Genomic DNA, 56936 nt, shown 5'->3' with positions numbered 1-56936 from the left:
CGGCGCGGGGTGACGCCCTTGGTGAACACCTTGACGCCGGTCAGCGACAACCCGAAGGTCAGCAGGGCGAGCGGCACCGACGCCTTACCGAGCATGTCGAGCGGGGAGAACACCGCCTGCGGCAGGTGCAGTCCAGCGAGCGACAGCGCCAGCCCGATCAGCCCGCCGATGACGATCGGATTGCTCAACGGCGTGCCGACGGTGCGCCACAGCGAGCCGCGTTCCCGGGCGTCGAGCGCCGTCAGATCCAGCGCCGCCAGCGCGAACGGCGAGTAGATCATGATCTGGAACAGCAGCAGCGGCGCGATGAACGACGCGTCGTCGAGCACGAAGATCGCGATGGGCAGGCCCAGGTTCACGCTGTTGACGTACGACGACGAGAGCGCGCCGATCACGGCTTCGGGCACCGCCCGGCGCCACACCAGGCGCACCGTCGCGAAGTGGACCGCGCCCACGGTCACCGCGCTGATCGCCGCGACGGCGAGGGTGGGGGAGAACACCACCGAGAGGTCGTTGCTGGAGAGCGAGGTGATCATCAGCGCGGGGGTGCACACGAAGAACACCAGCCGGGCCAGGACCGAGACGGCGTGCTCGCCGAGCGTTCGGGTCCGGCCGAGGACGTAGCCGATCGCCACCACGATGAAGATGACCGTGAAACCGGAGACGACGCCTGACACGCAGGGGAGTCTAGCGAGCGTTCCCGCCTGGAGCGGAATCCGTGTTTGCGGTTTCGGCGGTCGGAACGTTAGTCTGTTCTGGTTGTGTGCCGCGTCCGAGCGCGGCATCGCTGCGAGACTTGGCCGCGAGTCGGCCGGATCGGTGAAGCCGAACCCCACTCGCGCACGGAGATAGATCAAGCAGAGAAGGGCTGAATCATGGCAGTACCCAAGCGCCGGATGTCGCGGGCCAACACCCGCGCTCGTCGTTCGCAGTGGAAGGCGGAGAACGCCCCCCTGCAGGAAGAGAAGATCAACGGCGTGAGCCAGCGGATCCCGCGTCGTCTGGTCAAGGCCGCACGCCTGGGCCTGGTCGACCTCGACCGCCGCTGATCTCCCGGGCCGCCGCGCCCGCGTGACACCTGAAAGGGCCGTGACCGACATCCGTGTCGGTCACGGCCCTTTCGTCTGACCGGATGTTCTGCTGCGGGGTCGCAGGCCACCGCGCTGTGGTCGGCCGTTGCGAAATACCGGGCCACGAGGGAAATATGCCCTCGTGGCCCGGTATTTCGCAACGGCCGACATCGACGGCGCCCCTCGGCCGGCACCTCGGTCCGTTACAGGCATCGGAAAGGGTGTCGTTGGACTGTCGGGCGGGCTCAGGGGGCGGCGGAGATGCGACGAGCCGTGCGCGAACGCCGCCGGGGAGGCGTTCGGGCACGGCTCGCGCGAGAGCGGTGTCCTACTGCGACACGACCTTGTTGATCAGGCGGCTCACGCTGTTCGGCACGAACTTGGCGGCGTTGTTCAGGACGGTGGTCTGGACGCCGACGGAGTAGCTGGTGCGACCGGTCAGGCGGTCGATCTTGTTCGGGTGGACCGACTCCCAGACCTTCTCGGCGACGTCGTCGGCGGTGAGCCGGACGCCCAGGGTCTGGGTGGACTTGGCGTCGTTGTCGGCGAGGGCGGTCTTGGCCCACAGCGGCCAGATGGAGACCACGCGGATGTCGTCGGACTGCCATTCCAGTTCCAGCGCCTCGGTGAAGCCGCCGACGAAGAACTTGGTGGCGCTGTACACGGCGATACCGGGCTGGCCGTAGATGGCCGACGCCGAGGCGATGTTCACCAGGTGTGCGCCGGGGGTGGCCTTCAGGTACGGGTGGGCGGCCTGGGCACCGAGGGCGACACCCAGGGCGTCGATGTCGATCTGGGCCTTGATGGCCTCGGGGGTGATGTCGACGACGTCGCCGGCGATCAGGATGCCCGCGTTGTTGTCGAGGACGTCGAGGGTGCCGCCGGTGTGCGTGGTGAAGTCGGCGAGGGCGTCGGCCCACTGCTGCGGGTCCCGGACGTCGAGCTTGCCGGTGATGAACTCGGGGTGCTCCGCCTTCACCGCGGCGAGGGCCTCGTCGCTCACGTCGTAGATGCCGACGGTCCAGCCGTCTTGTGCGAAGCGCTTCGCGGTGGCCAGGCCGATTCCGGCGGCGCCGCCGGAGATGAAGATGGAAGGCATGTCGGGGTGTTCTCCGCTCGTTCGGGGTGTCGTCGAGGAGATAAGCATCTCCTAACTCTACTGATCAGTAACGTACTCACGATCCGTGAGCCGACGCAAGTGACCGCAGACGAGATCCGGTGACCGGCGGCAGGCGCGTGGCCGGATGTCGGGAACGTGGTCTCGGCGCGGCGCTCAGCACGTTCTTACCTGCGAAGACTAAGAATTGTAGCCATGCGTATTTTGGTGGTCGACGACGATCGGGCCGTGCGCGAGTCGCTGCGGCGTTCGCTCACGTTCAACGGCTACACGGTGGAGACGGCGAGCGATGGACTCGAAGCGCTGGAGAAGGTGGTGGCGGACCGTCCCGAGCTGATCGTGCTCGACGTGATGATGCCGCGGCTGGACGGTCTCGAAGTGTGTCGACGGCTCCGCTCGGCCGGCGACGACCTGCCCATCCTGGTGCTCACCGCGCGTGATTCGGTGTCCGAGCGCGTCAGCGGCCTGGATGCCGGCGCCGACGACTACCTCCCCAAGCCCTTCGCCATGGAGGAACTGCTGGCCCGGCTGCGTGCGCTCTCGCGCCGTACCGCCCGCGAGGACGACCTGGACTCCGAGGCCATCAGCTTCGAAGACCTCACGCTCGATCCGGTGACCCGCGAGGTGACCCGCGGAGAGCGGCAGATCAGTCTCACCCGCACCGAGTTCGCGCTGCTGGAGATGCTGATGAACAATCCGCGGCGCGTGCTCACCCGCAGTCGGATCCTGGAGGAGGTCTGGGGCTACGACTTCCCGACCTCGGGCAACGCGCTGGAGGTGTACATCGGTTATCTGCGCCGCAAGACCGAGGCCGACGGCGAGTCGCGTCTGATCCACACGGTCCGCGGCGTCGGGTACGTCCTGCGCGAGAACGCTCCGTAGAACGGGCCGATACTCCGCTCCTGAGAACTCTGTTCGTCCGTCCCTCGAGCTCCGTCGAAAGGAGGACCGCGAGTGAGTCGTCCGTCCCGCCCCATGCGTGATCCGTTCGCACTGACCCGATCGGTGTCGTTGCGGACCCGCGTCGCACTGCTGTCGGCGGCGGTGGTGTTGCTCTCGGCGATGCTGATGGCCGGCGCGGCCTACGTGTTCGTCTACCGGGCGCTCTACCAGGACGTCGACACCCAGCTCACGGTGCGTGCGGACGGCATGACGGCGCTGGCCCAGTCCGGCAGGCTCGAGGAGAATCCGCAGAGCCTGCTCGCCGGCACGGTCTTCACCACCAACATGGCCATCATGCTGATCGGGCCGGACGGGTCGGGTCCCGCGGTGGGCCGGGTGCCGGTGGAGGAGACCGAGCGCAAGATCGTGCAGTCCACCAACCCGCCGGGCCGATTCAATCAGAGCCTGCGGACGGTGCGGAACCACCGCGTGCTGGCCCGCAAGCTGAACGACGGCAACACGCTGGTGCTGGCTCAGAACCTCGACCACACCGATGCGATCCTCAAACGGCTGGCGTCGGTGCTCTTCGTCGCCGGCGGCATCGGGGTGGCCTTCGCGCTGGTCGCCGGTGCCGTGGTGGCGCGTGGCGGGCTCCGGCCGGTGGCCCGGTTGACCGACTCGGTCGAGCGGATCGCGAAGACCGAGGACCTCACTCCGCTGCCGATGACCGGCAACGACGAGATCGCGCGTCTCACCGAGGCCTTCAACTCGATGCTCGGTGCGCTGGCCGAATCGCGCGCCAAGCAGGCGCGCCTGGTGGCCGACGCCGGGCACGAGCTCAAGACGCCGCTCACCTCGCTGCGCACCAACCTGGAACTGCTCATCGCCGCGTCCGAGCCGGGGGCGCCGCCGGTGCCCGCGTCGGACATGGTGGAGCTGCGTTCGGACGTGATGGCCCAGATCGAGGAGCTTTCGACGCTGGTCGGCGATCTGGTCGATCTGGCCCGCGAGGACTCCCACGACGCGGTCTTCGAGGAGTGCGACCTCCCCGAGATCGTCGACGAGGCGTTGTCCCGGGTACGACGCCGCCGCACCGACATCGAGTTCGACGTCGAGACCGAGCCCTGGTTCGTGTTCGGGGAGGCCAGCGGGCTGTCCCGGGCGGTGCTCAATGTGCTCGACAACGCCGCGAAGTGGAGTCCGCCCGGTCGTGCGGTGCAGGTGCGGCTGCGCCAGACCGGACCGGAGACGGCCGAGTTCACCGTCGCCGACAGCGGCCCGGGCATCCCGCCGGAGGACCGGGAACTGGTCTTCGAGCGTTTCTATCGTGCCGCGGCGACCCGTTCGATGCCCGGATCGGGGCTGGGTCTGGCGATCGTGCGCCAGGTGGTGGTACGCCTCGGCGGCGACGTGACGGCCGAACAGTCGCCGGCGGGCGGCGCCCTGATCCGGATGACGTTCCCGGGCCTGCCGATCCACACCGAACCGGACCCCGTCGTCGTCAAGCGATAGCGAGTCCCCAGTCGATCGGCAGGGAGCGCTGAGCGACCTCACAGAAACGTCCAATACTGTGGTCCGCATGACAGAACGGGGACCCGACGCGCACGATCCGTACGGCCACGATCAGTGGAACCGTCCGCCGAATCCATTCGGGCACCCCACGCCAGGCCCCACGACCGGGCAGCATTCGTTCGGTCGGCCCGGTCGGCCCGCCCCGTTCGGCGCGACCGACCCGTACGGGCAGTCGCCGGGGACCGGTGGTTTCCCCGCCGCGCCGGGGACCGGCGGCTTCCCGGTGGCACCCGCGCCGGGGACGGGCGGTTTCCCGGCCGCTCCGCCGCCGCAGCAGCCCGCGCCGCCCTCGAACGGCGGAGGCGACGGCGGCAGGCGTCGGCGTACGACGATGTGGGTCGTGCTCGCGGTGGTCCTGGCCCTGTTGGCGGGCGGGCTCGGCGGCGCGGTCGGTGCGATCGCGACGCGCGGGGCGTCGAACGACTCCGCGCACACGGTGAAGCAGGGTTCGCCGAGCGCTCCGGTCACCACGCAGCCGCCGGCCAAGCCGGGATCGGTGCAGGACGTCGCCGCGCGCACGCTGCCGTCGGTGGTGTCGATCGCCGTGCAGGTGGGCGACCAGAGCGGTTCCGGTTCGGGGGTGGTGATCTCCTCCGACGGTCTGATCATCACCAACAACCACGTGGTCTCGGCGGGCGGCGACCGGGTCGCCGACCAGGTGCTGATCAGTTTCAACGACGGCAGCCGGGTGCGCGCCAAGGTGATCGGCAGCGACAAGATGAGCGACATCGCCGTGCTCCGCGCGGAGAAGAAGGGGCTCACCCCGATCTCGGTGGGCAAGTCCGACAATCTCTCGGTGGGCCAGGACGTGATCGCCATCGGCTCGCCGCTGGGACTGGAGGGCACCGTGACCACCGGCATCATCAGTTCGCTGAACCGTCCGGTCTCGACGGCCGGCGCCGACGGCTCGATCGAGTCGGTGATCGACGCGATCCAGACCGATGCCGCGATCAACCCGGGCAACTCCGGTGGTGCCCTGGTGAACGCGACGGGCGCGCTGATCGGCATCAACACCGCGATCGCCACCCTCGGCGGCAGCAGCGGCCAGGCCTCCGGCTCCATCGGCCTCGGGTTCTCGATCCCCATCGATCAGGCCATGCGCGTGGCGAACCAGATCATCAAGGGACAGCCGGTCACCAAGGCGAGTCTGGGGGTGAACGTCCGGCAGAACCCCAATGCGGAGAATCCGGGCGCCCTGGTGTCCGAGGTGATCCGCGGTGGCGCGGCCGAACAGGCGCGGATCCCGCGCGGCGCGCTGATCACCGCCGTCGACGACCGCAAGATCGTCTCCTCGGAGGCGCTGGTGGCGGCGATCCGCTCGGAGGAACCGGGTCAGAGCGTGAAAATCACTTACTCGCACGAAGGTCGCCGACAGGTCGCTACGGTGAAGCTCGGGACCTCCTGAGCCGCTCGGCGATCCTCGTCGGATCGTCCCGGGTCGATCGGTCGTGCGTCCGGTCGACCCGGATCCGGCGCACTCGGCTCCGAACGCCTCCAGCCCTGACACATCCAGCCCCGAACACCCCGAGACACCGATCCGGGAAGAGAAGAGGAAGACCATGCTCGACGCCGAGGAAGCCCAGGCCGACGCCGCCGCCCGCGAGGAGAGCCTCCGCATGGAGAGCGAAGCCCTGCTGCGCGCACTGGTCGTGGTGGTGGACGATCACGGCGACGATCCGGATCGGCTCGGCCCGCTGATGTGCGAACTCCTGGAGGAGGGCGAGTTCCACGTCAATGCGACCGTCACCGTCCCGGGCGACGAGGTGGAGATCCGCAACGCGCTCAACACCGCGGTGATCGGCGGCGTCGACCTGGTGGTGTCCGTGGGCGGGGTGGGGGTCAAGGCCCGCGACGTGACGCCGGAGGCCACCGGCCCGGTGCTGGACCGTCGTCTGCGCGGGATCGAGGAGGCGCTGCGCACGTCCGGGTTGGCGGCCGGAGCCGCCGACGCCGGCCTCTCGCGCGGCCTGGCCGGGATCTCGGGGCAGACCGTCGTGGTGAACCTCGCCGACTCGCGGGCCGCGGTGCGCGACGGCATGGCGACGCTGATTCCGCTGTCGCACTTCATCATCGACCAGATCTCCGAGTTCTGACCCGGTGAACTCTCAGGATCCACAGGACACCGGTGGTGAAACGGAGCCGGAATGGGCTAGAAAGCGTCGGCTGGATGCGGTGTTCGGGAAGACGCTGTCTGATGAGTCGGGAAAGTCCGGTGATGATCCTCACAGCGGCTTCGGGCGTGACTGGTACGAGTCGAATCGGCCGCCTCATCACGAATAGTCCCTGGCCAGGACCTATACGGTTACGCGCATGGTGACCGAAAATCCGTGTTTACCTGCCGTTTATCGAAGGACACGGATGTGTAACGGGATGGTCTGCTCGTCCGATGGACGACGTCGTGTCCGATCCGTTACCGTTCTCTCGTCAGGTCTTCCTTAGGGTCCTCTTACTGACTGGGCCCCACCCCCGACTCCAGCGAGGAGAACAACCATGCGCAAGAACCTCATGCGCAACACCATGGTGGCCGTTTCGGCCGCCGCGATCGGCGCCACCAGCCTGATCGCGGGCGCGGGCGCTGCCGACGCGGCCCGCCTGCCGGGTGGCTCCAAGACCACGACCGGCATCGACGGCCAGGTCGTCAAGCTCAAGCGTTCCAATGAGAGCTTCCGCATCCAGAAGTCGGTCGCGAACAACGGCGCGGGTCGCGCCACCGCAGTCTCCGGCACCTACACCGCCACCATCAACAAGGGTGAGGGCATGATGAACGTCGGCTACCTGGTCGGTTGCCAGGTCGACATCACCGGCCTCGAGGGCGGGCTCAGCGGTAGCCTGGGATTCCCGATGAGTGGCTCGCTCAGCGGTTCGCTGACAGTGCCGCTGAACCCGGGTCAGGTCGCCTTCATTAAGGGCGACAAAGTCGATCTCGCCGACGGCAAGGGCGTCGTGATGGTCGACAGCTTCCAGATCGACGTGCAGCAGTGCGGCGGCTACGCCTCGGCGCGCTCCGTGGTGAAGGTGATGGCCGGCGAGGATCTGTCCAAGGAAGAGGGCCTCACCGGCGCCAGCGGCCTGGTCCAGTCCACCCTGTACGGCCGCCCCTTCAGCATCGGCTGAGCGCGCGAGTAGACGAGAAGGAATTCAGAACATGAGCAAGAAGACTTCCCGCGTCCTCGCCGGTGCGGCCCTCGCCGGTGCCGCCGTGATCGGTGTCACCTCCATGGGTCCGGGCGTCGCCGAGGCGGCCAAGCTGCCGGGCTTCACCAAGACCAAGAACCTCAACGGCGGCAGCGTCACCATCCGGCTGTTCGACGAGAGCTTCCGCATCCAGCGTTCGGTGGCCAACAACCACTTCAGCCGCGAGGTCTTCGTCTCCGGCAAGGTGAAGGTCACCACCTCCGGCAAGGTCGAGGGCGGCAGCGTCAATGCCGGATACATCGTCGGATGCCAGCTGAACTTCGGTGCGTCCAGTGAGGGCGGTGTTGAACAGGAGTTTGGTGCCGATCAGCCGGAAGCAAGTGCTAAAGCTGGGTTCACCCTGTCGCCGGGTGAGGCCAAGTACGTCCCGATCGTCAACGTGGTCGACGATGAGGATGAGGAGATCGACGCCTTCGACTTCAGTGATGCGCGCGGTGGTGTCGCCTATAGCGCTGAGCGCTTCGGCGTCGACGGCTGCGCGGGCTACGCCGAGGCCATGGCCAAGGTGACCGTCCGGGTCGAGACCGACGGCTTCCGGGGCAACGTCACCGCGTACGGCCGGCCCTTCAGTATCGGCTGATCGTCGTGATCGACGGAAAGCACAAGGCGGCCGCCCGCCTGGTCACCGCTGTCGCGGTGGCCGGGGTGGGGGCGGCCGGAGTGCTGAGCGCAGGTGCGGGTGCGGCGGATGCCGCCAAGCTTCCGGGCGGTTTCAAGTCGCGGAGCGTGCCCGGCGGCAAGGTCACCATCCGGCTGTTCGACGAGAGCTTCCGGATCACCAACTCGGTGGCCAACAACCACTTCAGCCGTGAGGTCTTCGTCTCAGGCAAGGTGAAGGTCACCACCTCCGGCGACATCGAGGGCGGTACCGTCACCGCTGGCTACCTGGTCGGATGCCAGCTGAACTTCGGTGCCGAGAGCGAGGGCAGTGCTGAACAGCCCTTCGACTCGGAGGGAACTGGAGACGCGGAGGCGGGTGTCGATGCCGGGTTCACCCTGTCGCCGGGTGAGGCCAAGTTCGTCCCGGTCGTCAACGTGGTCGACGACGAGGATGAGGAGATCGACGCCTTCGACTTCAGTGATGCGCGCGGTGGTGTCGCCTACAGCGCCGAGCGCTTCGGCGTCGACGGCTGTGCCGGCTTCGCACAGGCTCGCGCCCTGGTGAACGTCCAGGTCGAGACCGACGGCAAGAAGTCGAACGTCACCCTCTACGGTCGGCCCTTCAGCATCGGCTGATCGGCGCCGCACAGGCGTCCTGCAGACCCGCTTCGGGCCGCCACCTCATCGAGGTGGCGGCCCGAAGTGCTTTTCCGGTGGACTCTTTCGACACGGTTCGTTGCTGCGCTTCTACCGGGAGGTCTCGACGTCGCTGGGACCGGCGTGGTGCGGACGCCGCCGGTGCACGGGTCCCTTCGACCGGGCTCAGGGATTGGTATGAGGCTCAGGGATCGGTGTGACAGTCGACCACCGGGGGCTTCGGCTGCGGATTCAGGGGCTCGGCGACGGCTCCGCCGTTACCGGGACAGGTCGCCGGCCTGACCGGTTCGCTGGACACGGAGTCGGAGGTTTGGCGACGGACCACCGCTGCCGGCTGAGCCGCGGCGCGAACGAAGTGAGCGGCGCGTGTCGAAGCCTCGACGTGCGAGCCCCTTCGACCAGGCTCAGGGGCCGGCGGGGCAACCTGGTTCAGGGGTCGGCGGGAACCCGGCTCAGCGGTCGATGGGGGATTCGGCTCAGTGGTCGGAGGGTCGGTCCAGGGGGACGGGCTCGGCGGGTGGAGACGGGTTCATGTTCCGGGAGAACAGCACCCCGACCATCAGGACTCCGGTGACGGCGGCGATCAGCCAGCCGGTGCGCTGCATGCCCGCGTCGTCGAACTCGTGGCCCGCGGTGAGGGTGAGAACCGCGACGGCCAGGTTCGCGCCGATGAAGATCATGGTGCGGTACATGCCGGTGGCCGCGCCGACCTCGTCGGGGGAGGTGGAGGCGTTCACCAGGTTCTGGTTCCCGAGGATGTTGAAGCCCTGCGGGATGCCGAGCACGGCGGCGACGATCAGGATCACGGCGAGCGGGGTCGTCGAACGTTCGACCAGAGCCAGCAGGAGACCCCCGACGAAGAACGCGAACGAGCCGATGAACAACGTCGCCCGGGCGCCGAACCTGCGGTACACGGCCGCGCCCACGAAGGTCATCACGCCCGACATCGCCGCGACGGGGAGCATGGTGAGACCGGCCTCGGAGGCGCTCATGCCGCGCGCCGTCTGCAGCCACTGCGGAATCCCGAAGAACACGCAGTAGAAGCAGGTGAACAGGATCAGCGTGCGGATCAGCGTCGCGCGCAGCGGACGGTTGGCGCGGAGCGCCCGGACGTCGAGGAACGGATCGTCGGACCGCAGTTCCACCAGCACGAACAGTGTCAGCGCCGCCGTCGCGACCGCGGCCGACCACCAGGCGGGTTCGCTGCGCAGGGAGATCAGGAAGAAGATCGTCGGGGTGAGACTCGCGATGAAGAGGAGCACGCCGAGCAGGTCGAAGGCACGCACGGTGCGCAGCAGACCGCCCGCCGCCGCGGTCTTGTCCCCGACGTCGCCCACGTCGATCGCGAGGATCGCGATCGCGCTCACCACCACCACGGGGAGGTTGATCCACAGGATCGAATGCCATCCGAAGGCGCCGATCAGCAGGCCGCCGAGGGTGGGGCCGAGTGCGGCCGTCGTCTGACTGCAGGCCAGGAGGACGGCCGTCGCGTCACCGGTGTCCAGGTGGTGGCGTTCGGCGTAGACGCGCAGGATGGTCATCGCGTTCGGCATGTGGGCGGCGATACCCGCGCCGACCAGCGTGTACGCGACGATCAGCCAGCCGATCGACGGCGCGAACGTCCCGATCAGCGAGCCCGCGGCCACCAGCAGCAACCCGGCGAGGAACACACGCCGGGCCCCGAAGACCGCGCCGAAGCGGCCGGCCAGCGGTGCGCAGACCGCGGTGGCGGTGTACATCGCCGAGATCACCCACGAGACGGCGCCCGCGCTCCCGAACTGCGCGGCGACGGCCACCGCGCCGATCGCGATCATCGTCGAGTTGATCGGCTGCAGGACGGTGCCCGTCGCCAGACCGCCCAGCACGCGGGCGGGGACGCCGGGGCGGTTCCGGACCGGCGGTGCGGGCTCGGCGGAAGCCGCCGCGGTGGTGCATGACGACGGGGTGCATGACGACGGGGTGCACGACGAGGGGGTGCACGACGACGGGGTCGCGTCGTCGTTCATTCGCCCGCCTCGGCGAGTCTGCGCAGGAGTGCGCCCGCGGCGTAGAGCAGTTCGCGTTCGTCGTCGGTGCAGTGTTCGGCGAGTGCGGAGGCGAGCCAGGCGCTGTGCCGGGTGCGGTCGTCGGTCAGGGTCCGCCGGCCCGCGTCGGTGATCGAGATGACGGTGGCGCGGCGATCGTCCGGGTCGGGGGCGCGATGGACCATCCCGAGCCGCTCCAGGCTCGCCACGGTCCGGGCGACGCTCTGCGGGGCCACGCCGTCGAGGTCGGCGAGCCGGCGCGCGGACATCGATCCGATCCGGTCCAGGTGGCCGAGGGTCTGCAACTGGGTCTGGGTGAGCGCGTGATCCGACCGCGTGGTGCGCATCTTCCGGTGGAAACGGATGACGTCCTCGCGAAGCTGATCGGTACGGTCGAGCATTTAGACAACTTAGCTGTCTATTCGGGGGTGTTTCAATCTAGACGAGTGCTCCCGGTGTGCGCACTCGGGGAGTCGGAGGTCTCCCCGGCGGTCGAGGACTTCGTGTCGATCCAGGCCCCCTCGGTGATCGATCTCCTCTCGCTAGTCGAGCCCCTCTCGCTAGTCGAGTACCCCTCGCTGGTCGAGCGGAGTCGAGACCACCGCCCGGATCTCGACTCCGCTCGATCATCGAAGGGGAGTCTCGATCGCCGAGGGGGAGTCTCGATCACTCTGGGCGAGTACATCGGGAACCGCTCAATCAGCGGACGGTGCTCGGCAGCGGGACGTCGACCTCGGCGACGAGCGGCTTCGGGTTCATGTTGCGCGAGACCACGACCCCGACCAGCACCAGTGCCGTGACGGCGGCGATCAGCCAGCCGGTGCGCTGGATGCCCGCGTCGTCGAACTCGTGGCCCGCGGTGAGGGTGAGGACCGCGACGGCCAGGTTGGCGCCGACGAAGGCCATGGTGCGGTACATGCCGGTGGCCGCGCCGACCTCGTCGGGGGAGGTGGAGGCGTTCACCAGGTTCTGGTTCCCGATGATGTTGAAGCCCTGCGGGATGCCGAGGATCGCGGCCACGATCAGGATCACCGAGAGCGGTGTGCTCGACCGCTCGACCAGGGCCAGCAGGATCCCGCCGACCAGGAACGACGACGTGCCGATCACCAGGGTCACGCGCGCGCCGAAGCGCTGGTAGACGGCGGCGCCGACGAAGGTCATCACGCCGGAGACCGCGGCCACCGGGAGCATGGTGAGGCCGGCTTCGGTGGCGGTCATGCCGCGCGCGTTCTGCAGCCACTGCGGGATGCCGAAGAACACCAGGTAGAAGCAGGTGTACAGGACCACCGTGCGGACCAGGGTGGCGCGCAGCGGCCGGTTGGCGCGCAGAGCGCGGACGTCGAGGAACGGATCGTCGGCCCGTCGTTCGACGGCGACGAACACCGCGAACGCGACGGTGGCGACGGCGGCCGCCCACCAGGCGGGCTCACCGCGCAGCGAGATCAGGAAGAAGATGGTGGGGGTGAGGCTCAGGACGAAGAGGACCACGCCGAGCAGGTCGAATCCGCGCACGGTGCGGAGGAATCCGCCGGCCGCCTCGGTCTTGTCTCCGACGTCGCCCACGTCGATGGAGAGGATCGCGATCGCGCTCACGGCGGCGACCGGGATGTTGACCCACAGGATCGAATGCCATCCGAAGGCGCCGATCAGCAGGCCGCCGAGGGTGGGGCCGAGTGCGGCCATCGTCTGACCGCAGACGGTGAGCACGGCGATCGCGTTGCCGGTGCTCCTGCGGTGGCGTTCGGCGTAGCCGCGCACGATCGTCATCGAGTTGGGCATGTGCACGGCGATACCCGCGCCGATCACCGCGTACGCCGCGATCAGCCAGCCGATCGACGGTGCGAGCATGCCGATCAGCGAACCGGCGACCACCAGGACCAGCCCGGCCAGGAACACCTTGCGGGCGCCGAAGACCGCGCCGAAGCGGCCCGACATCGGCGCGCACACGGCCGTCGCCATGTACATCGCGGAGATCACCCACGAGATGGCCCCGGGGTTGCCGAACTGGGCGCCGATGGCCACCGCGCCGATCGCGATCATCGTCGAGTTGACAGGTTGCAGGATGGTGCCGGTGGCCAGGCCCGCCATCACCTTGGCGGGGACCGGCGGGAGGGTGATGTTCGACGGCGCGGGGGCGTCCGCGGCGAGAGGGGCGGCTCGACCGGTGTCGGGGGTCGTCGTCTCGCCGGGTTCACGGGTGGAGAGTGCGGTGGCGCTGCGATCGAACATTTAGCCAACATAGCTGTCTATTAGGCGCCTGTTCAATTTCTCGGACAGTGTGATTCAGCACGACCGACCCTCGGTCGTGCTGCGCATTCTCAGGGGTGTGCGACGAGCTTCGCGGCCCGCCGCACGGGGTCAGCGACGGTATTCGTCGATGTTCTCGCTGAGCTCGCCGAACAGCGCCTGGTTGAGGCGGAACGCGCGACGGACCTCGTCCACCACCCGCAGCCGCTCCTCGGGTGAGAGCGGTGCGCCGAGTGCGTCGAGCTTCTCGCGGTAGACGTCCTTGTACGGCTTGTTCTTGCCGATCTCGGCGAAGTCGTAGAAGGCCAGGCCCCGACCGCCGAGGTCGAAGGCCCGGTTCAGCAGCGTGCCGACGGCCTGGCCGCCGGACAGGTCGCCGAGGTAGCGGGTGTAGTGGTGGGCCAGGTACGTCCCGCCCCAGGCCGCGGACTCGGCGATCGCCGCGGCGTACGTGGCGGCGGCCGCGGAGTCGGAGTCGAGGGACTCGCCGGGCGCCCAGAACTCCAGGTCGGCATCGAGGGCGGCGAGCCGGTCCAGCTTGGGGTCGATCACCGGGCCGGCGATCGGATCGTCGGCGAGCGTGCGACCCACGCTTTCGAGGGTCGCGTAGACCGTGCGCAGCGCTCGCAGGTACGCGGCGTAACCGGCCGCGTTGATCCTGCCGCCCAGGAGCGCCGAGATGAACTCCGAGTGCTCGGCGTCGTCGTGCTCGGCCGCCGAACCCTGTTTCATGGCCGCCGACAGCGACAGTTCGGCGAGGTCGGTGGTGGTGGTCATCGTCGTACTCCTCGAGGTTCGGGCGCGGTGACTCCTTGGCCGCTAAGGGTACCCTGAAACGGAGAAAAGCCGTCGTCTGCGCCCGGAGGGGAGCAGACGACGGCTCTGTCCGTCGATGCGAGTCAGAGCTCGTGGCGACCGGGGCCTTCGGGCGGGTACTGACCCGGTGCCGGATTCGGCATGGGCGGCAGTCGGTCGAGCGGCTTGGCGGTCGGCGCCGCGGCGGCGGGTGCGGTCAGCAGGTCGCGGATCTCGGTGAGCAGGCCCACCTCGGTCAGTTCCGCCTCCTCGGTGGCGTCCGCGGAACGACGGGCGGCGGCCAGCTCGTTGAGCTTGTTGTACGGGACGATGATCAGGAAGTAGATCACCGCGGCGACGATCAGGAAGTTGATGATGGAGGAGACCACCGCGCCGAAGTCCAGCGTGGTCTCGTCCGCGCCGGTGATGCTGTACTGCAGGCCGCAGACCTGGACCGCGGCCGCCTGGGTCTGGTCCTCGCCGACCGCCATCTCCTGGCCGCAACCCTTTCCGGTCGGGATGGCGGCGAGCAGCGGACTGATGATGTTGGTCGTGAACGCCGTCACGATCGCCGTGAAGGCCGCGCCGATGATGACGGCGGTGGCCAGTTCCACGACGTTGCCGCGAAGGACGAACTCTCTGAAACCCTTGAGCATGGACCGACTCTAGCCGAGCCCACCGCGGCTGTCAGGGGCTCAGCGCAGGATCGCCCGTCGGTGCTCCGCCCGCCCGGGCGAGCGATCGCGGCATTCCCCCTTCCCCTTCGACGCGCAGGCTCGCTGCGCTCGCGTGCGGCTCAGGGGGCGGAGGGACTCGCAGGCGCACGCGAGCGGAGGGGATCACAGGCCGGGAACACTCGTTCGCGCGCGCGGCTCCAGGGGCGGGAAGCGCTGGTCTCAGTGCAGGACGAGGGTCAGCGCCGTCGAGAGGCCCGCGCCGGCGACGAGTTGGGCGGGCCGCGCCGGAATCGCGAGCAGGACCGGCGCCGACGATCCGCCGACCCCGCGGCTCTCGGCCGGCGCGGCGGCGGGCAGGGCGACCACGGCGTGCGCGGCCAGCACCCGGGCGTCTCCGTCGAGCACGTCGACGACGTCGCCCGCCCGCAGCAGCCCGGCGACGGCCGGATCGGCGGTGCGCACGGGGACCAGGCGGGCGCTCGGGTCGCCGGTCAGGGCCGAGGGCAGGCGGGAGGAGAGCATCCGGGTGACGGTGAGCGGTTCGCCGGGCGCCAGCGTTCCGGCCACCCGCTGCCCGACGGCCGCCGCGGCCGACCGGAGCGCCCCGGGCGGCGCGGTGCCCGCCGGGACCGGTGTCATGTGGACGTCGTCGCCGGTCAGGGCCGTGCCGGGTCGGAGTTCACGGGCGGCCACGACGACGCTCTCGGTGCGTTCGCCGGCGCGGCCGGTCACCAGGAGCGCGGCCGCGGCCGCCAGCAGCAGGAGGGCCAGGGAGCGTCGTACCGTCACCGCTCGGAGGCGGGGGAGTTCGGGCAGTCGGTGCAGGTCGGGCTTCTTCATACTCGGACGCTAGACCGGATCCGGGCGACGTGGGAGCCGCCGTCCACAGGCTCGTCGACCGGGATCCGGAGTTGTCCACAGGCGCGGTCGTGCGGGCGGGGCGGGCCCGCGCCGCAGCGCTTCGGCTGGCACTCGGAATGCTCGACTGCCAGCACCGGTTACAATCCATGGACAAATCGTTGACCTCCGGAGGTAACCCCCGTGCCCACGTACAGCTATGCGTGCACCGACTGCGACAACAAGTTCGACATCCAGCAGTCCTTCTCCGACGATTCGCTGACCACCTGCCCACGGTGTCAGGGCAAGCTGCGCAAGCTGTTCAACTCGGTCGGCGTGGTCTTCAAGGGCAGCGGCTTCTACCGCACCGACTCGCGTTCCGGCTCGGGTTCGATCCCGTCGAAGTCGTCGTCGACGAGCAGCGACTCCTCGACGTCGTCGAGCGGAAGCGGCGACTCGTCGTCGGGCAGCAGCGCCTCGTCGGCCGCGGCCTCGTAAGAGACGGCCGCGCGGGCTCGTCGGCCCGGTCGGCGGGGCGGGTCTCCGATACCGGTGAGTTCAGCGGTCGATCGGCTCGAACTCGCCGGTCGGGGTGAGGATCCAGTGCACGCGGACGTCGTTCTCGTCCTCGGGGAGTGCGTCGTCGAACACCTCGGCGTCGTGCACGACGGCGACGATCGTCCCCGGCACGCCCGCCAGTGTGCGGTCGTAGTAGCCGGCGCCGCGGCCGAGACGCACGCCGCGCCGGTCCACCGCCACCGCCGGGACCAGGATCAGCTTGGCCTCGCGCAGGGCGTCCGGGCCGAGCCGGGGCCCGCCGCGCGGTTCGAGGAGGTTCCAGCGGCCGCGATTCAGGTGTTCCTCGCCGCGGTACTCGCCCCACTCCAGCGGCTGCGGCGGTCCCGGCGGCACGATCGGCAGCAGCACGCGCAGTCCCCGATCGCGGAGCGCGTCGAGCATGGCGGTCCCGCCGGGTTCACGACTGGTCGCGACATAGGCCGCCACGGTGTCGCCCTCGGCGACGTCGACGGGGAGCGCGTACATCGACACCGCGAGTTCGCCGATCGCCTGCGAGAGGATGAACGGGCTCATGGCGTCCCGCGCGGCCAGCAGTTCGGTGCGCAGCGCGGCCTTGTCAGCGGTCATCTCTGCGGTTCCCTTCACCTCCCGGGCCGACTGTGCCCGGTCACACGTCCGATCTTGTCAGACCCTCCAATAAGGTAACGCTCATGTCGCAGTCGAAGATCCCCCATACCGCGGTGGTTCCGGCGGCCGGTCTCGGAACCCGGTTCCTCCCGGCCACCAAGACCGTTCCCAAGGAACTGCTCCCCGTCGTCGACACCCCCGGCATCGAGCTGGTGGCCGAAGAGGCCAAGTCGGCGGGCGCCGAGCGGCTCCTGATCGTCACCTCGCCGGGCAAGGACGGCGTCGTCGCCCACTTCGTCGAGGACCTGGTGCTCGAGCACACGCTCTCCTCGCGAGGCAAGCAGGCCATGCTGGCCAAGGTGCGCAACGCGCCGTCGTTGCTCGAGGTGGCCTCGGTGATCCAGGAGAAGCCGCTCGGCCTGGGCCACGCCATCGGCTGCGTCGAGTCCGAGCTCAGCGACGACGAGGACGCCGTCGCGGTGCTGCTGCCCGACGACCTGGTGCTCCCCGGCGGCGTGCTCACCAAGATGGCCGAGACCCGCGCGCAGTACGGCGGCAGCGTGCTCTGCGCCATCGAGGTGAACGACGAGACGATCAGCGCCTACGGGGTGTTCGACGTGGACGACGTCCCGGCGCCGGGCGGCGGAGTGCGCCCCGACGTCAAACGGGTCAAGGGGATGGTGGAGAAGCCTCCGGTGACGCGGGCGCCGTCGAACCTGGCCGCCGCCGGACGCTACATCCTGGACCGCAAGATCTTCGACGCGCTGCGTCAGATCACCCCCGGCGCCGGCGGCGAGCTGCAGATCACCGATGCCATCGCGCTCCTGATCGAGCAGGGGGAGCCGGTGCACGTGGTGGTGCACGAGGGCACCCGGCACGACCTCGGCAACCCCGGCGGATACCTCAAGGCGGCCGTCGACTTCGCTCTCGACCGCGACGACTACGGTCCCGAGCTGCGGGCGTGGCTCACCACCCGACTGTCTCAATAGGGTCGGGACCCGAAGAGGCGCGATACGGTGGAGTTCCGTGCATCGAGTCCACGGAACTCCGCCGTCGGTGATCGGCCGGAATGGGCTGGGGGCCAGCGCGCCTGACCGATGCCGTCGCCGCCGTTGATTAACCTCGACCCAGTCGCATCAACCGACGCCGGGGCCGGCCCGGCGGTGAGGAGAAGACATGCGCTCGGTGCAGGACCAGCTGTCACTGGTGGCCGCCTCCGCGGTGGCCCCGCGACCGGTCCAGGTGGCCATCTCCGAGGCGCAGGGGCTGCTCTGCGCCGAGGAGGTCGTGACCGTGGCACCGCTGCCCGGCTTCGATCAGGTGGCCGTCGACGGATACGCCGTCCGCGCGGTGGACGTGGCTTTGGCCGGGACGCCCGCGCCCGCGGAGATGTCCGACCTGGACGCCGGCGACCTCGAGGTGATCCGCCCCGACGACAGCGACGACCTGGTGGTGCTCCTGCCCGTGGTCGGCGACGTCGCGGCCGGCTCCAAGACCCCGACGCGACTGCAGCCCGGTCAGGCCGTGCGGGTGCAGACCGGGGCGCCCATGCCGACGCTCGCCGACGCGGTGGTGCCGCTGCGGTGGACCGACGGCGGCGACCGCCGCGTGATGATCGGGCACGGCGTGGAGAGCGGCGACTACGTGCGCAGGCTCGGCGACGACGTGCAGCCCGGCGACATCGCGGTCCGCGAGGGCGCGGTGATCGGTCCGGCGCAGGTGGCGCTGCTCGCCGCCGTCGGACGCTCCCGCGTGCTGGTGCACCCGCGCCCGCGCATCGCGATCATCACAGTCGGCGACGAACTGGTCGACATCGACCGCGATCCCGGTCCGGGGCAGGTGTACGACGTCAACAGCTACGCCCTCGCCGCGGCGGCCCGCGATGCCGGCGCCGAGGTGCACCGCGTCGGCGCGGCGCAGCGCGACCGGGAGCGTCTCCGCGAGGTGGTCGAGGCGCAGCTGATCCGCTCGGAGATCGTGGTGCTGTGCGGTTCGGTCGGCGGCGAGGTGTCGCGGGACGTGGTGGAGGCGCTGAGCGACCTCGGCGACCTGGAGATCGCCCGGATCGCCATGCACCCCGGCTCGGTGCAGGGCTTCGGCCTGCTCGGCCGTGACGAGATCCCGACGTTCTGGCTGCCCGCCAACCCGGTGAGCGCACTGGTGACCTTCGAGGTGATGGTGCGGCCGCTGATCCGCATCGCGTTGGGCAAGCGGCAGCCGATGCGCCGGACCGTCACCGCCCGCACGGTGGGGCCGATCGTCTCGGTGGAGGGCCGCACCGGTTACCTGCGCGGGGAGCTGATGCGCGACGAACGCTCGGGCGAGTACCTGGTCCAGGTGATCGGCGAGTCGGTGACCGGCACGTCGCACCTGCTGGCGGAGCTGGCCGACGCGAACTGCCTGATCGTCGTCGACGAAGACACCGAGGAACTGGAGACCGGCGACCGCGTCGAGGTCATGTTCCTGGCCCAGCGCAACTGACCGCGGAGGTCCCTCATGCTCCGATGGCTGATCGAATCGCCGTCGCATCCCGGTTGGCCCGCCACGTTGGGGCCGCTCCGCGTGGATGCGGGCGTCGTCACCGTGCGGCCGATCCGCTCGCGCGATGCGCGCGCGTGGAGCCGGCTGCGCATCGAGAATCAGAACGAGCTGGTGCCGTGGGAGCCCACCGGGACGGGGGCGTGGAGCCGACGGCACGCGCCGTCGTCGTGGGCGCCGCTGCACTCCCTGCTCCGCGCCGAGGCCCGGCGGGGGAACGTCCTGCCGTTCGTGATCGAGGTCGACGGCGAGTACGCCGGACAGCTGACCGTCGGGAACATCCAGCGCGGCGCCGTCCGCAGCGCCTGGATCGGGTACTGGGTCGATTCCGGGGTCACCGGCCGGGGAGTGGCGACCGCGGCCGTGGCTCTGGGGGTCGACCACTGTTTCGGCCCGGTCGGACTCCATCGGATCGATGCGACGGTGCAGCCGGGCAACGGCGGCTCCCGGGCGGTGCTGCGCAAGGTCGGCTTCCGCGAAGAGGGGCTGCTGGAGCGGTACATGGACGTCAACGGCCGCTGGCGCGACCACCTGCTGGTGGCGTTGACCGTCGAAGAGGTGGTCGATTCCGCCGTCGACACCCTGGTCAGAGCGGGCCGAGCCCAGCCTGTCGAGTGATCGGCCGATAGGCTGACTGTGAATTGGCCGTGAGCGCGGCGCGCCTGAGTCGTAGTGTGGCTCGCGGGGCCTAGGTTGAAAAACGGGAAGACGTCGGTTCGTCGGAGAGGAGCAACCACGATATGAACTCATCGATCCTGTGGATCTTTCTGATCGCGGCGTGGCTGTTCATCATCATCCCGATGGTGTTGCGGGGACGGCCCGAATGCGCAAGACCACGGAGGCCGCGGCGAACACGCGGGTGCTCCATCGGGGCGGATCGCGTACGCTTGATTCACGCCGTAGCGCGGGGCGCCACCCGAGCGATCCGAAGTACGTCCGCAAGACCGTCAGCCCCGAGCCCACTGCGAACCGGGCCGAGATCGAGGAGACCGAAGTGCCCCTCAACGACGCCCAGGACGACGATGCCGCCGAGTCCGCGACCGTCGGCGCTGCGAAGAAGGCGGCCGATTCCGCCGATACCGAGACCGCGGCCGTTTCCGAGGCCGGGCGCGACGAGACCGAAACGGACGCTGACGACACAGTGATGGCCCGGGACTCCGATACCGACATCGACGACGATCCGACCGCCGAGCCGGACGGCGACACGCCGGCGGCCCGCACGCATGCGCCGCCCAGCCGGGAGGAACGCGGCCGCGGCGCCTACACGCACGAACGGGTGGCCGCGCGCGATGCCGCGCGGTACCGCGCGCGTCGTCGTATCGCGGGAGGTCTGGCCGCCGCAATGCTCCTCTCGCTGCTGAGCTGCTTCTTCTGGCAGCCGTACGGGTTCGTCGCCACCGCCATGGTGGTGGTGCTCCTGGGGCTGTACCTGTCCTTCCTGCGCCGTACGGCGATCGCCGAGCAGGAGTTCCGCGCCCAGCGTGCCGAACGACTCCGCAGGCACGCGGCCGAGGATGCGCGTCTGCGGCGCGAGCAGGAGCAGGAAGAGGAACTGCCCACGACGGCGAAGACGCCGTCCCGGCGTCGTCCCGGCGGCATGATCGTGCTGGAACTCGACGACGAGGATCCCGCGTTCGACCACCTGATGACGTACGACCTCGCCGAGGCGGTCGCCGCCGGGGTCGACGACGGTTACCGACAAGCGGTGTAGGAGCGCGTCATGAGCGAAGAGTGGTACTACGACGTCACCACCGGTACGGCGAGCAAGGGCAAGGTGGCCAACTCGTTGAACCGGATGGGCCCCTACCCGGACGAGGCCACCGCGCTCCGCGCGCTGGAGATCGCCGCCGCCCGCAACGCCGCGGCGGCCGACGACGAGGACGACTAGTCTCACACCGGTCGTCCCCGGCCGGTCGCGTCCGAGAACGTTTCGAGAACCCCGCAGGTCAGTCGACGACGGCCGCGGGGTTCTCCGCTATCCACTCCTGGGCCGAGGTGACCGCGCGCCGCAGCGCCACCCGCTCGCCGACGTAGGTGGCCGGAGCGCCGAGCAGTGGAATCCAGGCGAGCCGACGGAAGAACGACGGCGACTGCGGCCGCGCCGCGAGCGCCTTCTGGAGGTCGCGCAGCCACCGCGCGATCCGCCAGAGGCCCTTGAACACCGCGAGGAGGAGCCGCCCGCCCGACTGCGGGAACTCCTGCGGCTGCGCGTGGGTGAGGTGCGAACCGTCGACGTCGCGGCCGAAGAGCACCGAACCGAGCATCGCGATCTGGTGATCGCGGGAGATCACGCCGTACTCGCGTCCCACGGCGAGCACCGTCAGCGCCTGGCTCGCCGCACCGAGGGCGTCGCCGATCGGCAGCTTCTTGGTCCAGGCGCCGAAGATCCCGGGGAAGGCGACGGCCACGGTGCTGAGCGAGCCGATACGGGTGACCCACCAGTCCGCCCGCTCCCGGGTCGAGAGCTTCTCCCACGAGGCGGTGCCCGGCCAGTCGGCCACGTCGAGCGCGGTCGCGGCGGCGTCGGCCACCGAGACGGGGATGACGTCCCACCAGCGGCGCCCGAAGGTGCGACGCTTGAGATCGAACGGATCGGACCTGGCGAGGATGTCCAGCACGGGGTCCGCGACCGCGGCGGTGTTGTCGAGGATCGTCGCGATCTGGGCGTCACTCATGGCCATGGTGCCCCAGGTTACCGCGACGGAGGGCCCCGAATTTGGCTATCGGCGGAGCACTGTTAGACTGATTCACGGTTCACCACGGTGGCACCAGGGGCTATGGCGCAGTTGGTAGCGCGACTCGTTCGCAATGAGTAGGTCCGGGGTTCGATTCCCCGTAGCTCCACAGGAAACACCAGGTCAGACGGCTTCGCCCACATCGGGCGGGGCCGTCTTCTCGTCTGGTCCCCCGAATGTTCCGGGTTGACGGGGGGGCGACGCCGCGCAATGCGGCCGACGGCGGCGGGCGGGGACGCGGACGGCCTGACCGGTTACCGTCGAGACATGTCCTTCGTGAGCGGGATGGTCCCGGAGACCGCGGTGAAGGTGCTGCGCACCTACCTCCTCGCACTCACGATGTTTTACGGTCTCGCGGTCGTCGCCGAGCTGATCGAAGGCGGTTCCGGGGCGGCGTACCGGGGTGAGGCGATCGCCGTCGCGGCGAGTCTCGTCGGCCTGATCGTGCTCGGCACCCGGTTCGACTCGGCCGTACGACAGTCGGTCGCCTTCGCGCTCGCCTCGACCGCGGTTCCGATCACCGGGCTCTTTCACGAGCTGCCGCAGGCTCAGGTCTGGGTCCTGGTCCCGTCGATGCTGCTCGCGGTGTACGCGCGCACCGCCTACCGCACGAGCGTCGCCCGCCTGATCGCGCTCGGGATCAGCGTGCTCTCGCTGGTCTGCCTGGTGGTCGCACCGGCACCGGTGCCCGCGCTCTGGCTGGTGTTGTTCCCGTCCTGCATTCTGGCGTCCGGTGAGATCTTCGGCGGTCTGCATGCGACGCTGGTGCGGCAGGCGCTCAACGATCCGTTGACCGGTGTCCGCAACCGCGCCGGTATCGAGGTCGACTTCGCGGCGATGCAGTCCGTCGTCGCACGCCGCCGGGGCCTGCTCACCGTCGCCGTCTTCGACGTCGACGGTTTCAAACAGATCAACGACACCCGCGGTCATCCCGCCGGCGACGAGACGTTGACGGCGATCGCCGACGCACTCTCCGCGGCTCTGCCGAAGGGCGCGAGCGTCGGCAGGCTCGGCGGGGACGAGTTCGTCGCCGTCGCCGTCGGTCCGCTGAGCGACCATGGTCAGACGTTCACCCGTATCGCCGCGAGTCTTCCGACACCGGCCTCCGCCGGTTTCGCCGAAGCCCCGGCGGACCTGGCCGCGCTCGACGAGATGATCGCCGCCGCGGACCGCGACCTCTACCGGAGCCGCCGGCTCCGCCGGGCCGCCGAATCGAATCGGATCGAATGACACCGGTGCCCCCGAGTCGGCCGGGTCGGAGACGGCCGTGCGACGCCGTCGCGGTCCTCGGCGGGGAGTGTGATCGTCGAGGATGTCGACTACCGTCGAAGACCATGAGCAGGAACCGGATCGCGAGCGTCCTCCTCGCTTGGATCGTCGTACTCGGGGTGGCGTGCGGAGTCGTCCCGGCTCCCGCGCACGCGGTGCCGCCCGGCACCAACCCGGTGTACCCGACGCGGGAGGCGTGCGGCCTGGAGCGGACCTTCCACGACCGGGTCGCCTGCGGCGCCGCGCTCACCCAGCTGTTCCTGGAGGCGCACGGCGCATCGGACGTGGTGCGCGACACGGTGATCGTCCCGCCGAATCGTCGTGCGTACGTCGGATCGTCGGGCCCGGGGGTCGGTTCCTGGATCTGCGGATACGCCAACGTCCCGCAGCTCATGACGCTCGGCGTCCACCACTGCGATCGGACGACGTTCGTGCTGCCACAGAGCGGATGCGCCGCTCATGACGAACGACGCCCGGGCGACGGTGGTGCTCCTCCACGAGTCGGGCCACGGCATGCAGGAACGGGCGGGCATCGATCCGGTGACGCCGTCGCTGCTCGGCTCCGCAGAACAGCTGAAGCCGCTGGAACTGTCGGCGGACTGCTGGGCGGGGGTCGGCATCGCCTATCTGATCAAGAATCGGGACCTGCCGCCCGGTGCGCTCCGCCAGGCGCGTTCCGTGTTCGTCATGAGCGGCGATGCCGTACACGGCAACGCGTTCGAACGCGGCACGTCGTTCACGGCCGGATACCGTCGGGGTCCGGCGGCGTGCAACGAGATCGTCGGCCGACCGGTCTTCGGGTAGCGCGGTACTCCCTCCACGCACTCCGCCTTCGGTGCGGCGGTGCGGTCCTTCTGGCGGCACGGGCGTCCGGTTCGGGTGCGAGGACTGGCGTCGCCCGGTGCCGCGGCGGCTCGTCGGTCAGCCGCGCTCGGGCATCGACGTCGACACCGGCATGTGCAGCGCCAGTTGTCCCCGGGCGGTGACGTCCAGCTGAATCGTGCGGATCGGCTTCAGCGACCGCAGGTCGTCGCTCATCCGGCCGGAGCCGAGCCGCAGGTCCAGGCCGCGCGGGAGACGCCGGGAGCCGGCCGACAGCACGTTGATCTGGCTGACGGTGGCGTGCCAGCGATCGTCGATCGTCGTATAGGAGGTCAGCGTCGAGACGTGTTCGCCCGACCGACGGGCCGTCTGCTTCGGAGTGGCTGCGGAGAACGCCAGATCGAGGTCGCCGGCGTCGTTCGCGATGCGCGCGGAGGTCCGTTGGTCGTCGACCCGGACGTCGAGTCCGGTGACCCACTTGGGGAAGCCGTAGCCGTCGTGGCCGCGGACCTGGGCGATCCGGCTGCTCACCGGCAGCGAGAGGACGTAGGAGTGCAGCGCGTCGTTCTTGAGCCCGGCGGCCAGATCCACAATGCCCGGTCCGCCGTGCCGGGCGGGCCGCACGGCAATGCCGACGGCGGCCTCGGTGTAGAAGTCGATGTCGCAGACGTCGTAGCGGAAGGCCATCACCGAGATGATCCCGAGTCCCGGCGCGATCTCGAGCGGGGACAGCTCCCGGGGCAGGCGGGTCCTGATCGCCGCGGTCGGCGCGAGCATCGTGAGTCGGGCGGTGGAGATCCGGTAGTAGAAGTTCGGGGTCAGGGTGGGGCCGACGGGCGAGTCGACCCGGGTCTTGGTCAACGCGCGGAAGAAGTCGACGTCACCGACCCGGGGATCGCGTTCGATCTCGTCGAGATCGGTGTCCATCCGGAACCGGTCGTAGAGACCTCCCGCGGGGACGTCCACGATCCGTCCGCCGAGATCGACCTCCACGGTCTCCCGGGCGTCCTCGGTGCTCTGCGACATTGTTCGCTCCCTCCATGTAAACGGCGATCACAGAGAGGTTGGCACGACATGTGAACGGTGTCAACACTCGGGTTTCCGGTGGTGGCGAGGGTGTGCTCGGGCGAACCGGACTCCGAAGCCTTGGATGTTGACAGTGATTACATTCTGCTCGTAGGGTGTGCGATCACCGTTGACATCCGACGATTCCGAGGAGCCCCGCCGATGACCGAACGAACCCCGCAGACGACCGAACGAACCCCGCGTGCCCACGACCTCGTGCTGTTCGGGGCCACCGGATTCACCGGCGGCCTGACCGCCGACTACCTGGCCGAACACCTGCCGCCGGGGGCGAGCCTGGCGCTCGCGGGACGGAACCCGGCCAAGCTGGAGGCGGTGCGCGATCGCCTCGCCGGGATCGACCCGCGGATGGCCGAGGCCGCGCTTCTCCACGCGGACTCCGCAGACCCGGAGACGCTGACCCGGGTCGCCGAATCGGCGCGGGTGGTGATCTCGACGGTCGGTCCGTACCTGGAGCACGGCGGTCCGCTCGTGGCCGCCTGCGCCGCCGCGGGGACGGACTACGTCGACCTCACCGGGGAGCCGGAGTTCGTCGACCGGATGTATCTGGAACACCATGAGACGGCGGTGCGGACCGGCGCACGACTCGTCCACTCCTGCGGATTCGACTCCGTTCCGCACGACCTCGGGGCGCTGTTCACCGTCCGACGGCTGCCGTCCGGCGTGCCCCTCGCGGTGCGCGGAGTCGCCCGCACCAACGCCGCATTCTCCGGCGGCACTCTGCAGTCGGGTCTGGGCCAGCTGTCTCGGCTGCGGGCCATGCGGCAGGTGGCGGCCGCGCGCAGGCGGCGTGAGTCGGGGCGGCCGGGCGGTCGTGCCCGCGTGCGGATCGGCGTGCCGCGCCGCGACGGTCGTGTGGGCGCCTGGTTGATCCCGCTGCCCACGATCGACCCGGAGGTGGTCCGACGGTCGGCGCTCGCCCGCGACGACTACGGGCCGGACTTCACCTACTCGCACTACGCCGGGGCCCGGCGCCTGGCCACGGTGGTGGGGTCGGTCGTCGGCTTCGGTGCGGCGCTCGCCGCGGTGCAGGTCCCGCCGTTGCGGCGCGCGATCGGCGGGCTCGTCCCCGCGGGCGAGGGGCCTTCGGCGGCTCGTCGGGACGAGACCTGGTTCACCGTCGACTTCGTCGGCGAGGGCGGCGGCACGACCGTGCGCACGCGGGTCGGCGGAGGCGACCCCGGTTACGCGGAGACCGCCAAGATGCTCGCCGAGTCGGCGTTCTCCCTCGCCTTCGACGACAATCCGCCCAGCGCCGGCCAGGTCACGACGGCCGCGGCGATGGGGGAGAACCTCACGCGCCGGCTGATCGACGCGGGCCTGCGGTTCGAGGTGATCGAGTCGTCGGAGGGCGTGGTCGAGGGGCGCTGACGAGGGACGGGGCGTCGTCCGTCGTCGTCGGCGGGCCGGTGTCCGCCTTGTGATTCAAATACCCCCATGGGTATAGTCGACTCATCGGATATGCCCCCTGGGGCATGGATCGGAACACGAGGGGACGAAAGACTATGTGTCGAGCGGTCGAGTGCAAGATCTGCGGGAAGACCACGTGGGCGGGCTGCGGACAGCACGTCGCCATGGTCAAGGCCCGGGTTCCGGCGTCGCAGTGGTGCGGCGGAAAGCATTCGAAGTCCGAGATCGAGAAGGCTCGAGCAGAGCGCGGCGGCGGATTCTTCGCCCGCCTGTTCACGCGCTGACGAAACGAGAGAGGTTCACACCATGTGCCGACGAATCACCTGTTCCACCTGTGGGAAGCCGACCTGGACCGGCTGCGGACAGCACGTCGAGGAGGCGTTGGCGGGCGTTCCCGAAGCCGACCGCTGCCACTGCCGCTGAGCGACGACGATCAGTCGAATCGGGCGGGCCGCCCCTCGGGGGAGGCCCGCCCGCGGCGTGTTCAGAACGTCAGGCGGGTGACCGACGGACGGTGATCGCGGAGCCACGGCAGGTTGCTGATCCTCTTCAACACCGACGACGACCACGGCCCGCGTCCGGGCGGGAGATCGAGGTCGTCCACCGCGGTGACGCCGGGGATCTCGATGAGCCTCGCGGCCTCGCTGACGGTGAGCGCGAACGGCATCGGCGGAGCCTGGTAGTCCTCGGACAGGTCGAGCCCGGACAGCGTCTTGCGGGAGAACCAGTGGGGGATCGAGTCGAAGATCAGGACCCCGCCCGGGAAGCGCCGGGCGAGGAAGGCGATCAGGTCGTGCGCCTCGCCGGGGGTGAAGTACATCAGGAGCCCTTCGGCGGTGATCACCACGCCGTCGTCGGCGTCGATCCCGTCGGCCCAGGAGAAGTCCAGTGCGGAGCCGGGCCGGTGCTCGACGGCGTCTTCGGTCGGCAGGAGCCGCTCGCGCAGGGCGATCACCTCCGGCAGGTCCACGCTGATCCAGCGGTTCGACGGTCGGCCGAGCCGCCAGTACGTCGTCTGCAGTCCTTCGGCGAGCGCGACGACGGTGCCGCGCGGATGGGCGTCGAGGTAGCGCCGGATCTCGCGATCCATCAGCTGCGCCCGCAGCGGATGCGACTGGCTCGGCGCACCGAAGCGGTCGTAATCGGTGTCGACGGCCTCGTACAGTTCGACGGCGAGCACATCGCTGAACGGAGAGTCGGCGCGCAGGGCTTCCACGGCGCGGTTGCGCAGGGTCCACAGGGTGGTCTCGGCGACGTCGTCCAACTGGTCCCCATCAATGCGATCCATGAACTTAGGCTACCCTAAAAACAACTCATCCCGCCTGGCGCGAGCGGCAGGCGGGATGAGTTCCCTCCGACAGGGTTCGAGTCAGCCGATCGGGATCAGCCGATGCGCAGCAGCGTGATGGCGACGCTGAAGAAGTCGCCACCGAAGAGTGCGAAGGTGTTGGCCAGGCTGTTCAGCATGGAATTCTCCTTATCTTTGTGCGGTCGTCGAACATTCGTATTCGACGTACTGAGAGTCTGGCACGGTCGAGGCTGTCCGCTCAATCTCGTATGCCTCGGATCACAATGCGTTTCCGCAGGTCAGAATGGGTGTCCAGACTTTTGAACAGTTCTTCTCGGGGGTACTTTCGGAGTTTTTCGTGTCTATCTCGAAGGCGTGACCAACAGAATCACCCCGCCGGCCGAATGGCGGGCGGGGTGATTCTCCTCCGACTGGGTGATACGCGTCGAATCAGCCGATCGACAGCGTGAAAGCAATGCTCAGCAGATCACCGCCGAAGATGGTGAGATCGTTGAAGAACTGGGTCAGCTGGGGGAACATGTCGACTCCTGTCGTGAATGATTCGCGTACATCGTTTGATGTGCCAAAAGCGTTACACGACAACGGGATTCGATCACCTCGGGGGGTCTGGAATCACAATCGGACTTTTTCGTGTCATGTGACACACAGCGGTGTTCCGCGGCGGGCGGGGCGGGTCGCCGCCTCGTCATATGCGCCGCGCGCCGTGAATGATCGCCGCGGGCGTCATCCGGTCGTCATCGGGCGTTCACCGCATCAGGGGTGCGGCCGGGCGCATCGCGGACGAGGATGCTCGGAAGAACTCTCAATCTCTGATTGAGAGTTCAGGTGTGCCGGCGAGCGATGCCGGCCGCCTCCGCACGGCGCGGAGACCCCGAGCGTCGCGGCCTGAGATACTCATTCGCAGGCGACGCCGTCGCCGTCCCGATCGAGTTTGGACGAGTAGCCCGGCTGGCCCCGGAGCAACGGCGACTTGCCCGCGTCGCGCACCGCCGTGCAGTTCGGGTAGTACGCGGAGGAGTCGTCGGACGGGGGCTCGATCATCTGCCGCGGGGTGGTCGGCCGCGGGGCGGGCCGCTCGGTGGTCTGTGTCGTGACGGGCTGCGCGGTGGTCTGCGTCGAGGTGGGCGGCTGCGTGCGCCGGGCCGGTTCGGAAGCGGCCGTCGGGCCGGGTGCGACGGCCGGTGCGGTGCCGCCGCATCCGGTCAGCAGCCGTTCCATCACGGTCTTCTCCCCGGAGGTGACCCACAGGCGGTACGCGGCCTTCACCTCGATCTGCCGCGCGACGTACGTGCAGCGGTAACTGCGGTTCGGCGGCAGCCAGGTGGCGGCATCGCCGTCGCTCTTGCTCTGGTTGGTCGGACCGTCGACGGCCAGGAGATTGCGCGGATCGTTGGCGAAGGCACGGCGTTCGCCGGAGGAGAGCTGCTGGGCGCCCTTCTGCCACGCGTCCGACAGGGCGACGACGTGGTCGATCTGCACCGCCTGCGACGACTTCTCTCCGCGGGCGAACGAGATCGTCTTGCCGGTGTACGGATCCCGCAGCGTACCGGCGGTGATGATGCAGTCGCGCGTGCCCGCTTTGCTGACGACGCCGGTCAGGTCGCGGCGCAGGATGTCGTTGCGGGTGTCGCAGCCGTTGTGCCCGAACTCGACGTCGACGTCGTCGCTCCAGCCCCGCCCGAACATGTCGCGCGAGTATCCGGTCTTCGCCGCCCGGCCCTTCACCGGGATCCCGGCCAGGGTGCGCAGCGCGGTCGTGGACATCGCACCGAGGTCGGCGTTCCTCCCGGTCCGAGGGGCGGTGGTCGCGCCGGTGCCGGTCCGCTCGCTCCGGGCGCTCGTCGACGACCCGGTGCCCGGCTCGTCCTGCGGGCCGCACGCGGCCAGCGACATGGCCGCGGCCGCGGCCATCAGAAGGAGGCCGCCCCGGCGTGCGCGTGTGGTCATGACGTTCCCCCTGCTCGATTCGACACAACGGCCCCAGTATGTCGCATGACTGCGTAGGGTCCGAACCGTGGAGCACACCGAGCAGCCGATCGTCACCGTCACCGGAGGTCGAGTCCGCGGAACCGTCCACGACGGCATCGCGACGTTCCTGGGGATCCCGTACGCCGCACCGCCGACCGGCCGCGCCGCGTTCGAGGCTCCCGCGCCGGTGGTTCCGTGGGACGGGACACGGGATGCGAGCCGACCCGGTCCCACCGCACCGCAGGTGGGCTACCAGGCGCCGATCGCCGCGCTCCTGGACAACGTGATCGAGCTCGGCGACGACTATCTGAACGTCAACGTGTGGACCCCGGACCCGGCGGCGAGCGGGCTGCCGGTGATGGTGTGGATCCACGGCGGCGCCTTCAGCCGGGGCTCGAACCGGATAGCCCTGTACTCCGGGGCGTCCTTCGCCCGCGACGGGGTGGTGACGGCGGCGATCAACTACCGGTTGGGCACGCCCGGTTTCGGCTCGGTGGCCGGGGCGCCGGAGAACCGCGGATACCTCGACCAGATCGCGGCCCTGACCTGGGTGCGCGAGAACATCGCGGCCTTCGGCGGCGACCCGGAGCGGGTGACGATCTTCGGCGAGTCCGCGGGCGCGATGAGCGTGGCCGCACTGCTGGCCTCACCGCTCTCGCAGGGGCTGTTCCAGCGGGCGATCTCGCAGAGCGGGGGCGGCGGCACCGCCGCCGACGTCGCCGACGCCCGGAAGGTGACCGCGCGGCTCGCCGAGGTGGCCGGCGTCACCGCGGACGTCGACGGCCTCGCCTCGCTCGGCCGCACCGAACTCCTGAACGCGCAGACCCGGGTCGCGCTCGAACTCGCCGTGAACCCCGATCCAGCGGTCTGGGGCGCCACGACCATCGCGCACGGCATGGGCATCATGGGCCAGTTCCCGGTACTCGACGACGCCGTCCTCCCCGCTGCGCCGACCGCGCTGATCGCGCAGGGCGCGGGGCGCGGCATCCCGCTGATCGCCGGCTGGAACGCCGACGAATACCGTTTCTTCCTGGTGCCGACCGGCATCGCCGCGATGCTCGACGCCGACGCGGCGCGCGGCGTCCTGGCCCGGGGCGGCCGCCCCGTCGACGGACTGGACGCACGACTCGACGCGGGCGCGTCACCCGGTGACGCGCTGTGCGCGGTGCTCACCGAGCTGGCGTTCGAGGCGCCGACCAGGGCGATCGCGGCCGCCCGCCCGGACACGCCGACCCATCTGTTCGAGTTCGGGTGGGAGAGCCCGGTCGGCGACCTCCGCGCCGCGCACACGGTGGAGATCCCGTACGTCTTCGACACCCTGGACGCGGCGCCGCAGCTGATCGGCACCGAACCCGACCGGGCGCTCGCCGCCGAGATCCATCGCACCTGGGTGCGTTTCGCGAACACCGGCGATCCCGGCTGGCCCGCAGGCGAGGTCCGCCGCTTCGGCTGAACCCCGGCCCGGCGGGGTCACCTCCCGGCCAGGCCGGGCAGCCGCAGGGCGCCGATCACCGACTCCTTGAGGAAGTCGCCGATCATCTCCATCGCGCTCTCCTGGACCCGGCGTCTCGTCCGCTCCGGGACCTCCGGCAGATCCGGTTCCCGCTCGACGTACTCGGTCGGCCGCCCGCCGGAGAGCACCGCGACCAGGTTCCCGAAAGCGGTGGAGCCCGGATCGTCCAGGTAGTCGCTGTGTGCCGGGAAGCCGCGCACCGGCTGTCCGGCTCGCGGTCCGTCGGGGGAGTAGAACCCCGAGTCCAGGCGCTTGATCCCCGGCGTCGTGTCCGGATCGCCGCCGTGGACCGCGCCGCCGAACTTCTGCGCCCAGTGGATCGGGTCGCCGGGCGGGGTGATCGAATAGCGTTCGACGCCGGGGTCGACCCCGCCCTCGACCGCACCGGTGCCCGCCGACGACGCGAACACGATCCGGTCGGCCCGCAGCCCCATCCGATCGGCCGTCCCGACCACCGATCCGCCGTACGAGTGCCCGATGTAGGTGACCTCGGTGCCCGCCGCGTGCATCGCCACCTCGGCGTCGAGGTCTTCGCCGAAGGTCACCAGGTCGCGGCCGAGTCGTTTCGCGGGCTCCCCGTCGACCGCGGTGTCGTCGAACGCGCCGATCGCGGGCATGAGGTACCAGGGCGGGGTCACCCGCTGCGGCAGCGCCCCGTCGGCGAAGACGAAGACCGGTGCGCCGGACTCCCGCGCGAGATGCAGTGCGCGCGTCCGGTCCCGGGAGCTCGACTCCAGATTGGTGCCGGTGCCCGGCACCAAAACCCCGACCCCGGAGATCCCGGGCTTCAGGTCGCCGACCTGCTCGATGTACCGGCCCAGCCCCCGGTCCGAGAAGGCGACGAACCTGCGTTTGACGGGCTCGCCGTCGACCCCCGCCGCGGGAGCGAGCATGCGCCGCAGTTCTTCGGCGCGGTCGCTGTGCGGGCGCCCGTGGTTCACCTCCCGTTCGAGCGCCCGCCGGATGCTGATGTCGTTCGCGGCGATCCGCGACGGGAACGGGATCCCCGGCATGTTCCCGATCACCTCGGGTGCCAGCCGGGTCAGCGTCGTCGCCTCCGGTCGACTGAGCGATTCCCAGTAGTCGCGGCGCTTCTCGGGAGTCATCTTCTGCAGGCGCCGCACCACGTCGACGGGGTCGCCCCAGCCGCCGTCCGGATGCGGCAGGTGGGTGCCGTCGCCGGCGAGCATCCCGCTCAGCAACCGCAGCCGGGCGCCGGTCCTGCCGTCGATGTCGTGGAGCCGGTCGAGCAGTGCGCGGATCCGGCTCTGCAGCAGGTCGGCGTCGGCGCGCCTGCGCGGCGAGGGATGGGTCACGGCACCGGAGTCGGACACCTGGAAACCCGCGGTCTCCGCCGTCTCGACCCACTGCAGCAGACTCGTCCGGGCGGGACCGAGCTGGGCGACGGCCCGGCCGACCAGGTCCGAGACGTCACCGAGCATCCGGGTCAGGCGTTTGCCCGACGTCGAGTGGATGCCGACGCGGCGACCGACCGCATCGCGGGTGGCGCCCGTCCAGGGCGGGGCGCCGTCGAGCGTCGACACGACGGTGCCGGTGGAGGTGAGGACCCGGGTGGCGCCGGAGTCGAACCGGGTGGCGGTGTGCGCGATCCGCTCCAGCGGCCAGGCGCGGATCTCGGCGATCCCGGCGTTCATGACCCGGTCCGGCGGATGATCCGGGCGGCGGCCTCGGTGTCGGCCGACACGGCGAGATCGCTGAAGCGGTGCACCGCGCGGCCGAGCCGCCGAATCGACTCGCCCAGTTCCGTGACCGCGGCGTCGGCGTCCCGGGCGCACGCGGACAGGGCGGCGGCGGTCTCGCACCCGTGTGCGGCACCCGACCCCGCACCGAAGCGCAGTCCGGTGAGCTCGGACCCCTCCCGACTCCAGCGTCCGGCCAGCAGGCGGATACCCGCCGGGGTGATGGTGAAGTCTGACATGGCGACCCCCGTCGTCGTGCGTGTGATGTCCTCCCATTCACTCGCGGAACGACGCCGCGCGCATCTCCCCGTCCACAGGCGCGTCGACGGACCCCCGGGTTGTCCACAGCCGAGTGGCGGCGGAACTCCTCCGGAGGCCCGTCGAAACGGAATTCAGCGGGCGAGCGCGTGGACGCCGGACAGGACGCCGCTCTCGGCGTCGGCCAGCAGGTTCTTCACGGTCTCGGTGGAATCGGTCTTGTTGGTGCCGATGAAGCCGTTCGGACCGCGCTTGATCCAGCCGGTCACGTACAGGCCGGGGATCGGTTCGGAGCCCCGCGTCACCCGGCCGGCGACGTTCGCGACGGTGCCGCGCGCGTCGTCGAACGGCAGACCCGGCACCGGGCGGCCGCGGTAGCCGATGGCGGTGAACACCAGCCCGGCGTCGAGGTCGACGACCTCGTCGGTGCCGGTGCGGCGGAAACGCATCCCGGTCACCCGGTCGGCGCCGAGCACCTCGTCGGGGGTGAGGCCGAACGCGAGCCGCAGATACGGCTCGTCCGGCACCGGCCGCGCGGCGATCTCCCGGAGCAGCAGGATCTTCTCGGCGTTCTCCGTCCCGTGCACGGCGTCGTCGTCGATGTGCTCCAGGTCGGCCGGATCCACCCAGACGCGCGCCGGACCGTCGACCAGGCCGACCAGTTCGGGCAGGGTGAACGCGGCGTGCTCCGGGCCGCGGCGGCCGACCACGACGATCTCCCCGATCGACGACGCCCGCAGTGCGGTGAGCGCCGCGAACGCGATGTCGGTGGTCGCGAGCCGGTCCGGATCGGCGGTGAGGATCCGAGCGACGTCCAGGGCGACGTTGCCGTTGCCGATCACCACCGCGCGCTCGGTGTCCAGGCGCGGGGTCGCGTCGACGAAGTCGGGGTGGCCGTTGTACCAGCCCACCACCGAGGTGGCGCTCTGGACGCCGGGGAGGTCGATCCCGGGGATCTGCAGCGGCCGGTCGGTCGGCGCGCCGCCCGCCCACAGCACGGCGTGGTACTGCTCGCGCAGCTCCTCCAGCGTGATGTCGCGGCCGATCTCGACGTTCAGCAGGATCGTCAGATTCGGGTGCCGGGCGATCGTGTCGAACAGGTTCACCACACTGCGCGTCGACTGGTGATCCGGGGCGACACCGAAGCGGGCCAGGCCGAACGGCGCGGTCAGACGCTCGTACACGGTGACCCGGACCTGCGGGTTCTTGAGGAGTTCGTCGGCGGCGTACATCGCCGACGGGCCGGAACCGACGATCGCGACGCGCATCGGATCGGGGAGCGAGGACCGGAAGCGGGGCTTCTCGATCGGGGCGAGCGGTTTGCGCCAGAGGCCGTCGACCGGGAACCGGACCGCGTCGGGGGAGGGATCGACGTAGTGGTTGGCGTTGACCGAGGCGAACCGCTTCTGGGTCTCCGGGATCCGGTGTCCGGGGGAGATCGCGCCCACCGGGCAGGCCGTGACGCAGGCACCGCAGTCGACGCAGGTCGACGGATCGATGTACAGCATCTCGGCGATGCCGAAGTCGGGCTCGTCCGGAGTGGGGTGGATGCAGTTCACCGGGCAGGCGTAGACGCACGAGGCGTCTCCGCAACAGGCCTGGGTGACGACGTGGGGCATGGGGTCACTCGGTTTCGTGGTCGAGACGCGCTCGCGCGTCTATACGGTGGGCACGTCCCCGGGCCTCTCCCCGGGGACGTGTCAGCGGCTCAGTGAGCGTCGTAAGCGGGCTCACTGCGGTAGCGCGAGGAACGTCCGTAGATTCCCAGGGACTTCCACAGTCGGCGGGAGACCGGATTCATCAGGTCGCACTGCTCGGCGAGCATGCGGACGTCACCGAAGACGTCGACCAGGAAGCGCGACGAATCTTCGGACTCCCAGAACATCTCCTTCCAGACGTCCTGTGGGATGTCGAACTCCTTGGGGAAGTCGGACGGCGGTTTGGCGATCGCACCGCAGAGGATGCGCATGGCCAGTGGCATCGCCAGGGAGAGGGCGAACTTGGTCGGCTTGGTGCGGGAGGGGATGGTCTCACGCAGGTGGTGGTGGGCGAAGGAGATGTGTCGGGCCTCCTCGGCCACATGCAACTCCATCACCGCGGCCATCACCGGGTGGACGTTGGCTCCGGCGCGCAGGAAGTCCTTCTGCAGGTGATCGATGGGCTCCTCGCCGGCGAGGACTCCGAAGAAGAAGACGGACGGGGTGAGCGTGGAGAAGAGTGGGATGAGCGGATCGATGATACGCAGCCACCGCGGCATGCCCGGGACGTCGATCCCGATGCGGTTCACCATCTCCTGGAACATCAGGGTGTGGTTGCACTCCTCCTTGGACTCGTGCGTCACATAGCGGAAGCGCTTGTCGCCGTTCTTGAGCTTGGAGGCGTACTGCAGCAGACCGCGGATCAGGATGGACTCGAACTGCAGGCCCACCTTGGCGACGTTCGACTGGCGCCACATGCCCATCGCGATCTGCTTCTCGATCGGCTGCGCCTTGTACCAGGAGTGCTTGCCGACCGGGTCGACCTCGGGATCGAGGACCCAGCGCTCGTCGTTCGGGACGATCGCCATCTCGGGGGCGTCCCACGCGATGTGGACGTACGGGTCGAAGTTGCAATGCACGGAGGCCGCCGAGAGGTCCTCGACGATCTGGTCGTAGTCGGCCTCCGTGCCGGCCTTGTCGGCGGGCGGCTCGTATGCGATCGCTCGTGCGTGGGTGCTCGTCATCGTCTCGCCTTTCCTGCTCCGCGCGCCGCTGCGCGAAGATCCGATCTGTCGGAGGCAACGCTGCCATTCGCCGATGTATATGTCAATGATCAATGGCATGGTTGGGCTCTTCGGTCCCGTGGAACCGTCCGATCGGACGGGTGCTTGAGTCGTCCGTCACACTGTACGAGTGCATCCCATCGAGATCGTCGCCATCGCCGTCGTCTGTGTCCTGGCCGTGACCGCCGCCAACGCGCTCGCACCCCGCGTCCGAGTCGCGGCACCGTTGCTCCTGGTGGGAGTGGGTGTGGTCGTCAGTTTCCTGCCGCGGATGCCGGAGATCAGCGTGGACCCGGAGATCCTCCTGGTGGCCGTGCTCCCGCCGCTGCTGTACGCCGCCGCGCGGGCGATGCCGGTGATGGACTTCCAACGCGACTTCCAGAGCATCGGTGCCCTGTCGATCGCGCTGGTGGTGCTGTCGTCGCTGGTGCTGGGCGCGTTCTTCAGCGTCGTGCTGCCCGACGTCGACTTCGCCCTCGGCGTCGCTCTCGGCGCCATCCTCAGCCCGACCAATGCGGTGGCCACCGGAACCATCAAACGGCTCGGCGCACCCAACCGGATCGTCACGGTGCTCAGCGGTGAGAGCCTGTTCAACGACGCCACCTCGCTGGTGCTGCTCCGCGCCGCGATCGCGGCCACCGCGGGCGGGATCTCGTTCGGCGGCGTGGTGGTGAACTTCGCGTGGTCGATGGTGGCCGCGGTGGCGGTAGGCGCCCTGGTGGGCGCGCTGCTCGGCCGACTGCAGGCCCGGATCCACGTGCCCGCGCTGTCGACCGCGGTCTCGTTCACCGCACCGTACATCGCCTTCGTCCCCGCCGAGCTGATCGGCGCCTCCGGGCTGGTCGGCGCGGTCGCGGCGGGCCTGGTGAGCGGCCGGGTCGCGGTGCACAAGCTCAGCGCCGCGCAGCGCGCCTCCGACCTGCAGAACTGGCACATGGTGGAGTCGCTGCTGGAGGGCGGCGTCTTCCTGCTGATGGGTCTGGAACTCGCGACGCTGGTGATCGACGTCCGCGAGGAGAACGACACCTGGCTGCACGCGCTGTGGCCGGCCGCGCTGGCCCTCGTCCTGTCCTTGACGATCCGCGCCGCGTTCATGATCCCGCTGGTCTGGTGGCTCGACCGGCGGGCTCGCCGGCTCCTCACCCGCGAGGAACCCCTGGAAGCCATGAAGGACGCGCTCGACGACGGACGGTCCCCGGCCACCGCCGCACAGCACGCCATCGAATCCTCGCCCGCCGCCCGGCGGCGTTTCCGCCGGTCGCCCAAGGCCACCTCGCGGCGCTTCAACCCGTCCACCGACACCGCCGTGCGGCGCTTCCGCGTGGAGATCGACCGGCGTCTCGCCGACATCGCCTACTACCAGACCGAGGCGATGGGCCCGCGGGAGGGCATGGCGGTGGTCTGGGGCGGTCTGCGCGGCGTCGTGACGCTGGCCGCCGCCCAGACCCTGCCGGAGGACACCCCGCACCGCTCGCTGCTGATCCTGATCGCGTTCTTCGTCGCCGCGCTCTCGCTGGGCCTGCAGGGCGGCCTGATGGGGCCGGTCCTGGAGTTCCTGAGACTGCCCGACCAGTCCGAGCAGGTGCGGGCGGAGAAACAGCGGCTGCGCGGAGAGATGTTCGACGTCGCCGGTCGGGTGCTGACCGATCCGGCGATCACCGGGATCGATCCGGCGATCGCCGAACGGGTGCGGACGGTGCGCGAACTGGAATCCCCCGACGTCGACGACTCCGACACCGAGGACGTGCTGGACATGCGCCTGCAGAAGGCCCGGGAACTACGCCGGGTGCGGCGGATCGTGATCGCCGAACAGCGCAAGAAGCTCCTGGCGCTCCGCGAACGGCGGGCCTACAGCTCCAACGCGCTCACCGCGGAACTGGCCAAGCTCGACGCCGAGGAGATCAGCCTCAGTCTGTGACGCGGCTCGGGGCGGGGTCGTCGTGCCCGGTGCGCGGATTGGTCTCCCGCGCCGACAGCCACAGGAGCAGGGCGACGACGCAGACCAGCCCGGTCAGGGCGAACGCCGGGCCGAAACCCCAGCGCGTCGCGACCGCACCGGTGACGAGCGGGCCGAGGACCGCACCGAGGTCGGACGCCATGCCGTACGCGGCGAGCGCCGACCCGCCGCGCTGCCGTACGCCGAGGACGTCGCCCAGGGCCGCCTGATGGGTGGGGGCGAACAGCCCCGAACCGATGCCGCCCAGCACGGTGAGCGCCACCGCCGTCCAGATGTTCGGCGAATAACCGAGCAGCAGGGTCGACGACGCCGCGATCGCCAGCCCCGGGAGCAGGACGGGGCGACGGCCGAATCGGTCGGACAGCCGGCCCGCGGTGAGGATCGCGATCATGTTGCCGCCCGCGTAGAACGCCAGGATGATCCCGGCCCACGCGGCGGACTGGTGCAGGCCCTGCGTGACGAACAGGGGCACCAGCGCGATCCGCACGCCCATCGAGGCCCAGCCCTGGGCGAAGTTGGACGTCAGGATCGCCCGGTAGGCGCTGTCCCGGCAGGCGGCGGCGACGGTGATCGCGACGGGGGCGTCGTCTTTCCCGTTCGCGGTGCTCGAGCCCGACTTCGAGGCCGCCTCGGGGTCGGGGACCGGCGGCAGCAGGGTGGCCACGCCGACGGCCGCGATCACCAGGGCGATCGCGTACACGACGAAGGGCAGCTGCAGGCCGAAGCCGACGAGCGCGGCGCCGATGAGGGGCCCGGTCAGGCTGCCGACGAGGAAGCCCGCCGAGAAGTAACCGGAGGCGCGGCCCCGGATCTCCGGCGGCGCCAGCCGGATCAGCAGCGCCATCGCCGAGACGCTGAACATCGTCGAACCGATGCCGCCGGCGCCGCGGAAGATCAGCAGCTGCCAGTACTCGTCGGCGAAGGCGCAGGCGAACGTGCTCACCGCGACGACCGCCAGACCGGACAGATAGATCCGGCGTTCGCCGAGTGCGGTCACCAGCCGCCCCGTGGCCGGGGCGAACAGGAGACGCATCACGGCGAACGCCGAGATCACCGCGGTCACCGCCGTCACCGACACCCCGAAGGTGCTGGCGAAGATCGGCAGTGCCGGTGCGATCAGTCCGTAACCGAGCGCGATGACGACGTTGGCCGCCAGAAGAACCCGGAGACCGCGGGGGAGACGACTCATTCCGCGGTGTCCGGGGTGTGCCGGGCGATCAGTGCTGGTGCCGCACGATCATCACCGGGACCTGGGCGTGGTGCAGCACCTTCTGGCTGCGCGAGCCCAGCAGCAGACCGGTGAAGCCGCCGCGGCCGCGGCTGCCCATCACGATCAGCGACGCGGCATCGCCTGCGGTGTCGAGGATGGCCTTACCCGGCTCCTCCGGGATCACCACGCGCTCCACCTCCAGATCCGGGTAGTCCTCGACGTACCCGGCCATGCGCTCGGAGACGGCCTCGACGGCCTGCTCGCTCATCTGCTCGATCTCCTCGGCCGACAGACCGAAACCGTGCAGGGCGTCGGCGTCGAGCGGGGTCCAGGTGTGGACCGCGACCAGCTTGACGCCGCGCAGATCGGCCTGGCGGTAGGCCTCGGCGACCGCCGGATCGCTCACCTTGGAGTCGTCGACGCCGACCACCACGGGGCCCTCGACGTTGATCTTCACATCGGTCGGGACGATGACGACCTTGCTCTTGGCGTGCGCGGCGACGCTGGTGCTCACCGAGCCGAGGAACAGGCCCTTGACGCCGCCCAGGCCGCGGCTGCCCAGGACGACGATGTCGGCGTCGCTGCTGAAGTCGATCATCACGTGCGCGGCATCGCCCTCGGCGATGGAACCGTGGATGACGATTCCGGGAGCGGCCTCCTCGGCGACGCGGGCGGCGTCCTGGACGTACTTGCTCACCTCGCCGCGGATCGCGTCGATCACGTCCTGGGGGATCACCAGGCCGGGAGCGTAGTCGCTCGTGGTGGTGGTGTACGCGGAGACGATCTTCAACTCGGCGTTCTCGAGCTTGGCGGTCTGGGCGGCCCAGCGCACCGCGTTGACACTCTCTGCAGATCCGTCGACACCGACCAGAATCATGCTCATCCTGAAATGCACATCCTCAGATTGACCGCGGCCCGAGCACTCCGTCCTTGGCGCCCGTAACAAGCCTCATCCTCATTGTGTCCCATCGCCTGAACGGATGCACCCGCGGCGGGACTTTCTTCCCTGATCGGTATCGTCGGGTCCATGAGCAGTCCGGGTCGGCCCGAAATCCCGCAGGAGGATCCGTACGACGACGACCTCCTGGAGCCGGCGATGCCCCGCTCGGAGATGCGCGAGACGGCGCTCGCGGTGGTGGTCACGGTGGCCGTCGCGGTGCTGATCCTGGTCGCCGCGCTCGAGACCGTCGGAGGACTCCACACCGCGTTGATCCTGCTGGCGCCCGGCGCGGTGCTGGCGGGGACGGTCTACACCGGGGTCCGGGCGTACCGGTGTCATCGCGCGGGCGGCCGCTGGCAGGTCTGGCAGGGCGGGATGTGGTTCCTGATGATGCTGCTCCTGCTGTGGGGGCCGAGCGCGGGGACGTTCTTGATCCTGCAGGGCTGACCCGCTCCCGCGGGCCCGCGCCGGGGCGGGCCCGGTCGGATCGGGGTGGGTCGGGTCTCGTCCGGGGCCTACCGGTCGGATCGGGTCGGGGTGTACGACGGCGGTGCGCGCCGTCGTCGTGGCGGTTCCGTGCGGTGGCGGTCTCTGCGGGGTGACGTTCCCTGCGGTGGCGGCGTTCTTCGCAGTGGCAGCGTTTCCCGCGAGGCGTGTCGCGGCTCCTGTTCCGTGTCGCGTCCGATGGATGGGCCGCGACACGGAAGAGGGGACGCGACACGCCGCCCGGGGGAGGGCGGCGCGACACACGCTGAGGAGAGGCGCGCAGGTCAGGTCCAGCTGGGGAGCCAGAGCTGCATGTTCCACCACTGATTGCTGATCGGGGTGCCGGTGAGCACCGGCCACATGAACACGAAGTCGGCGACCACCAGCGTCACGTAGAACGCGACCGCGGACACCGCCATCAACCGGCCGGGGGAGTGTCTCCCGCGGGCCGCGCTCGCCAGGACGTCACCGCAGCACAGGGCCAGGCCCATCACCAGGAACGGGGCGATGGCGGTGGCGTAGAAGAAGTACATCTGACGGTCGATCTCGCCGAACCACGGCAGGATGCCCGCGAAGTAGGCGGCGAGGGCGGCCTGATAGCGCCAGTCCCGACGGAAGATCGCCTTCCACAGCCCCCAGATCAGCATCGGGATCGCCGGCCACCACAGCGCGGGCGTGCCGATCAGCATCTGCGCACGGATGCAGTCGCCGCCCCCGCACTGATCCGGTCCGTACGAGATCGCGTACAGCATCGGCCGCAGACCCATCGGCCACGTCCACGGTTTGGACTCCCACGGGTGGTCGTTGCCCGCGGCGTTGGTCAGTCCGGCGTGGAACTCCAGGATCCCGGACTCGTAGTACCAGAACGAGCGCAGCGCGCCGGGCACCCAGGCCCACGGACCGTCGGTCCCCACTTCGACGCCCACCACGTAGCGGTACACCGACGTCTCCGAACGGAACCACAGTGCGAAACTGGCCAGGTAGATCAGCACGGGGAGCACCGCGAGCGAGGCGACGGTCGGGACCGCGTCGCGCAGCAGCGTGCCCCGCCACGGCTTGCGCACGTGGTAGTCCTTGCGCGCGCGGACGTCGAACCACAACGACAGCAGCGTGTACGCGATCACGAAGTAGAGGCCCGACCACTTGGTGCCGCACGCCAGACCCAGACTGACGCCCGCGGCGAAGCGATACCAGCGGAAACCCATCCGCGGACCGTAGTCGCTCAGACCGATCCGGCCTTCGCGGTAGACGCGGTCCATGCGGCGTCGTACCTGGTCGCGGTCGGCGATCAGGGCGCTGAACGCCAGGACGATGAAGAGCGCCTGGAAGATGTCGAGCATGCCCATCCGGGACTGCACGAAGAGCACGCCGTCGCAGATCGCGAACACCCCCGCGAGGGCGCCGATCAGCGTCGAGCGGGAGAGTCTGCGGGCCGTGAGATAGACGGCCACCACGATCACGACGCCCGAGACCGCCGCGGTGAACCGCCAGCCCATCGGGTTGTAACCGAACAGGGCTTCGCCGAACGCGAGCATCCACTTGCCGACCGGCGGGTGCACCACCAGGCCGTAGGCGGGATTGTCCTCGATCCAGCCGCCGCCGGTGAGCACCTGCCAGCCCTGCGGGACGTAGTGCTTCTCGTCGAAGACCGGGGTGCCCTTGTCGGTGGGATGCGTCAGACCCCAGAACCGCGTGACGAAGGCGAGCAGACCGATCACCAGACCGGTGATCAGGCCTCGGCGGCTGTCGGCGGCGCCGAAGACCGGCTCGGGGATCTCCGGCCCGGGCGCGGTGCCGAGGTCCTCGACGCGGTCGCGTGCGGCGACGGTGGCGCGATCGACGAGGGCGGAACTCACCAGGCCGATGGTAGAGGAAGGTAGGTTTGCTCAAGTGAGTGGAGCACTGGTGTTGGCCGGCACGCCGATGGGACAGCCCGGCGATGCGTCGCCCCGACTGCGGGAGGCGCTGGCATCGGCGGACATCGTCGCCGCCGAGGACACCCGGCGCGCCCGGTCCCTCGCCGCGGCCCTGGAGGTGACCATCGGCGGCCGACTCCTCAGCTACTACGACCACGTCGAGGCGCAGCGCGCACCCCAGCTGGTGGAGGCGATCGACGACGGTGCGACGGTCCTGCTGATCACCGACGCCGGCATGCCGTCGGTGAGCGACCCCGGTTTCCGGCTGGTCGCGGCCTGCGCCGAGGCCGGGCTCCGGGTGACGTGTCTGCCGGGCCCGTCCGCGGTCACCACGGCGCTCGCGCTGTCCGCGCTCCCGTCCGAGCGGTTCTGCTTCGACGGATTCGCGCCCCGTAAACCCGGTGCGCGTCGGGACTGGCTGGCGTCGCTGCGGTCGGAGCCGCGCACCGTCGTGTTCTTCGAGTCGCCGCACCGGCTGGCCGTGACACTCGCCGACGCCGCCGAGGTGCTCGGCGCGGACCGTCGTGCCGCGGTGTGCCGGGAACTGACCAAGACCTACGAAGAGGTACGACGAGGAGGGCTCGCCGAACTCGCCGACTGGGCCGCCGACGGCGTGAAGGGGGAGATCACCGTGGTCGTGGCCGGCGCCTCCGCGGTGGACACCGAGGCGGACCTCGAATCGGTGGTGGCGCAGGCCTCCGCGCTGGCCGAGTCGGGTGTGCGGTTGAAGGACGCCTGCGAGCAGGCCGCGGCGGGCACGCCGTTCAGCAGGCGGGAGATCTACGAGGCGGTGCTGCAGTTCCGTCGCGGGTGACGCGGACGGGCTTCGACACGGCCTCGTCACTCGCGTTCCTCGACCGGCTCAGCCGTCGGCGGATCGGCTCGGTCTGCATCGGACGGAGAGGCGTCGCCGGGGAGGGGACGGCTCGGCCTCGCGGCGGCTGTCGAGACGTCTTCAAGCTCCCTGAGCCGAGGAGGAGCGCAGCGACGAGTCGTGCCGAAGGGGCTCCGGGCGTTCAGTGCGTGCGCGACACGATCGAGGCCGCCTTGTCCAGGCACTCCTGCCATTCGGCGGCCGGGTCGCTGTCGTAGGTGATGCCGCCGCCCACCCCCAGGGTCATGGCGCCGTCCGGGGTGATCTGGACCGTGCGGATCGCGACGTTCAGGTCCAGGAGACCGTCCGGTCCGGCGATCCCGACCGCCCCGCAGTACACCCCGCGCGGGAACCGCTCCCACTGCGCGATCAACTCGGCGGCGCGGATCTTCGGGGTGCCGGTGACCGACGCGGGCGGGAAGGCGGCGGCCAGGAGGGCGTCGTTGCCGACGTGGTCGGGCAACTCGGCGGAGACCGTGGAGACCAGATGCCACACGCCGGGCGCGCCCACCACCGTGAGCAGCTCCGGGACCCGGACGCTGCCGGTCGTCGCGACGCGCCCGAGATCGTTGCGCACCAGATCGACGATCATCACGTTCTCGGCCACGTCCTTGGTGGATTCGGCCAGGACCAGCGGATCGGTGTCGAGGGGGACGGTGCCCTTGATCGGCGACGAGGTGACCGTCGTGCCGCGGCGGGACAGGAACGACTCCGGCGACAGACTCGCCACCGCGCCGTAGGCCCCCCGGAGGAAGGCGGCCTTCGCGGGTTTCGTGGCGGCGGCCAGGTCGGCGAAGTAGTCGTGCGGGGCGCCGGTCAGCTCCCCGGTGAAACGCGTGCAGATACAGGCCTGATACACCTCGCCCGCGGCGATCGCCTCCCGGCACGAGGCCACGGCCTCGAGGTGGGGGGCGCGCTCGGGCGCGGTCCAGGCGGCGTGCCAGGCGGGCGGGGGCGGGGCTTCGACACGGTTCGTCGCTGCGCTCCTCACCGGCTCAGCCGACGGGATGGGTTCGGTCCGCGGGGTGGAGGGCTCGGCCGGCGGGGTGGGTTCGGTCCGCGGGGTGGAGGGCTCGGCCGGCGGGGTGGGTTCGGTCGACGACGCGGGGGCGGCGGCCGACGCGTGGAGGAGGTCGGCGACCCAGTCGGGGAGGGCGGCCCCGACGGGCGAGACCCACGACCACCGGCCGTCGTGCAGCATCAGGACGCCGTCGGTGAGTCCGCCCGCGGTCTCCGGGAGCGGGCCCTGATCGCCGTGGACGGGGAACCCCAGGTGACCGAGCCAGAACCGGTCCGGCCGGTCGGGCGGGAGCAGACCCGGGACCAGCTCGATGGACGGCGCGATCACGGCGTCGGCGTCGCACCAGTCGCCGATCAGGGCCGCCGGCCCCGGACGTCCGTCGGCCTCGGTGCGCGCCACCAGGGCGCGGAAGAGGTCCAGGCTCGACGGCGGCCCGGCGTGTGCGGTCACCGCATCCGTCCGACCGCGAGCCCGGGGCGGTCTCGGCGGAGACGCGGGTCGAGCGGAGTCGAGACCTCGACCGGAGAGGGGGACTCGACCGGCGGAGGGGACTCGACCATCGAAGAGGGTCCGACCATCGGGGACGTCAGTCGTCCGACGCCAACTCGACGCGCGGGAACACCGGGGCCGGCTTGGGCAGCACGCTGCCGGGGGCCAGGCGCTCGGTGATCGCGGTGAAGTCGCGGCGGTCGGCGTCGACGGCCAGCAGATCCAGGACGGTCCCGGTGGACGTCGGCATCACCGGCTGGGCCAGCAGCGTGACGATGCGGATCACCTCGGCGCACACGTAGAGCACGGTGCCGGTGCGGTCCAGGTCGGTCTTGGCCAGCTTCCACGGCTCCTGCGCCGAGATGTACCGGTTGGTCGCGGCCAGCGTGGACCAGAGCGCCTCCAGGCCGAGGTGGATCGCCTGGGCGTCGAAGTGCTCGCGCACGGTCTCCAGGAGGGCGTCCGCGCGGTCCAGCAGCTCCCGATCGTCCTCGGTGAACTCGCCGGGCTCGGGGACCGCCGAACCGAAGTACTTGCCGATCATGCTCAGCGTGCGCTGCGCCAGGTTGCCGTACTCGTTGGCCAGATCGGAGTTGGTGCGCGAGACGATGGCCTCCGCCGAATACGACCCGTCCTGCCCGTAGCTGACCTCGCGCAGGAAGAAGAACCGCACCGGATCCACCCCGAACTCGTCGATCAGCACGTCTGGGTCGATCACGTTGCCGATCGACTTGCTCATCTTCTCGCCGTTGTTGAACAGGAAGCCGTGCGCGAACACCCGCTCGGGCAGCGCGATCCCGGCGCTCATCAGGAACGCGGGCCAGTACACGCAGTGGAACCGGATGATGTCCTTGCCGATCACGTGCAGATCGGCGGGCCAGTAGCGCTCGAACGTCTCCGGATCCTCCGGCCAGCCCGCGCCGGTGAGGTAGTTGGTGAGGGCGTCGACCCACACGTACATCACGTGGCCGTCGGCGTCGGGCACCTGCACGCCCCAGTCGAAGGTGGTGCGCGAGACCGACAGGTCCTTCAGTCCGCCGGAGACGAAGCTGGTGACCTCGTTGCGCCGCACGTCCGGGCCGATGAACTCCGGGTGCTCCCGGTACAGCGCCAGCAGCCGGTCCTGGTACGCCGAGAGCCGGAAGAAGTAGGTCTGCTCCTCGGTCCAGGTGAGCTTGTGGCCGTTCTCGGTGGCGACGCGGTCGCCGTTCTCGTCGACCCGGGTGTCGTCGGTGTTGACGAAGGTCTCGTCGCGGACGTCGTACCAGCCCGAATACGAGTCGAGGTAGATGTCGCCCGCGTCGACCATCCGCTGCCAGATCTCCTGCGAGGCCCGGTGGTGGTCGGCGTCGGTGGTGCGGATGAACCGGTCGAACGACGACCCCAGGCGCTCCTGCAGCGCCTGGAACCGGTCCGAGTTGCGGGCCGCGAGCTCGGCGGTCGGGATGCCCTCGGCCTCGGCGGTCTGCTGCATCTTCTGGCCGTGCACGTCGGTGCCGGTGAGGAACCGGACGTCGTACCCGTCGAGTCGCTTGAAGCGGGCCAGGGTGTCCGCCGAGATGTACTCGTAGGCGTGCCCGATGTGCGGTGCGCCGTTCGGGTACGCGATGGCGGTGGTGATGTAGTAGGCAGGTCGCATAGTGCCTACGAGGATAGCGGTGCCCTCGGGCCCCCGCCGCAGGCCACGCGCGTCAGCCCTCCCGGCGGTACGGTTCGCAGCCGACGGGCGCCTCCGGCGGGGCCGGCGCGTCGATCGGCTCGATCGGCAGGGTCACCGGATCGTCGCTCAGGGTGAAGCGTTCGCCGTGGTGCGCCAACTCGATCGGCGGACCGTCGAGCAGGCGATAGGTGGCCTGCGACTTCTCCACCGCGACGACGATCCGCGACTCGCGCACCAGCATCCGGAACGACATGTAGTTGAGCCGGTGCGGCAGTCGCGGCGCGAAGGTGATGTTGCCGCCGAAGTCGCGCATGCCGCCGAAACCGGCGACGCAGTCGGTCCAGGCGCCGGCCAGCGCCGCGATGTGCAGCCCGGACGAGACGTTGTTGTGCAGGTCGTGCAGGTCGGTGAACACCGATTCGCACATCAGGTCGTACGCCAGGTCCAGGTAGCCCACCTCGGCGGCGGTCACCGCCTCGCAGCACGCCGACAGCGACGAGTCGCGCACGGTGATCGGGTAGTAGTAGTCGAAGACGGCGCGCTTCTCGTCGTCGGTGAAGCCGTCGCCGAACATGTAGGTGGCGAAGACCGTGTCGGCCTGCTTCACCACCTGCTTGCGGTACAGCTCGAAGTACGGGAAGTTCAGCAGCAGCGGGTAGCGGCCGCGGGTGGCCTCGAAATCCCACTTGTCGAGCAGCGTGAACGCCTCGCACTGCTGGTGGACGCCCAGGTTCTCGTCGTAGGGGACGGTCATGTTGTCCGCACACCGCGTCCAGTGCTTGATCTCGGCGTTGCTCACCCCGAGGTCGCGGGCGACGGCCGGCTGCCGGTGCACCACCGCGACCGCGTCCCGGAACGCCTGCTGCGCGGCCAGGTTGGTGAACACGTTGTTGTTGATGATGGCGGTGTACTCGTCCGGGCCGGTCACCCCGTCGATGCGGAAGTTGCCGCCCGCATCGTGGTGGCCGAAGCCGGCGAAGAAGCGGGCCACCTCCACCAGCAGTTCGACGCCGCACTCCACCTCGAACGACTCGTCGTTGGTGGCGCGCAGGTAGCGGCCGGTCGCGTTGGCGATGTCGGCGGACACGTGCACGCCCGCGGTGCCCGCGGGCCAGTAGCCCGAGCACTCGTCGCCGTCGATGGTCCGCCACGGGAACATCGCGCCGGACTGGCCCAGCTCGCGGGCGCGGGCGCGGGCCTTGTCGATGGTGCTGTGCCGCCAGCGGAGCTCCTCGCCGGCCGCGCCGGGGACCGTGTAGGTGAGCATCGGCAGGATGAAGCTCTCGGTGTCCCAGAAGGTGTGGCCGTCGTAGCCGGGACCGGTGAGGCCCTTCGCGGGGATCTGCCGGGACTGCCCGCGGGCCCCGGCCTGGAGCACGTGGAACAGCGAGAAGCGGACCGCCTGCTGCAGTTCGGGATCGCCGTCGATCTCGATGTCGGCGTCGCTCCAGAACTCGTCGAGGAACGCGGCCTGTTCGGCCTTGAGCGCGTCCCAGCCGGTCTCGGCGGCCATGGCGAGCGCGGCGTCGACCTGCGAGCGCAGGGCCGGGACGGAACGTCGTGCCGACCAGCCGTACGCCACGCACTTGGTGAGCACGATCTTGCTGCCCTGCGGCACGGTGGCGGCGACGGTCAGGCGCGCCAGATCGCCGTCGGCCTGCACGAACGTCTCGGCGTTGCCGGGGGCCTCGATCTTGTGACCCATCGCGGCGGCGACGGTGAGACCCGAGCGCTTGGTGTGGTGGACCAGCACGGCGGTGGTGCCGCGGCAGTCGGCCAGCGCGGGCACCAGCGGGGCGTCGAGCGCGGCCGCCAGCCGCGGATCGTTGCCGGGCAGCGGGACCGGCTCGTTGGCGAGCAGATCCGACTGCAGCACCAGCTTCATGTCCTCGCCGATCGGCTCCACCTCGTAGCGGGTCGCCACGATGGTCCGCTTGGTGAAGCTGACCAGCCGTTCGCTCTTGATCCGCACGGTGCGGCCGGTGGGCGAGGTCCACAGCGTGGTGCGGCGCAGCGTGCCGGTGCGGAAGTCGAGAACGCGCTCGTGGTCGACGGTGCGGCCGTAGCGCAGGTCCATCGGCTCGTCCTCCACCAGCAGGCGGATGATCTTGCCGTCGGTCACGTTCACCACGGTCTGCCCGGACTCGGGGTAGCCGTAGCCGCTCTCGGCGTAGGGCAGGTCGCGCAGTTCGTAGAAGCCGTTCAGGTAGGTGCCCGGCTGGTCGACGGGCTCGCCCTCCTCGAACGTGCCGCGCAGCCCGATGTGGCCGTTGGAGAGCGCGAACAGCGTCTCGGTGCGGCCGATCATGTCGATGTCCATGCCCCGCCACGACAGCTGCCACGGGTCCACCTCGAAACCGTGATCGGGGTGCAGTCCGTGCGCGGGTACGTTGGTGGGGTCGGTGTGGCTGGCGGTGTCGCCGTGCGTGGTGTGGGTCAGTTCGCTCTGCGGCTCGAACATGGCGGGCTCCTTCGCCTGGTCAGGCTGGTCCGGAAAGATCAGGAGAGAAGATCATCGAGATCGGAGACGACGACGTCGGCGCCTGCCGTGTGCATCGCATCGGTCTGCCTGCCACCGGTGCGATCGATTCCGACAACGTAGCCGAACGCTCCGGCGACCCCGGCCCGGACCCCGGAGATCGCGTCCTCGACCACCGCGGCCCGCTCCGGCGGCACCCCCATCAGTTCGGCGCCGCGCAGGTACGAGTCCGGGGCGGGTTTCCCGGCCAGCCCCTCCTCGACGATGGTGTTGCCGTCGACCCGATGCTCGGGGAACCCGGACAGTCCGGCGGCCTCGAGCACCATGGCGCCGTTCTTGCTGGAGGTCACCACGGCGATGCGCAGCCCGGCCGCGCGGGCGGCCTCCAGGTACCGCACCGAACCCGGGTAGGGCTCCACGCCGTCGCGCTCGAGCGTCGCCACGAAGGCGGCGTTCTTGGCGTCGGCGATCGCGTGGACGGTCTCGTCGTCGACGACGATGCCGCGCGCGGCCAGGAAGTTCCGGACGCCGTCGGTCCGGGGCCTGCCGTCGACGTGGTCGAGGTAGTCCTGCTCGGTGAAGGGCGCGAGGTCCTCGCCGTCGGCGGCGTCGGCGGCGCGCGCGGTGAGGAACGCGTTGAACGCGTCGGTCCACGCCGTCGTATGGAGGGTGGCCGTGGTGGTCAGCACACCGTCGAGGTCGAACAGCAGGACGGTGATCTGTGAAGGCAATCCGAGCACGGGGAAAACGCTACCCGGACGGGCTAGTGTCTGCTGGGTGACCGTTCGGAGATTCGCACAGGTGGACGTGTTCGGCGGCGGCGCCGAGGGGTTCGGGACGACCGGCGGCAATCCGGTGGCCGTCGTGCTGGATGCCGACGGGCTCGACGACGACGCCATGGCGCGCTTCGCACGGTGGACCAATCTGTCGGAGACCACGTTCGTGCTGCCGCCGACCGATCCGGCCGCCGACTACCGCCTGCGGATCTTCACCCCCGGCGGCGAACTGCCCTTCGCCGGCCACCCCACCCTCGGCTCGGCGCACGCGTGGCTGGCCGCCCGCGACGAGGCCGGAACGACGCCGTCGGGGGCGCTCGTGCAGGAGTGCGGGATCGGCGCGGTGCGGATCGGGTACGACGACGCCGGGCGCTTCGCCTTCGCCGCCCCGCCGCTCACCAGGTCGGGTCCGCCGGACGCGGCGACTCTGGACCGGGTCCGCACGGCCTTCGGCCTGGCCCCGGACGACGTCGTGGCCGCCGAATGGGTGAGCAACGGGCCGCCGTGGCTGGCGCTGATGCTCGACGACGGGCGGCGCGTCCTGGAGGCGACCCCGGACACGACCGCTCTCGGCCCGGACGACTTCGTCGGGCTGGTCGGTCCGTGGCCGGACCGGGCGGATGCGCACTACGAGGTGCGCGCCTTCGTGCCCGGGATGGGCGTCCCGGAGGATCCGGTGACCGGCAGCCTGAACGCCGGGATCGCGGTCTGGCTGCGCCGGGGTGCGGCCGGACCGGGGCTGCGGGCGCCGTCGTCGTACGTCGCGGCGCAGGGCACGGCGATCGGCCGCGCGGGACGGGTCTTCGTGGACGACGACGGCGACGACGTCTGGATCGGCGGCGCCTGCACCACGGTGATCTCCGGGACGGTGGACCTGTGAGCACCGGGGGTCTCCGGGGGACCGGGGATCTGTGAACATGGAGCCCGTGAGTGAGAACGCGTCGTCGGCGGGGGAGCCGCCGGTGAAGGAGCTGTCGGCGAAGGAGATCCGCAGGCGCAGGCGCCGGGAGCCGCCGCCGGCCCCCGAGCCGCTGCCCGGACTGGTGGATGCGCACACCCACCTCGCCGCCTGCGGGGGGCGCAGCGCCGAGGCGGTGCGCGAGATCGTCGACCGCGCCGAGCGGGTGGGCGTCGAACGCGTGGTGACCGTCGCCGACGACCTGGTCGACGCGCGCTGGGCCGTGCAGGCGGCGCACTGGGACGATCGGGTCTTCGCCGCCGTCGCCCTGCATCCGACGCATGCGGGCGACCTGGACGACGCCGCGAAAGCCGAACTGGAGCGGCTGGCGGCCGACCCGCGGGTGGTGTCGATCGGGGAGACCGGGCTCGACCACTACTGGACCGTCCACTCGGACGACTGCGCCGATCCGGCGACCCAGAAGGACGCCTTCGCCTGGCACATCGACCTGGCCAAACGGACCGGCAAGGCGCTGATGATCCACAACCGGGAGGCCGACCGGGAGCTGCTCGACGTGCTCGCCGCCGAGGGCTCGCCGGACACCGTGGTGATGCACTGCTTCTCGGGGACCCCGGAGATCGCGCGCGAATGCGTCGACCGCGGCTATCTGCTGTCGTTCTCCGGCACTGTGACGTTCGCCAATTCGACCGGTCTGCGGGAGGCGGCGGCGCTGACTCCCGAGGAGCAGATCCTGGTGGAGACCGACGCTCCGTTCCTCACCCCGCATCCGTATCGTGGCCAGCCGAATCAGTCGTATTGTCTGCCGTACACCGCGAGGTGTCTGGCGGATGTCCGTAACATGTCCCCCGAACGGATGGCACGGATCCTCGGCGCCAACGCGCACCGGGCGTACGGCCTGCCGTTGCGGTGACAGCGGTAAATTCGTTACCGTACTGTGACCCCGGTTTCGGGGACCCCGCCGACACCATCGCGGGGACGATTTGGTAAGTGGGTACTTCTTTGTCCGTCTTCAAGCGAATCAACGCGACCGACTCCAGGGGCGCACGTGCCGTCACCGGGGCCCTTCTCGTCACGCTCGCAGCCGGGGGCGTGACCGGAGCGGTCATGCACAAGGAACTGACGATCTCGGTCGACGGCGAGCAGCGCCAGGTCTCCACCATGTCCTTCTCCGTCGACGGCGTGCTCGCCGAGAACGGCATCGAGACCCGGCCCGACGACCAGCTGAACGTCGATCCGGGCAGCCGCCCCCAGGCCGGCCAGACGATCGTCCTCGACCGGCTCAAGGAGGTGGAGATCAAGCTCGACGGCAAGCCGCAGCTGGTCAAGACCCACAAGAACTCGGTGCGCGAGGTGCTCGCGGAGAAGGGGCTCGACGACGCGAAGGTCGCCGCCCCGCTCGACAAGTCCCTGCCGTTGAAGGGCGCGGACCTCGACGTGACGCTGCCCAAGCCGATCCTGCTGACCGACGGCGGCAAGACGATACGCACCAGCGTGCCCGCCCGCACCGTCGGCGAGGTCCTGGAGCACAGCGGTCGGCCGCTGGAGGCCACCGACAAGGTGGTCCCCGCCGCGGACACCCCGGTGACCAAGGACATGAAGATCGAGGTGACGCGCGTGCGCGCCGAGGAGGAGACCGTCGAGGAGAAGGTCGCGCCGCCGGAGATCACGAAGAAGGACGCCACCCTGGTCCGGGACCGCAAGGTGGTGGAGAGTCCGGGCACGCCGGGCAAGGCGCAGGTGACCTACAAGATCACCCGCGTGAACGGCAAGGTGACCAAGCGCGAGAAGGTCGGCGAGAACGTTCTGGTGAAGCCGAAGCCGGCGACGATCCGCATCGGCACCAAGCCGGGCGCACCGCACGCGCCGCAGGGCGTCTGGGATGCGATCGCGGTCTGCGAATCGACCAGCAACTGGGCCACCAACACCGGCAACGGCTACTACGGGGGACTGCAGTTCACCCAGTCCACCTGGAACGCCTACGGCGGCCAGCAGTACGCCCCGCGCCCCGACTTGGCGACCCGCGAGGAGCAGATCGACATCGCCAAGAAGGTGCAGGCCGGTCAGGGCTGGGGTGCGTGGCCGCACTGCACCCGCCGGCTGGGCCTGAGCTGACGGCTTGCGTTCGCTCCCCGCGCCCTCCCGTCGTCTCGGGCGCCGCGCTCCGGGGCCCCGTCGCGGTCTGAGCCCTCTCCGCTCCCCGAGCGGGTCCGCGGCGCCGGCCGAGGAGCGTGTCGAAGGGTCCGTGCGCGCCCCGTTTGACCGACCAGGGATGATGGTCGGGTGAGCGAGACGACCGGGCCCGCACAGGCGGTGCGATTGCTGGGACCCGCCGAGATCCGCGGTCTGGCCGCCGAACTCGGCGTGCGCCCGACCAAACAGCTCGGCCAGAACTTCGTGCACGACGCGAACACCGTGCGCCGCATCGTCGCCACCTCCGGGGTGGGGCCCGACGACGTGGTGCTCGAGGTGGGGCCGGGCCTGGGGTCGCTGACCCTGGCGCTGCTGGAGGTCGCGGGCGCCGTGGTGGCGGTGGAGATCGACCCGGTGCTCGCCGGGCGTCTGCCGCAGACCGTCGCCGAGTTCGCGCCCGGCAGGAGCTTCGACGTGGTGACCGCCGACGCGATGACGGTGCTGCCCGACGATCTGCCCGCCGCCCCGACCGCGCTGGTGGCCAATCTGCCCTACAACGTCGCCGTGCCGGTGCTGCTGCACCTGATGGCGCACTTCCCGACGCTGCGCACCGCGCTGGTGATGGTCCAGGCCGAGGTGGCCGACCGGCTGGCCGCCGGACCGGGCAGTCGTACGTACGGGGTGCCGAGCGTCAAGGCGCGGTACTTCGGCGCCGTGAAGCGCGCGGGCGCGATCGGCCGCAACGTGTTCTGGCCCGAACCCAAGATCGAGTCGGGGCTGGTCCGGATCGACCGCACCGACCCGTACGGCACCGACGCCGACCACCGCGCCGCCGTCTTCGCCGCGATCGACGCGGCCTTCTCCCAGCGCCGCAAGACCATGCGCTCGGCGCTCGCGAGCTGGGCCGGGAGTGCACCGAAGGCCGAGGAACTCCTGCGCGCGGCGGAGATCGACCCGCGGGTCCGCGGCGAGCGGCTCGACGTGGACGCCTACGTGCGCCTGGCGGAGGCCGCGCAGTCCGCTCGGGCGGCGGGATCAGGCGACGCGGACACGGCGCCGACCGACGACGGGCCCCGCCGATGATGGGTGGGGCGACGGCCCGCGTCCCGGCCAAGATCAACCTGCACCTGGGGGTGGGGCCGCTGCGGGAGGACGGCTACCACGGGCTGAACACCGTGTTCTGCGCGCTCTCCCTGTACGACGACGTCACCGTCCGCGCCGACGACGCCTTCTCGGTGCACGTCACCGGGGAGGGGCACCGCGACGTGCCCGCGGACCCGACCAACCTGGCGGCGCGGGCCGTGCAGGCGCTCGCCGAGTACGCGAACGTCTCCGACACCGACGTCCGCATCGAGATCGTCAAACAGATCCCGGTGGCCGGGGGCATGGCTGGCGGCTCGGCCAATGCGGCCGGCGCGCTGCTGGCCGCGGCCCGGCTGTGGCGCCTGGATCTGAGCCGCGAGGACCTCGCGGACATCGCCGCCACCCTCGGCAGCGATGTGCCGTTCTGCCTGCTCGGCGGCGCAGCGCTGGGCACCGGCCGCGGCGAGGAGCTGCTGCCGATCCTGCACCGCGGCGCCCTGCACTGGGTGATCGTGGCGGCCAAGGGTGGTCTCTCCACGCCGGCGGTCTATCACGAACTCGATCGGCTCCGAGCCGGTCGCGGCGAGACGGTCGCGCCGCCCGAGCGCCCCGACGAACTGATGGTCGCGCTGGCCTCCGGCGACGTCCACGCCGTCGCACCGCTGCTGCACAACGACCTGCAGCCCGCGGCGATCTCGCTGCAGCCGCTGCTGCGCCGTACGCTGCGCGCGGGGACCGAGGCGGGGGCGCTGGCCGGGATCGTCTCGGGATCGGGCCCCACGTGCGTCTTCCTGTGCGCGGACGAGGAGTCGTCGGTCTCGGTGGCCGCCGAACTGTCCGGCCTCGGCGTCGCCCGGGCCGTCCGCACCGCGCACGGGCCGGTCCCCGGTGCGCGGCTGATCCCCGCGCACTGAGCCGAGCCTCCGCTCGCACCGACTTCTGCATTCACGAACCATCCCCACGCACGAACGGATTCGCATGGCCCCCGGTACCAACACGTCCCTGGTGATCGCCGAGAAGGTGAGCAAGAGCTTCGGCATCAAGCCGCTGCTCGACGAGGTGAGCGTCGGCGTGCACGAGGGCGAGCGCATCGGCGTCGTCGGCCTCAACGGCGGCGGCAAGACCACCCTGCTGGAGATCATCGCCGGGATCACCGAACCCGATTCGGGCCGGGTGTCCCGGGTCGGCGGCATCGAGGTGGTCACGGTGACCCAGCGCGGCGTGCTCCCCGCCGGATCGACGGTCGCCGACGTCGTGGTGGGCGCCGACACCGCCGAACACGAGTGGGCCTCCGACGCGCGGGTCCGCGGGATCCTGGCGGGTCTGGGCGTCGACGAACTGCTCGCCCGGGACGTCTCGGCGCTCTCCGGCGGTCAGCGTCGTCGGGTCGCCCTCGCCGCGGCGCTGGTGACCGACGCGGATCTGCTGATCCTGGACGAGCCGACCAACCACCTCGACATCGAGGGCGTGTACTGGCTCGCCGAGCATCTGGTCTCCCGCCGCAGCGCGCTCGTCGTCGTGACGCACGACCGATGGTTCCTCGACACCGTCGCCCAGCGCACCTGGGAGGTGCACTCCGGTCGCGTCGACGAGTACGACGGCGGCTACAACGACTGGGTGTTCGCGCGGGCCGAGCGCGCCCGGCTGGCCGACGCCGCCGAGGAACGACGACGCAACCTCGCCCGCAAGGAACTGGCCTGGCTGCGCCGCGGCGCCCCGGCACGCACCTCCAAACCGAGGTACCGGGTGGAGGCCGCGGAGAAGCTCATCGCCGACGTGCCGCCCCCGCGCGACACGGTCTCGCTGTCGGCGTTCGCCAAGCGTCGCCTGGGCCGCGTCGCGATCGAGCTGGAGGACGCCACGGTGCACGCGCCCGGCGGGGCGGACGGGGCGCCGGGGCGCGAACTGGTCCACGACCTCACCTGGCGGCTCTCCCCGGGCGAGCGGATCGGTCTGGTCGGCGTCAACGGCTCCGGCAAGACGACGCTGCTGCGCGCCCTGGCCGGCGAGGTCCCGGTGGCGCCGGGCAGGCGGATCCAGGGCAAGACGGTGCAGCTGGGCTGGCTGCGGCAGGAGCTCGACGACCTCGACGAGGACCTGCGGGTGCTCGACGCCGTCGAAGAGGTGGCCGGTCACGTGATGCTCGGCGACAAGGAGCTCTCGGCCGGTCAGCTCGCCGAGCGGCTGGGCTTCTCGCCCGCACGCCAGCGGACCCCGATCCGCGACCTGTCCGGCGGCGAGCGTCGTCGTCTCCAGTTCACCCGCGTCCTGATGGCCGAACCGAACGTGCTGCTGCTCGACGAGCCCACCAACGACCTCGACATCGACACCCTCCAGCAACTCGAGGACATCCTCGACTCCTGGCCCGGCACCCTCGTCGTGATCAGTCACGACCGCTATCTGATCGAGCGGATCTGCGATTCGACGTGGGCGCTGTTCGGCGACGGGACGCTGACCAACCTGCCGCGCGGGATCGAGCAGTACCTGGAGCGTCGTGCCTCCGACGCGGCCGGCATCGGCTTCGGGCCGGTCGCGGTCCTCTCGCGGCTCGGGTTCGTCTTCTCGCGGCTCGTCTTCTCCTGCTTCCGGGTCGGCTTCTTCTCGCGGGTCGGCTTCTTCGCCCGGGTCGAGCTCTTCTTCTCGCGGGTCGAGCGAAGTCGAGACCCCCCGACTGTCGGCCGCCGAGCATCAGGCCGCGCGCAAGGCGCTGAGCCGGGCCGAGCGCCAGATGGAGAAGCTCGGCAAGCGCGAGGAGGAACTGCACGCCGCGATGGTGGAGGCCGCCGTGGATCCGGAGAAGTTGACCGGGCT

General features: G+C 70.3%; 51 protein-coding genes, 1 tRNA gene and 1 pseudogene (2 of these 53 cut by a window edge). 29 read left to right on the top strand and 24 right to left on the bottom strand.

The features are described from left to right. Positions 1–677: the 5' portion of an AEC family transporter gene (locus QM809_RS00455; RefSeq protein WP_415043889.1), read on the bottom strand. It extends 256 nt beyond the left edge of the window; only the first 677 of its 933 coding nucleotides appear in the window; the start codon lies at positions 675–677; its stop codon lies beyond the left edge, outside the window. Positions 678–875: 198 nt separating this feature from the next. Here QM809_RS00455 and rpmF point away from each other — a divergent pair, with 198 nt between their 5' ends. Then, a complete protein-coding gene (gene rpmF, locus QM809_RS00450) occupies positions 876–1049 on the top strand; it encodes a 50S ribosomal protein L32 (RefSeq protein ID WP_105941485.1) in 174 nt (57 codons plus the stop codon). Between the two features lie 349 nt (positions 1050–1398). Here the strand turns inward: rpmF and QM809_RS00445 are convergent, their stop codons facing one another. Next, complete coding sequence (locus QM809_RS00445; protein WP_415043888.1) at positions 1399–2169, bottom strand: SDR family oxidoreductase; 771 nt, start codon at positions 2167–2169, stop codon at positions 1399–1401. A 213-nt stretch (positions 2170–2382) separates the two neighbouring features. On the opposite strand from QM809_RS00445, the gene QM809_RS00440 reads away from it, so the two are divergent. The 7 genes from QM809_RS00440 (at position 2383) to QM809_RS00410 (ending at position 9072) form a co-directional block, all read left to right on the top strand. Then, positions 2383–3069 (top strand): response regulator transcription factor, encoded by a 687-nt coding sequence (locus QM809_RS00440; protein ID WP_415043887.1) that lies wholly within the window; start codon positions 2383–2385, stop codon positions 3067–3069. A 93-nt stretch (positions 3070–3162) separates the two neighbouring features. Next, positions 3163–4581 (top strand): ATP-binding protein, encoded by a 1419-nt coding sequence (locus QM809_RS00435; protein ID WP_415046974.1) that lies wholly within the window; start codon positions 3163–3165, stop codon positions 4579–4581. 67 nt (positions 4582–4648) lie between these two features. Then, positions 4649–6046, top strand: a complete 1398-nt coding sequence (locus tag QM809_RS00430) for a S1C family serine protease (protein ID WP_415043886.1) — start codon at positions 4649–4651, stop codon at positions 6044–6046. A 154-nt stretch (positions 6047–6200) separates the two neighbouring features. Then, a complete protein-coding gene (locus QM809_RS00425) occupies positions 6201–6734 on the top strand; it encodes a MogA/MoaB family molybdenum cofactor biosynthesis protein (protein ID WP_415043885.1) in 534 nt (177 codons plus the stop codon). A gap of 397 nt (positions 6735–7131) precedes the next feature. Beyond that, complete coding sequence (locus QM809_RS00420) at positions 7132–7755, top strand: MspA family porin (protein WP_415043884.1); 624 nt, start codon at positions 7132–7134, stop codon at positions 7753–7755. A 31-nt stretch (positions 7756–7786) separates the two neighbouring features. Further along, positions 7787–8416 carry an MspA family porin gene (locus QM809_RS00415; protein WP_415043883.1) on the top strand — a complete coding sequence of 210 codons (630 nt, stop codon included), beginning with the start codon at positions 7787–7789 and terminating at the stop codon, positions 8414–8416. Between the two features lie 5 nt (positions 8417–8421). Beyond that, on the top strand, positions 8422–9072 hold the full coding sequence (locus QM809_RS00410) for an MspA family porin (RefSeq protein WP_415043882.1): 651 nt from the start codon (positions 8422–8424) through the stop codon (positions 9070–9072). A 497-nt stretch (positions 9073–9569) separates the two neighbouring features. On the opposite strand, the gene QM809_RS00405 is transcribed toward QM809_RS00410, so the two are convergent. From QM809_RS00405 to QM809_RS00380, 6 genes are all read right to left on the bottom strand, one after another. After that, positions 9570–11099, bottom strand: a complete 1530-nt coding sequence (locus QM809_RS00405; RefSeq protein ID WP_415043881.1) for an MFS transporter — start codon at positions 11097–11099, stop codon at positions 9570–9572. Next, positions 11096–11518, bottom strand: coding sequence for a MarR family winged helix-turn-helix transcriptional regulator (locus QM809_RS00400; RefSeq protein WP_415043880.1), 423 nt, complete (start codon positions 11516–11518; stop codon positions 11096–11098). Before QM809_RS00400 ends, QM809_RS00405 begins: the two co-directional genes overlap by 4 nt. Positions 11519–11816: 298 nt before the next feature. Next, entirely contained in the window at positions 11817–13205 is a 1389-nt protein-coding gene (locus QM809_RS00395; protein WP_415046973.1) for an MFS transporter, read from the bottom strand. Positions 13206–13475: 270 nt separating this feature from the next. Further along, on the bottom strand, positions 13476–14141 hold the full coding sequence (locus tag QM809_RS00390; protein WP_415043879.1) for a heme oxygenase (biliverdin-producing): 666 nt from the start codon (positions 14139–14141) through the stop codon (positions 13476–13478). A gap of 122 nt (positions 14142–14263) precedes the next feature. After that, a complete protein-coding gene (gene mscL / locus QM809_RS00385; RefSeq protein WP_415043878.1) occupies positions 14264–14815 on the bottom strand; it encodes a large conductance mechanosensitive channel protein MscL in 552 nt (183 codons plus the stop codon). A 240-nt stretch (positions 14816–15055) separates the two neighbouring features. After that, entirely contained in the window at positions 15056–15676 is a 621-nt protein-coding gene (locus QM809_RS00380) for an SAF domain-containing protein (protein WP_415043877.1), read from the bottom strand. Between the two features lie 201 nt (positions 15677–15877). Between QM809_RS00380 and QM809_RS00375 the strand changes: the two genes are divergently transcribed. Then, positions 15878–16171, top strand: coding sequence for an FmdB family zinc ribbon protein (locus QM809_RS00375; RefSeq protein ID WP_415043876.1), 294 nt, complete (start codon positions 15878–15880; stop codon positions 16169–16171). Positions 16172–16231: 60 nt separating this feature from the next. On the opposite strand, the gene QM809_RS00370 is transcribed toward QM809_RS00375, so the two are convergent. Then, complete coding sequence (locus tag QM809_RS00370; RefSeq protein ID WP_415043875.1) at positions 16232–16819, bottom strand: 5-formyltetrahydrofolate cyclo-ligase; 588 nt, start codon at positions 16817–16819, stop codon at positions 16232–16234. Positions 16820–16902: 83 nt separating this feature from the next. Between QM809_RS00370 and QM809_RS00365 the strand changes: the two genes are divergently transcribed. The 5 genes from QM809_RS00365 to QM809_RS00345 all read left to right on the top strand — a co-directional run bounded on the left by QM809_RS00365 (position 16903) and on the right by QM809_RS00345 (position 21245). Then, entirely contained in the window at positions 16903–17808 is a 906-nt protein-coding gene (locus QM809_RS00365; RefSeq protein ID WP_415043874.1) for a UTP--glucose-1-phosphate uridylyltransferase, read from the top strand. Between the two features lie 187 nt (positions 17809–17995). Then, positions 17996–19300 (top strand): gephyrin-like molybdotransferase Glp, encoded by a 1305-nt coding sequence (gene glp, locus QM809_RS00360; protein WP_415043873.1) that lies wholly within the window; start codon positions 17996–17998, stop codon positions 19298–19300. A 15-nt stretch (positions 19301–19315) separates the two neighbouring features. Further along, entirely contained in the window at positions 19316–19975 is a 660-nt protein-coding gene (locus QM809_RS00355) for a GNAT family N-acetyltransferase (RefSeq protein ID WP_415043872.1), read from the top strand. Positions 19976–20180: 205 nt separating this feature from the next. Further along, positions 20181–21068, top strand: a complete 888-nt coding sequence (gene glpR, locus QM809_RS00350) for a gephyrin-like molybdotransferase receptor GlpR (protein ID WP_415043871.1) — start codon at positions 20181–20183, stop codon at positions 21066–21068. A 9-nt stretch (positions 21069–21077) separates the two neighbouring features. Further along, a complete protein-coding gene (locus QM809_RS00345; RefSeq protein ID WP_415043870.1) occupies positions 21078–21245 on the top strand; it encodes a hypothetical protein in 168 nt (55 codons plus the stop codon). 58 nt (positions 21246–21303) lie between these two features. Here the strand turns inward: QM809_RS00345 and QM809_RS00340 are convergent, their stop codons facing one another. Next, positions 21304–22038 (bottom strand): hypothetical protein, encoded by a 735-nt coding sequence (locus QM809_RS00340; protein WP_415043869.1) that lies wholly within the window; start codon positions 22036–22038, stop codon positions 21304–21306. Between the two features lie 90 nt (positions 22039–22128). Between QM809_RS00340 and QM809_RS00335 the strand changes: the two genes are divergently transcribed. From QM809_RS00335 to QM809_RS00325, 3 genes are all read left to right on the top strand, one after another. After that, positions 22129–22201 (top strand) — tRNA-Ala (locus tag QM809_RS00335). 158 nt (positions 22202–22359) lie between these two features. Further along, the gene (locus tag QM809_RS00330; protein ID WP_415043868.1) at positions 22360–23322 is read left to right on the top strand and encodes a diguanylate cyclase; all 963 of its coding nucleotides are present in this window, start codon (positions 22360–22362) and stop codon (positions 23320–23322) included. Positions 23323–23820: 498 nt separating this feature from the next. Further along, positions 23821–24165, top strand: a complete 345-nt coding sequence (locus QM809_RS00325) for a hypothetical protein (protein ID WP_415043867.1) — start codon at positions 23821–23823, stop codon at positions 24163–24165. A gap of 117 nt (positions 24166–24282) precedes the next feature. On the opposite strand, the gene QM809_RS00320 is transcribed toward QM809_RS00325, so the two are convergent. Then, entirely contained in the window at positions 24283–25209 is a 927-nt protein-coding gene (locus tag QM809_RS00320; protein WP_415043866.1) for an acetoacetate decarboxylase family protein, read from the bottom strand. Between the two features lie 201 nt (positions 25210–25410). Here QM809_RS00320 and QM809_RS00315 point away from each other — a divergent pair, with 201 nt between their 5' ends. Continuing rightward, positions 25411–26637: a saccharopine dehydrogenase family protein gene (locus QM809_RS00315; protein WP_415043865.1), complete on the top strand. Its 1227-nt coding sequence runs from the start codon at positions 25411–25413 to the stop codon at positions 26635–26637. Positions 26638–26771: 134 nt separating this feature from the next. Further along, entirely contained in the window at positions 26772–26960 is a 189-nt protein-coding gene (locus tag QM809_RS00310) for a hypothetical protein (protein ID WP_415043864.1), read from the top strand. 200 nt (positions 26961–27160) lie between these two features. On the opposite strand, the gene QM809_RS00305 is transcribed toward QM809_RS00310, so the two are convergent. Together QM809_RS00305 and QM809_RS00300 are read right to left on the bottom strand one after the other, a co-directional pair. Then, on the bottom strand, positions 27161–27964 hold the full coding sequence (locus tag QM809_RS00305) for a class I SAM-dependent methyltransferase (protein ID WP_415043863.1): 804 nt from the start codon (positions 27962–27964) through the stop codon (positions 27161–27163). Between the two features lie 915 nt (positions 27965–28879). Continuing rightward, positions 28880–29932, bottom strand: coding sequence for a DUF1524 domain-containing protein (locus QM809_RS00300; RefSeq protein ID WP_415043862.1), 1053 nt, complete (start codon positions 29930–29932; stop codon positions 28880–28882). A gap of 67 nt (positions 29933–29999) precedes the next feature. Between QM809_RS00300 and QM809_RS00295 the strand changes: the two genes are divergently transcribed. Next, complete coding sequence (locus tag QM809_RS00295) at positions 30000–31406, top strand: carboxylesterase/lipase family protein (protein WP_415043861.1); 1407 nt, start codon at positions 30000–30002, stop codon at positions 31404–31406. Positions 31407–31423: 17 nt separating this feature from the next. Here the strand turns inward: QM809_RS00295 and QM809_RS00290 are convergent, their stop codons facing one another. From QM809_RS00290 to QM809_RS00275, 4 genes are all read right to left on the bottom strand, one after another. Then, positions 31424–33121, bottom strand: coding sequence for an alpha/beta hydrolase (locus QM809_RS00290; RefSeq protein WP_415043860.1), 1698 nt, complete (start codon positions 33119–33121; stop codon positions 31424–31426). Further along, the gene (locus QM809_RS00285; protein ID WP_415043859.1) at positions 33118–33405 is read right to left on the bottom strand and encodes a hypothetical protein; all 288 of its coding nucleotides are present in this window, start codon (positions 33403–33405) and stop codon (positions 33118–33120) included. The genes QM809_RS00290 and QM809_RS00285 overlap by 4 nt, the downstream gene beginning before the upstream one ends. 153 nt (positions 33406–33558) lie before the next feature. Then, a complete protein-coding gene (locus tag QM809_RS00280; RefSeq protein ID WP_415043858.1) occupies positions 33559–35043 on the bottom strand; it encodes a 4Fe-4S binding protein in 1485 nt (494 codons plus the stop codon). An 89-nt stretch (positions 35044–35132) separates the two neighbouring features. Beyond that, positions 35133–36146, bottom strand: a complete 1014-nt coding sequence (locus QM809_RS00275) for an AurF N-oxygenase family protein (RefSeq protein WP_415043857.1) — start codon at positions 36144–36146, stop codon at positions 35133–35135. 169 nt (positions 36147–36315) lie between these two features. Between QM809_RS00275 and QM809_RS00270 the strand changes: the two genes are divergently transcribed. After that, positions 36316–38103 (top strand): cation:proton antiporter, encoded by a 1788-nt coding sequence (locus QM809_RS00270; RefSeq protein ID WP_415043856.1) that lies wholly within the window; start codon positions 36316–36318, stop codon positions 38101–38103. Here the strand turns inward: QM809_RS00270 and QM809_RS00265 are convergent. After that, positions 38093–39331 carry an MFS transporter gene (locus QM809_RS00265; RefSeq protein WP_415043855.1) on the bottom strand — a complete coding sequence of 413 codons (1239 nt, stop codon included), beginning with the start codon at positions 39329–39331 and terminating at the stop codon, positions 38093–38095. The two genes, QM809_RS00270 and QM809_RS00265, sit on opposite strands and share 11 nt — an antisense overlap. A 28-nt stretch (positions 39332–39359) precedes the next feature. Then, positions 39360–40235, bottom strand: coding sequence for a universal stress protein (locus QM809_RS00260; RefSeq protein ID WP_415043854.1), 876 nt, complete (start codon positions 40233–40235; stop codon positions 39360–39362). A gap of 144 nt (positions 40236–40379) precedes the next feature. Between QM809_RS00260 and QM809_RS00255 the strand changes: the two genes are divergently transcribed. After that, a complete protein-coding gene (locus tag QM809_RS00255; RefSeq protein ID WP_415043853.1) occupies positions 40380–40739 on the top strand; it encodes a hypothetical protein in 360 nt (119 codons plus the stop codon). Between the two features lie 323 nt (positions 40740–41062). Here QM809_RS00255 and QM809_RS00250 read toward each other — a convergent pair whose 3' ends face one another. Continuing rightward, positions 41063–42553, bottom strand: coding sequence for a dolichyl-phosphate-mannose--protein mannosyltransferase (locus tag QM809_RS00250; RefSeq protein ID WP_415046972.1), 1491 nt, complete (start codon positions 42551–42553; stop codon positions 41063–41065). A gap of 88 nt (positions 42554–42641) precedes the next feature. Between QM809_RS00250 and rsmI the strand changes: the two genes are divergently transcribed. Continuing rightward, entirely contained in the window at positions 42642–43508 is an 867-nt protein-coding gene (gene rsmI, locus QM809_RS00245; protein ID WP_415043852.1) for a 16S rRNA (cytidine(1402)-2'-O)-methyltransferase, read from the top strand. Between the two features lie 202 nt (positions 43509–43710). Here the strand turns inward: rsmI and QM809_RS00240 are convergent, their stop codons facing one another. The 4 genes from QM809_RS00240 to QM809_RS00225 all read right to left on the bottom strand — a co-directional run bounded on the left by QM809_RS00240 (position 43711) and on the right by QM809_RS00225 (position 49957). After that, positions 43711–44991 (bottom strand): aminodeoxychorismate synthase component I, encoded by a 1281-nt coding sequence (locus QM809_RS00240; protein ID WP_415046971.1) that lies wholly within the window; start codon positions 44989–44991, stop codon positions 43711–43713. 184 nt (positions 44992–45175) lie between these two features. Then, the gene (gene metG, locus QM809_RS00235) at positions 45176–46717 is read right to left on the bottom strand and encodes a methionine--tRNA ligase (protein WP_415043851.1); all 1542 of its coding nucleotides are present in this window, start codon (positions 46715–46717) and stop codon (positions 45176–45178) included. A gap of 52 nt (positions 46718–46769) precedes the next feature. Beyond that, complete coding sequence (locus QM809_RS00230; protein ID WP_415043850.1) at positions 46770–49199, bottom strand: glycoside hydrolase family 65 protein; 2430 nt, start codon at positions 49197–49199, stop codon at positions 46770–46772. A gap of 38 nt (positions 49200–49237) precedes the next feature. Continuing rightward, positions 49238–49957: an HAD family hydrolase gene (locus QM809_RS00225; protein ID WP_415043849.1), complete on the bottom strand. Its 720-nt coding sequence runs from the start codon at positions 49955–49957 to the stop codon at positions 49238–49240. Positions 49958–49994: 37 nt separating this feature from the next. Here QM809_RS00225 and QM809_RS00220 point away from each other — a divergent pair, with 37 nt between their 5' ends. From QM809_RS00220 to QM809_RS00195, 6 genes and pseudogenes are all read left to right on the top strand, one after another. Further along, positions 49995–50873: a PhzF family phenazine biosynthesis protein gene (locus QM809_RS00220; RefSeq protein ID WP_415043848.1), complete on the top strand. Its 879-nt coding sequence runs from the start codon at positions 49995–49997 to the stop codon at positions 50871–50873. Between the two features lie 37 nt (positions 50874–50910). Beyond that, a complete protein-coding gene (locus QM809_RS00215) occupies positions 50911–51822 on the top strand; it encodes a TatD family hydrolase (protein ID WP_415043847.1) in 912 nt (303 codons plus the stop codon). Between the two features lie 89 nt (positions 51823–51911). Further along, positions 51912–53024 carry a transglycosylase family protein gene (locus tag QM809_RS00210; protein WP_415046970.1) on the top strand — a complete coding sequence of 371 codons (1113 nt, stop codon included), beginning with the start codon at positions 51912–51914 and terminating at the stop codon, positions 53022–53024. Between the two features lie 168 nt (positions 53025–53192). After that, positions 53193–54125 (top strand): 16S rRNA (adenine(1518)-N(6)/adenine(1519)-N(6))-dimethyltransferase RsmA, encoded by a 933-nt coding sequence (gene rsmA / locus QM809_RS00205; RefSeq protein WP_415043846.1) that lies wholly within the window; start codon positions 53193–53195, stop codon positions 54123–54125. Next, positions 54122–55039, top strand: coding sequence for a 4-(cytidine 5'-diphospho)-2-C-methyl-D-erythritol kinase (locus tag QM809_RS00200; RefSeq protein WP_415043845.1), 918 nt, complete (start codon positions 54122–54124; stop codon positions 55037–55039). Before rsmA ends, QM809_RS00200 begins: the two co-directional genes overlap by 4 nt. A gap of 64 nt (positions 55040–55103) precedes the next feature. Further along, positions 55104–56936, top strand: a pseudogene (locus QM809_RS00195) (ABC-F family ATP-binding cassette domain-containing protein); it runs 82 nt beyond the window's last position.

Source organism: Gordonia sp. (in: high G+C Gram-positive bacteria) (genome assembly GCF_047600385.1).
Classification (GTDB): domain Bacteria; phylum Actinomycetota; class Actinomycetes; order Mycobacteriales; family Mycobacteriaceae; genus Gordonia.
The sequence above is the reverse complement of the archived record's forward strand: the minus strand, read 5'-3'. Positions and strand labels throughout refer to the sequence as shown.

Coding starts and splice junctions, on each gene's coding strand:
- rpmF (WP_105941485.1), top strand. CDS start 876: ATGGCAGTACCCAAGCGCCGGATGTCGCGGGCCAACACCCGCGCTCGT.
- QM809_RS00445 (WP_415043888.1), bottom strand. CDS start 2,169: ATGCCTTCCATCTTCATCTCCGGCGGCGCCGCCGGAATCGGCCTGGCC.
- QM809_RS00440 (WP_415043887.1), top strand. CDS start 2,383: ATGCGTATTTTGGTGGTCGACGACGATCGGGCCGTGCGCGAGTCGCTG.
- QM809_RS00435 (WP_415046974.1), top strand. CDS start 3,163: ATGCGTGATCCGTTCGCACTGACCCGATCGGTGTCGTTGCGGACCCGC.
- QM809_RS00430 (WP_415043886.1), top strand. CDS start 4,649: ATGACAGAACGGGGACCCGACGCGCACGATCCGTACGGCCACGATCAG.
- QM809_RS00425 (WP_415043885.1), top strand. CDS start 6,201: ATGCTCGACGCCGAGGAAGCCCAGGCCGACGCCGCCGCCCGCGAGGAG.
- QM809_RS00420 (WP_415043884.1), top strand. CDS start 7,132: ATGCGCAAGAACCTCATGCGCAACACCATGGTGGCCGTTTCGGCCGCC.
- QM809_RS00415 (WP_415043883.1), top strand. CDS start 7,787: ATGAGCAAGAAGACTTCCCGCGTCCTCGCCGGTGCGGCCCTCGCCGGT.
- QM809_RS00405 (WP_415043881.1), bottom strand. CDS start 11,099: ATGAACGACGACGCGACCCCGTCGTCGTGCACCCCCTCGTCGTGCACC.
- QM809_RS00400 (WP_415043880.1), bottom strand. CDS start 11,518: ATGCTCGACCGTACCGATCAGCTTCGCGAGGACGTCATCCGTTTCCAC.
- QM809_RS00395 (WP_415046973.1), bottom strand. CDS start 13,205: ATGGCGGGCCTGGCCACCGGCACCATCCTGCAACCTGTCAACTCGACG.
- QM809_RS00390 (WP_415043879.1), bottom strand. CDS start 14,141: ATGACCACCACCACCGACCTCGCCGAACTGTCGCTGTCGGCGGCCATG.
- mscL (WP_415043878.1), bottom strand. CDS start 14,815: ATGCTCAAGGGTTTCAGAGAGTTCGTCCTTCGCGGCAACGTCGTGGAA.
- QM809_RS00380 (WP_415043877.1), bottom strand. CDS start 15,676: ATGAAGAAGCCCGACCTGCACCGACTGCCCGAACTCCCCCGCCTCCGA.
- QM809_RS00370 (WP_415043875.1), bottom strand. CDS start 16,819: ATGACCGCTGACAAGGCCGCGCTGCGCACCGAACTGCTGGCCGCGCGG.
- QM809_RS00365 (WP_415043874.1), top strand. CDS start 16,903: ATGTCGCAGTCGAAGATCCCCCATACCGCGGTGGTTCCGGCGGCCGGT.
- glp (WP_415043873.1), top strand. CDS start 17,996: ATGCGCTCGGTGCAGGACCAGCTGTCACTGGTGGCCGCCTCCGCGGTG.
- QM809_RS00355 (WP_415043872.1), top strand. CDS start 19,316: ATGCTCCGATGGCTGATCGAATCGCCGTCGCATCCCGGTTGGCCCGCC.
- glpR (WP_415043871.1), top strand. CDS start 20,181: ATGCGCAAGACCACGGAGGCCGCGGCGAACACGCGGGTGCTCCATCGG.
- QM809_RS00345 (WP_415043870.1), top strand. CDS start 21,078: ATGAGCGAAGAGTGGTACTACGACGTCACCACCGGTACGGCGAGCAAG.
- QM809_RS00340 (WP_415043869.1), bottom strand. CDS start 22,038: ATGGCCATGAGTGACGCCCAGATCGCGACGATCCTCGACAACACCGCC.
- QM809_RS00330 (WP_415043868.1), top strand. CDS start 22,360: ATGTCCTTCGTGAGCGGGATGGTCCCGGAGACCGCGGTGAAGGTGCTG.
- QM809_RS00325 (WP_415043867.1), top strand. CDS start 23,821: ATGACGAACGACGCCCGGGCGACGGTGGTGCTCCTCCACGAGTCGGGC.
- QM809_RS00320 (WP_415043866.1), bottom strand. CDS start 25,209: ATGTCGCAGAGCACCGAGGACGCCCGGGAGACCGTGGAGGTCGATCTC.
- QM809_RS00315 (WP_415043865.1), top strand. CDS start 25,411: ATGACCGAACGAACCCCGCAGACGACCGAACGAACCCCGCGTGCCCAC.
- QM809_RS00310 (WP_415043864.1), top strand. CDS start 26,772: ATGTGTCGAGCGGTCGAGTGCAAGATCTGCGGGAAGACCACGTGGGCG.
- QM809_RS00305 (WP_415043863.1), bottom strand. CDS start 27,964: ATGGATCGCATTGATGGGGACCAGTTGGACGACGTCGCCGAGACCACC.
- QM809_RS00300 (WP_415043862.1), bottom strand. CDS start 29,932: ATGACCACACGCGCACGCCGGGGCGGCCTCCTTCTGATGGCCGCGGCC.
- QM809_RS00290 (WP_415043860.1), bottom strand. CDS start 33,121: ATGAACGCCGGGATCGCCGAGATCCGCGCCTGGCCGCTGGAGCGGATC.
- QM809_RS00285 (WP_415043859.1), bottom strand. CDS start 33,405: ATGTCAGACTTCACCATCACCCCGGCGGGTATCCGCCTGCTGGCCGGA.
- QM809_RS00280 (WP_415043858.1), bottom strand. CDS start 35,043: ATGCCCCACGTCGTCACCCAGGCCTGTTGCGGAGACGCCTCGTGCGTC.
- QM809_RS00275 (WP_415043857.1), bottom strand. CDS start 36,146: ATGACGAGCACCCACGCACGAGCGATCGCATACGAGCCGCCCGCCGAC.
- QM809_RS00265 (WP_415043855.1), bottom strand. CDS start 39,331: ATGAGTCGTCTCCCCCGCGGTCTCCGGGTTCTTCTGGCGGCCAACGTC.
- QM809_RS00260 (WP_415043854.1), bottom strand. CDS start 40,235: ATGAGCATGATTCTGGTCGGTGTCGACGGATCTGCAGAGAGTGTCAAC.
- QM809_RS00255 (WP_415043853.1), top strand. CDS start 40,380: ATGAGCAGTCCGGGTCGGCCCGAAATCCCGCAGGAGGATCCGTACGAC.
- rsmI (WP_415043852.1), top strand. CDS start 42,642: ATGGTAGAGGAAGGTAGGTTTGCTCAAGTGAGTGGAGCACTGGTGTTG.
- metG (WP_415043851.1), bottom strand. CDS start 46,717: ATGCGACCTGCCTACTACATCACCACCGCCATCGCGTACCCGAACGGC.
- QM809_RS00230 (WP_415043850.1), bottom strand. CDS start 49,199: ATGTTCGAGCCGCAGAGCGAACTGACCCACACCACGCACGGCGACACC.
- QM809_RS00215 (WP_415043847.1), top strand. CDS start 50,911: ATGGAGCCCGTGAGTGAGAACGCGTCGTCGGCGGGGGAGCCGCCGGTG.
- QM809_RS00200 (WP_415043845.1), top strand. CDS start 54,122: ATGATGGGTGGGGCGACGGCCCGCGTCCCGGCCAAGATCAACCTGCAC.